Here is a 57671-nt window from a genome sequence, read left to right as displayed (position 1 = left end):
GCTCAGACGTTTTTTTATGCCTACCGGGTAAGCCGTTTATGCCTTCATACTATTCACCTGGATCTACAACAACCAGCCTTGCCTCGCATATACAACGCGATATTAACCTTTTTTTGCGTCCCAAAATTGCAAAGACCATCCCTTGCAAAAACGCTACCCATACCGTTTGAGCCTCCCCTAAATGCAAAATAAATACTTAGCACGTTTACAGGCATTCATCGGCAGCATCCTGTTAATTGATGCGCTGGTGCTTTTTAGTACCGGCAAATTCAATGTAGGCACTATTTTCCCAGCCATCTTGGGCCTGGGCCTATTAAGTTTCAGCTTAAAATATGCCAGTTGGCAGCGCTGGCTGGCGGCCCAAAGCTACCGGCAACGCTTATGGCCCTGGTTTAAACTCTTTTCGGCCTTCTGGCTGATATCTTTGCTGGCTTTTTTCTACAAACTTACCGTACCTGACCGCATTCGGCACCAGCCCTCTACTCTGATTGTGCTCGGCTCAGGCCTAGATGGCACACAGCCCAGCCCCATGCTGCGTGCCCGCCTTGATACTGCGCTCATTTATGCCGCTCAATATCCTAAGGCGCAACTTGTGGTTTCGGGGGGGCAGGGCTTTAGTGAGGAAATCAGTGAAGCCAATGCGATGCAGCGCTATTTACTAGCCCACGGCGTTGCTCCGCAGCGCATATTGCAGGAAGACCAAAGCACCAGCACAGAAGAAAACCTGCTATTTAGCCATCGTCTGCTAAAAACCAAAGCAACAGAGCCGGTACTGATTATTACCAACGATTTTCATACTTTACGCGCATCAAAAATTGCCAGAAAACAAGGCTTTCCGATTGTAGATTACGCCTCAGCACCTACACCACTTGCGATACGCTACAACGCCTGGCTGCGCGAATACTTTGCCTTTACCAGCTCCTGGCTATTGGGTGAGCTTTAAAAATCAATTACAAGCTGTCAATAATCTTACATCTATAAATCACTACCGACCGGCAAAAGCACAGAGACAGCCAGAGCACCTGCTACCGGGCATATCAGCGAGATGCTCGACGCATTAAAACTGCCTGCCAGTGGTCTATGCCCCTACCCACCCCTTAAAAATCCTGCTTATAAGAGAGTGAAATCAATTTTTTTTGCCAGGAAAACAGCGGCAACCTGTCGCTTTGCTCCTGATAGAGATATTCCAAACGCCATCTGCCCAGCCGCTGACTATTCCACTGATAAGCAAAAGAGGCATGAGTTTGCACACTTTGTCTTAGCTGATTGTATTCAAGCAGCGGGCTATACCCCTGCTGATCCTGGGCAATTCTGGCTCGCAATTGCAGCTCCAGGCTATGCGAACCCCGAGGGTAAATTATTTTGCTGCTCAGCTCAGCACTGTATTGATTACCGCCAGGGCGTTGGGGAGAAAATTCGAATCCCAGCTGGGCACGGTTATCCAGCCACAGATCCCGCCACTGGCTGATATACTGCCCTCGCCACTCGCTATGCAGGCTTTGATAGCGGGGAGCAATATCTACAAACTGTGCACGCAATCGTAATAAGGATTCGATACGGGCAATAGATGGTAAGCCGCGGTATTCCAGCAACATACTGCTCTGATAAGACTTGCTACCCAGCCAGAATTGCTGCAAACCTACTCCCCAGTTACTACGTACTTGCGGCTGCCAGAATCCACCAAACCAGCGCATGCTCTGGCCACTTTGCGGCCAGCTTTGTACTGCTCCGGCATGCAAAGCCCACTGCTGACCACCGGGCGGGGTTGCCATCGCTTGTACTTCTACCCCGGCCAGCCAGCCAGATCTTGGCAAGCTGCTTTGATCGACTTCCAGATTAAAAACACCATCAGGTAAAGTCACCTCCAGCCAGCGCTTGGAGCTGCCCTGATCCAGATTACTATCCCTTGCCACCCAGCTTTGCAGCTGTCCCTGCCATTGAGTTTTTTCGGTACAACCTTGTTCCATTTTTTGCCGGATCAGATCACTAATGGCATGTGGCAATACCGGCAGGGCACGCAGTTGCCGCTGTAGATCACCCGCTCTGGTAAAGTCTTCCAGTTGGCAATACGCCAGCATTAAATCAACTTTAGCCCCCTGATGATTGGGGTTAAGCTGCAGTACCTCTTCTAATAACCAGCTGGCCTCCTGCCATTGCTGCTGATTAATATCATTAATGGCCTGCTGATATAACTCATCCCCGGCCCGAGCGAAGGCGGCAGGCTGATATATCGCTTGCAAAATAGTCATCAAAACGAAAGGAAGGAGGCGCATATATTTATTGTATATGCTCAGAATCACAAATCTATAAATTTACTTGCTTGATTCTGATTGCGACAATAGAATTTATTGTAAGAAAAATATGAAATTGTAAGTATGTAAAAATAGCCCCCCGGAGCACAGCAGCAATATCACTAAGGCAAGCGATAAACCTGTTGTACCCCTCTGCGCCCTTTTAACGACACAGTGCCATATAGCTGCAAAGGTGAGTAGGACAATTGGCGCTCGGTGTCTTCCCCCACCAGTATTTTTTCATTGTGCAAACTCGCCAGGTTTTGCAAACGGGCACAAACATTCACCGCATCACCAATGGCGGTATAGGTACTGCGAAAGGGAGTCCCCATATCCCCCACCACCACAAACCCTGTCTGAATACCAATATGTATCTTGATCTGCTTATCCGGGGCAGCACCTTGGTTGTGCTGATCCACAGCCTGCTGCATGGCAATCGCCGCATTAAGCGCCCGGCTGGCATGATCACTTTGAGCCGCTGGCGCTCCCCAGAATGCAAACAGCGCATCGCCCATATATTTATCCAAAGTACCCTGCTGATCCAGCACCGCCTGGGTAAGCAGCATCAGAGCATGACGGGTGTAATGCGCCAGCTCTTCGGGAGGGAGCCGCTCGGCAATACCAGTGTATCCCTGCAAATCAGCAAACAGACAGGTGATTTCTACCCGATGCGGCAACATAATAGACTGGCTATTATGGCCAATCAGCTGATCAATAATGGCCGGCGGCACATACTGATGAAAAGCCAGATAAAGCTGTCGCCGCCCCTGCTGGGCATACCACCACTCCAGACCGCCCTCCAGAATCAATAACACCACACCGCCAAGAAGCGGAGCCAGGGCATTGGCCCCAACCTCCTGCCCGGTGTAGCCTAGCCACAGCAGCCAGGCCATCAGCACGGCAAATCCCCAACTCAGCCGCAAAGCATTACTGCGCCCGTGCAAAAAAATCACCCCAAGTAATAAAGCAACCCAAACCGTCATAATGTTGGAAAAACCAATCACCAGCACGGGCTGATTTTGCTCTAACTGATCAAGTGCCTTAGATAACCACTGTGCATGCAGCAACATACCCGGAGTACGCCCCCCCAGAACAGTGGCCACATAGTCGCCAAGGCCCAAAGCGCTGGAGCCCACAATCACCAAACGATTACGCAATACGGCTACCGGCGCTTTGCCTGTCATAATCTCGCTGGCAGAGATTGCAATATAGGCTTCGGCCTTGCGCAAAAAAGAAATGGCTGCCATACCGTCCCGGGCCACAATCTGCTGGCCCGATAAACCTTCCAGCCATTCAATTTTGCCACCGCCAGCTTGCAGCGGCCCCTGCTGCCCCAGCCAGCAACGCAATAAAACAGGGGCAAATGCAGGATAGAGTTTCCCCCCATACTGCACCAGCATACTCTGGCGCCGCACTACGCCATCCGGATCAGCTGTAATCGCAATATGGCCCACACAGGGAGCCTGGGCTGCTAGCCCGGAATAATTGGCCAGAAAACCAAAAGCAGGGGTTGCAGGAATATCAGCCCAGGGCATTGCTGCACTCAATTGCCCGACTTGCATGCTCTGGCTGCGGTCAAAACCAAAGGTCTGAGCTAAGGTCAGCTGCCTTGCTGCCGCTAATTGTGCAATTTGCTGATCACCTAATAAATCACCATTTTCAGGAAAAATCATATCAAGGCCAATATGCGCCACCTGATAATGTTGATTTAATTGCTTAAGTAATTGTGCCATTTGCTGCCTGGACCAAGGCCAGCGCCCATATTGAGCAAGTGATGCTTCATCAATATCAACCAATACAATACGCTGCTCTGAAATACTTATCAGCCTTTGTTTAATTAATTGATCATGGAGACGATCTAAAAGATCAAAAGGAAAAGGATATGCATGGCCGCGCGGCATAGCTACCCATATAACCAGGAAAGTGCTGAGCACAAAAAATAAAATACGCCCCAGCCATATCAGATGAATTTTTTGTAGAATTGATTTAAAATTTATCATGCAGAGCCGATAAAAAATCATTAAACAGAAGGGAGAGCATATAAAAAAATAACAATCTGCCAGCCATTATTTTATTAACTCATAAAACCAATAAAAAATAGATTAATTTTATTCAGATTATTGATGACAACCACAAAAAAATGTCAGCTTACATCTAAAAAACTGCTGATCTATTTTTTATTAATTCAAAGACTAAAAACCAATATTTTTATTAAACACCGGGCAATCAATATTTAATCAGAATATCATAACAACCTGATTAAACACCGTCATTATTTTTTACGTAACCAATAAGTCCCCCCGCTCAAGATCTCGTTATTATTTGTAGGCAAATAATAAATATAGCCCGCTTCACCTGCATCCTTACCGGATACAACCCCGCGCAGCTGGGCCTCACTCACTGCACCATTTAAAAAATGACCATCAGATTCCACGGCTCCTTTTACGTTAAGCGAAATATCTCTGCCGGGAGCCGCTAATAAAAGATGTGTATTAAACGTTTGTGCTGCAAAATTAATCTGCAATGAAGACTCTTTCGCCATAGTTGCAGAAACTGCACCATTGAGCGTATTCACAATAATGCCATCGTGCTTGGCCATTTGAAAATTAACCGCCCCCAGCTCCGGCCCGTAACGGGCATCTGTCCTGTCCCGGGACATAACGTAATAAACCCCGGCATTAACAAGCTCCTGCCCATCCTTATAAATATCGCCAAAATTTGCCGTGGCTGGCAAGCTGGCCAGCGTTTGCCAACGCCCCCAATAAATACTGGGGATAACCGGGGTAAGAGCAGGCGGGATAAGCACAAGCGGAGGAATATCTACATCGGGGGGCATAGGTACAGGAATAGGCAACAGCGTATTTTCAGCCGGTTTTACAGATGCCGATTTGGCTAAAGAGCCATCAATCACACTATTACTATTAGCCACTCCCCTGGCATTACTTAAATCTGCAGTATTCACCTGTGTTTGCTCTACGCCCAGCGCCGCCGCTTTAGGAGCCCCTTTCTGGGGTTCTTTGGATGCCTCTTTAGGTAGTTCATTCAATAATTCTTTTTGCAGTACCGGAGACGAATCTTTTTGCACCGCTACCGTCTGCCCGCGAATCACTTCAAGCATATGAGCTGTCGAAGCAAATAACTCACGAGAGTTAGAACCCTGGCATGGCCCGCCCATTTCTATGCTGCAGGCTTTAGAAAAAGGCTCAATAACCACCCCACCCTTCTGCACCGCCACCTGGGTTGCATGATCATCGGTAAACACCACAAAATCCGTACCCCGTAAGCCAATAGCTGCAACAGGCGTATTCAAGCGATACTTATCTTTATCTTTTTGTACTTCCTGCCCGGTCACAGAGCGCATCAGGCCGGATTTAAGCTGCAGCTTAAACTGCGAGCCTCTGCTGCCTGCATGATATTGCTCGATCAATAAAACACTATCAGGCCGGACAGCAATAAAGCCTTTATCGAAGGTACGGATATACACACTGGTTTGCTCAGCAGTATGCAATTCATCACCTTCACGCAGGGCATCCCCCTTGGCAATCATCTGCACCTGGCCATTGCGATGAAGCGTCGGTTGTCCAATAACTGCGACAACTGTCCCCATATTTGCCAAATCTTGTGCTAGAACACTATGCGGTGCTGATAAAAAAACAGCGATATAAAAAAAATATTGAGCGACTCGCTTCAGCATTATCTTCCCTCCTCAGGCCAAATCATCTTCGGGAAATGCTTATGACACGTCATCCTATTTACTCTTTGGAGTTTTTTTCAGGTATTTCGGAAAATATCTTAACGTCCATTGCATCCGATTCTCAGCTTAGGACAGCGGTTCGCAACCAGCAAGTGATAACCAAAGGCTCTCTAGGCGACGAATTATTCTTTCTCATCAAAGGCCGGCTACAAGTTACCGATGTAACCGAAGACGGCAGAGAGCTCTGTATCTACATCATTAATGAGGGCGAATACTTTGGTGAATTGGCAGTAATAGACGGAGGCTCACGCTCAACCAGCGTCGTCTCGATCGGCGATGCAGAGCTCATGACCATGAGCCGCCATACCGCATTGCAGCTTATTTATTCTCACCCGATTCTGGCCGAACGCTTAATGAAAAAGCTGGCCTATCTTGTACGGCTTTCATCACAAAACCGCGCCATGCTAAGCATCCAAAACCCCTATCAACGAATTTGCACCGTCCTTACCACGCTGATACGCACCTTACCCGGCAATTTAAAAATCATCGAACTCCCTCCACAGCAATCACTTGCCGGCATGACCAATTGCAGCCGGGAAACCGTATCCAGAGCAATAGGACAGCTACTTAATACTGGCATCGCAGAAAAAGACCGAAAAACACTGATTGTGCGTGAGCCTGAACGCTTACAACATATCGTGCAAGGCAAAATCGCCACAGAATAGATAAACAGCACTCAGCAAAAATTAAAAAAATACATATAAAAAAAACACCCCACAAAACCTTATAAAACAAATAGTAAGCAAAACTGGCGGATAAAAATTAAATAGTAAGGCTCAAAAAAATAACAGCACACCACATAAACAGAGGCAGAAATTTTCTTGTAATTATTAAATTCGATTACTAATATAAAAAAACAAAAATTGCCACATCAGAAGCTGGCCCAACTTAAAAAAATAAGATCAAACCATGCACCATCATTTGTAAGAAATCACTCTGCCTTGTTTGGCCATTCAAAAAAAGAGTACAAATCACAGCTTTAATAAAATAACAAACTTATAAGAGTTATGTTTATGAAAATAATACACCTTGGAAAATTTTACCCGCCAGAGTATGGCGGAATAGAAACAGTCACCTTTGACCTAGTTGAAGGCTTGAATGACCAGGGTGTTAAAACAGATGTACTCTGTAGCAATAAAGGAACAGAAACAAAAGTTGATTTAATTAACTCTGGCTATCAGGTAATCAGAGCAGGTACATTAGCGGTTATAAATTCAACCTCTGTCTCGCTGAAACTGATCAGCGAACTGAAAAAATGCATCCATCAATATGATGCAATACATATCCATTTACCTAATCCAATGGCCAATCTAGCGATCTGGCTAATTAGACCTGATTGTAAAGTTTATCTGCATTGGCATAGTGATATTGTTAAACAGAAACATATGTTAAAACTATATGCCCCCTGGCTGAAATGGCTAATCAACCGCGCTGATGGCATTGTGGCTACATCACAGCAATATGCTGACTCATCAAAATGGCTGATACCCAATATGAACAAAGTATCTATCATTCCTATTGGAGTGGCAGACCGGAGTAAACATTCATCCGGGGTATTCGTTAAAAATATCAGATTAGAAAATAAAAACAAAAAAATAGTTTTATCAATAGGAAGGTCGGCGGCATACAAAGGCATTCGCTACCTGATCGAAGCCTGTAAATATATTAATGATGATATTGTAGTTTTAATTGGCGGGCCAGGAGTTGAGGTATTTCTCCCCCAGATAAAAAAATTAAAATTAGAATCTAAAATAAAAATAATCGGAACAATACCAGACCAGCAATTAGCCTCCTATTATGCAGCTTGCGATGTTTTCTGCCTGCCTTCTGTTTATCGCTCGGAAGCCTATGGCATCGTACAAGTAGAAGCAATGAGTTTTTCAAAGCCGATTATATCCTGTGATATTTCCGGTTCAGGTGTTTCCTGGGTAAATGAGCATGAAAAATCAGGGCTGCTCGTTCCCCCGTCAGATCCCTTGGCCCTGGCTCAGGCGATTAATAAATTATGTGAAAATGATGCACTAAGACAACAAATGGCACTTTATGCACGCAACCGGTTTGAGCAGGAACTGACCGCCGAAAAAATGGTAAGTAAAACAATCAGAATGTACAAAGAAAAAATGCCTGTATTTGTGAAAAATAAAGTTGAATTATTTGGAGCAGATATTGTTGAGGTGTTGTTCAGAAGTGAGCCGGTACTGAAAACCGGGAAAATAAAGCAAAAAGAAAGCACAAACTAATCAAAAATCTGAATCCATTCTAAATCAAACAACATCATCTATTTATAAAGATAAAAAATGGAAAAGATGAATATCCTATTTTCAGCCCAGGGCATGATCCCCCCCCTAACAGGAATAGGGCGCTATGCAACCAGCTTATCCAGGGCTATGCAGCAATTTGATACAGACGTTGACCTGGATTACTACCAATTTGGGCGTGTTAGTAAAAAAACAAATAATGAATTTTTGCTTTCAAAAATCAGAAACATGGTTAATCGCTTTCCTGCACTTAAATCCTATCTCAGAAAAAAATATCACATCAGCCATGGCAGACATATCGTCAGGGCCAAAAATTATATTTATCATGAACCTAATTATATTCCAACCGTATTGCAATACCCCTATCTAGTCACAGTACACGATTTGTCTCATATTATTAATCCAGAATGGCACCCGGTTGAAAGAGTGCGTTTTTTAAGCGAACACTTACCACTTACCCTGGAAAAAGCAGATGCTATTTTTGTGGTTTCTAAATCTGTAAAAAAAGAACTCACCCGCTGGATGCCGGAAGTCAGTAATAAACTGCATATTACTTACAATGGAGTGGATCACACAAGGTATTCACCAGAATCTTGTAATAAAAATATTCTGGATAAATATAATCTTTTCAATAAAGAATATTTTTTATTTCTGGGAACAATCGAACCCAGAAAAAAAATAGAAGATTTACTCATCGCCTACCAAATGCTGGCACAAAATAAAAAAACATCTCTGCCCTTAATTATTGTAGGAGGAGTAGGCTGGAAATGCGAAGATATACTAGACAGAATTAAACACAGTAAAAATGTACGCTGGCTGCAATATGTAACAGAAAAAGATTTGCCAGCCCTGTTAGCTGGCGCGCGCTGTATGGTATATCCCTCAGCCTATGAAGGATTCGGCTTGCCGGTATTAGAAGCAATGACGGTAGGCACCCCGGTTATTACCACCTCTGGCGGGGCTATTCAGGAAATCGGCGGCGCCGCACCTTTTTATTTTCATAAAGGGGATATAGAAGGCATGGCAGAACATATGAGCAATATCGCTATTGCCCCGGAATGTGCCTGTGATCATATTACAGAAGGCTTAATCAGATCGAGTTATTTCACCTGGGATCGATGTGCATCCAGAACACTAAACACCTATAGAGATGTATGGGCCAATCACTATTAAATACAGCGCTGATTACAAGCATTATTCTGCTTATTGTTGCAGGGTCTTTTTATAACCTTCAAAAATACATCCCCATAAACAATGACAAAATCATTCACTTTTTTGCATATTTTATTCTCAGTATTTTACTAACACCATACGCCAGCAGCATTAATATTTTTATATTTCTATTTTTAATGGGGGGCAGTATCGAGATTATTCAGCCATTAGCTGGCAGAAAATGCTGCATTTATGATCAATTGGCCAATACCTCAGGGATTATCTCTTCAATCCTGCTCGTTCATCTTTGGGGAGTATTTTTTGGAAATCATTAAAAGAATTTTTGCCAGCCGCTGGCTTTTACATGCAATGGTCAGCCGGGAAATTAAATCCAGATACAGTGGATCTATACTGGGTATATTCTGGCTTTTTTTTGCACCTGTATTAATGATATTGACCTACAGCCTGGTTTTTGCAGATCTAATGAAATCCAGATTGCCAGGTGTGAGCAGCCATTACGCATATACCATATATCTGACCAGTGGCATGCTGGTATGGCAATATTTTTCAGAAGTCGTAAACAGAGGCAAATTATTTCTGGTTGAAAATGCAGGTTTGCTTAGAAAAAATAATATATCAAAAATTATTCCACTGATCTCTGTAGTCACTATTGCCCTGGTCAATAGCCTGATTCTGGCAGGGTTTTATTTTATATTTCTAATATTACTCAATCTGTTCAGCCTGCAAATACTGGCGGTTTATCTATTACAAATATTAGTTATTACCCTATTTGCATTCAGTATTGCAGGCCTGCTTGCACTTGCCCATGCCTATGTAAGAGATGTTGGGCAATTTGTTGATGCCTTTATGCAAATACTATTTTGGGCAACTCCTATTGTTTATGCCCCGCAAATTTTACCTGACTGGGCAGCCCGGTATATCTACCTCAACCCCGTCTACTGGATATCACAGCTGGGGCAACAGATTGTATTAGATTGGCCTGTCGCTTGGAACTGGCTGCTAAATGCATTCCTATTATCTATTGCCTTATTTTTAATATTCTATTCTTTGTATTCAAAAAATATACAAAGAATAATGGATGATTTATAAGCATGGCACTTATTAAAGTCAATAACCTGTCCAAATGCTTTCGCATTTATCCTTCACGGCGGCATAAGCTAGCCTCATTATTTGGAATAGATAGCCACTCTATCCAAAAATGGACACTAAAAAACATCACATTTTCTATCGATCCTGGTGAATCTGTTGCAATCATTGGCAGAAATGGCTCTGGAAAAAGTACATTACTCAAAATCATCTGCCAGACATTACACCCGACAGAAGGAGAAATTATAGTAAATGGCCGGATTGGTGCCCTTCTGGAACTAGGTATTGGCTTTCATGAAGAATTAAGCGGCAGAGAGAATGTATATATTTCCGGCCAGTTACTCGGAATGAGCCGTCATGAAATAGAAATAAGAATGGAAGAAATTATTAATTTCTCCGAGTTAAGTGAATATATAGATATACCATTAAAAAAATATTCCAGCGGAATGCAGATGCGTTTGGCATTCAGTGTTGCAACAGCACTAAGGCCAGCAATATTAATTGTAGATGAAGCACTATCGGTTGGAGACGCGTATTTCCAGCACAAATGTTTTGACCGTATTAAACAATTTCAAAAATCAGGCACCTCCTTATTATTTGTTTCGCATGATCCGCTGGCCATTAAAACATTGTGCGAGCGGGCTATATTAATTGATAAAGGAATTATGCTGGCAGATGATCACCCTGCCGCTATTCTTGATTACTATAATGCACTGATTGCCAGGGCAGAAAACAATAAAATCAGCATTGATGAGGGTGTGAGATCCGGAAGCGGAGAAGCTAAATTAACAGCTGTAGATATCTTTAATGAAAATGAGCCTGCACAAGTTGTTTTATCCGGCAGCAAAATAAAACTACGTGTCAGTTATAAAGTTATCAAAAAAATACCAGATTTAACTATCGGCTTTTTAATTAAAGACCGTGTAGGCAATGAAGTGTTCGGATCCAACACCTATGTATTACAAAAAACCCCGCCATTTGTGCAGGGAGGCCAATATCAGGTAATCTTTGAATTACCCGATTTCAGGCTTGCTGCGGGTAGCTACAATATTAGTGTTGCACTTCATTCATCCTATCATCATCTATCCAATAATTATGACTGGTGGGATCATGCCGCCACAATTACGGTTATTTCCGAGCAAATATTTGCCGGTGTGGTCCGGCTGGATACTCAATATTGCGAGTTAATATGAAAACATTAGATGATATTATTAATTGTGTTCAAACTTATGCACATAGCCAGGATAGATCTGCACCCGCTTATAAAATAGAAGCTGAAAACACACAATATACTCTGTTATGGCAACCCGATTCACTTCGGGAGCTAGTTGCTATCCGTAACCCATATTTATTTATTTTCTTTGCATATCAGGCTATTTTAGGGCGGGCTCCTGACCATGAAGGAGAACGTCACTACCATGATTTATTAACCTCTGGCAGAATCAGCCTGCGAAAATTTGCATTACACATGCTATCAAGCACAGAATCAGCAGAATCCAGATGCCAGATAAAAATTAATAAAATAGATCGGTGTCTGATTATTCTGGAAAATAAAATACTTTCTCTGTGGCGCGGCAGAAAAGGAGCGGGGCTGGTTGGTCGCCTGCATGATAGCCTAATAAAATTAAGCACCTTTAATACAAAATATATTCAGCGTAATGCAACGATATCCAAGCAAAACTATGATATAGAAATAAGCCAGGAGAAAACACGGTCTGCATTTAACCTTCAGCAACGTAAATTCATCAGTCAAATAGAAACCACTTATCATGATATAACATCAAACATTACAAAAGCGATTGATCAGAAAAACAACCAGTTTGATATTCAGCAAAAAATATTGAATGAAACTATAGCCAGCAATGCCTTGCTGATACAGGATCAGTTTAAAGAAAATACAGAATTACTTAATAAAACACTGGAAAAAAACAATATTATAATTAATCAGCTGCTCTGTAAAAATGAAGAAAAATTAGCATTTATGGCTAATACCAGTATACTCAATGGCCAGGCTTCACTCTACCTGATCGAGCGTATTCTTAAACACCATGAAAATACAAACAGCACAGAACATACCGCAGCTCGATTGAACACAGCCAGTGCTTCATTTGATTCAGAAATTGATAGCTATTATTTAGCCTTTGAAGCAAAATTCAGAGGCTCGGAACATGAAATAAAATCCAGGCTGGAAAAATACACCCCATATATTGAAACATTTCTAGAATCCAGCCAGGCTACTTTACTTGATATCGGAATGGGCAGAGGGGAATGGCTCAAACTTATTTCCGATAAAGGTTTAAAAGCCCAGGGTGTAGATCAAAGCGAAGAAATGATACATCATTGCCGGGCAATAGGCCTGAGTGTAGTGCATGCAGATGCCTTGAATTATTTAATTGGCTTGCCGGATCAATCATTAGGCGCAATCAGCTCATTTCATGTGATAGAGCATCTTTCCTTTGATGTCTTATTTAATATATTAAAAAATGCCTATAGAACCTTATTACCGGGTGGTGTATTAATACTAGAAACGCCCAATCCGGAAAACATCTTGGTTGGCAGCCATACCTTTTACCATGATTTTAGCCATAAAAATCCTGTTACCCCGGCTAGCCTGCAGTTTCTGGCCGAATACCATGGCTTTAAAGATTGTGAAATTTTAAGATTAAATCCTTATCCCGAATCTGCAAAAGTGCCAGGTAATGATTTATTAACCGAACGGGTAAATGGCCATCTTTGCGGCCCGCAAGATTATGCATTAATTGCAAAACGATAAGCATTTAAAAGCAAAACATACTGTTAAATAGGTATACCCCGGGAGCCCTAAATGCGAGTCATGCTAGCTGCCAATATCACCCCTTTTTTACATGGGGGAGCTGATTATCATATTCAGGGTACGGCCAATGCATTAATAGCAGCAGGCTGCCAGGTAGAAATTCTGCGCCTGCCATTTACCTTTTCACCCGCACAATCTATTCTTGATTTAATGCAATGGTGTAAAACCTTAGATTTAAACCAGCCCAATGGCTATAGAATAGACCGGTTAATCAGCCTGCAATTTCCCTGTTACGGAATCCATCATAATAAACACACAGCATGGATTATGCATCAGCACAGAGCCGTTTATGAGCTCTATGAGCAAAGCCCTGCCAAACAGCCTGAATTAAAAAATGCAATTGAGCAATTTGATTGGCAATCATTAAGCCAATGTCATCAGCGCTTTGCAAATTCCAGGCGTGTTGCAGCGCGGCTTTATCAATATAATCATTTAACTGCCACAGCCTTGTATCACCCGCCTCCTGCATATCAAGCCTTTCATCCAGCAGAAAATTTAGGCTATATTTTTTGTCCCAGCCGTATTGAAACATTAAAGCGCCAGGATTTATTAATTAAAGCACTAGCTCTGGCGCCCGAATCTTTGCCCATTGTCATTGCGGGCACTGGCGGGCAATCAGAGCAGCTTAAACAATTAATTAATCGGCTGGGCCTGAATGAGCGAGTGAGAATGCTGGGGGCAATTAGTGAGGCACAAAAAATAGCCTATTACGCCCATTGCACTGCCGTATTTTTTGCTCCATTTGATGAAGACTATGGCTATATCACCCATGAAGCCATGCTCTCTGGCAAACCGGTCATAAGCTGCACAGACTCTGGCGGACCTTTAGAATTTATTGAACACGAACATACAGGCTGGATTATTGAGCCTAACCCTGAAGCCATTGCCGAAATATTAAACTGGATTAGCCAGCATCCCGATCAAACAGCAACAATGGGTAAAGCAGCAAAAGCAGCATGGCCCCAATTTGGGATCAGCTGGGATAAAGTAGTTAGCCAATTACTGGAGGCCTAATTGAAAGTAGCTATTGTTGCTCCAAGCGGAGTGCCCTTTGTGTGGGGAGGCGCTGAAAACATATGGAAAGGCTTGTGGCAGGCTTTAAATCAGCAAGAAAACATCACAGCAGAGCTTATTAAACTGCCCAGCCCGGAACATGATTTCTGGGCCATTATTCAAAGCTATCAGAACTTTGCCAAGCTTGATTTAAATCACTTTGATTTAGTGATCAGCACCAAATATCCTGCATGGATGATATCCCATCCACGGCATATATTATTTATGCAGCACACACTGCGTGGCCTATATGATACTTATCCAGAAAATTTAATAAAAAATATTGATTATTTAGCAAAAAAGCTACCTGATCTATATCATTTATTAACCCTTAAAAATCCAGATAGAATTAACCTGACCGAATGCTTTGATGAATTAAAAAACATAAAAAAATTACAGATACTAAACAAGGAAGATACCGCTCTGCCCGGCCCGTTATTACGTGCTATCGTGCATTTTTTTGACTCTATCGCCTTAGCACCAGGGCAAATCATGCGTTATACCGCAATTGCCCATGAAGTAGCCAGCCGCCAGGAATACTTTCCAGATAAAATTAAGCCCGATGTACTCTACCACCCCAGCTCATTACCTCAAAAGGATGTCATCGCCAATACGCAAACTAGCCCGGCCATTTTCACCGCCAGCCGCCTTGATACGCCTAAACGAATTGATCTGCTCATTAAAGCCTATTGCAAATCAGGCGTAAAAACACCATTAAGAATTGCAGGAACCGGCCCACAAAGCACCGAGCTGGAGCAGCTTATTCGCAATCATCCCTCCATTAGCTTACTTGGTCATATATCCGAGCAGCAATTAGCCCAGGAATACGCCAATGCCCTATTTATCCCCTTTATACCCAAACATGAAGACTTTGGCCTGATCACCTATGAAGCGATGATCGCTGGCAAAGCCGTATTAAGCTGTACCGATAGTGGAGGAGTAACCGAATTAGTAAAAAACATGAAAAATGGCCTAATTGTAAACCCGGATTGTGATGATATTGCCGGAGCAATTCAAAAACTCTGCTCAGATCCAACTCTTTGCTATCAGCTGGGGCAATCTGCTTATAACACTGTAAAAGAAATAAGCTGGCCTGCATTGGCTAAAGAATTATTAAATCTGCAAAAGCAATACCAGCCCAAAATTATGGTACTCAATACCTTTCCCATCTATCCCGTTATAAGTGGTGGGCAGGCACGGCTTTATCATCTTTATTCCGGGCTATCCATGCTCGGCTATTCAATAGAGCTCCTGAATTTAGACTTTAACACCAGTACAGTTCAAAGCAGACACTTAAATAAAAACTTTATTGAAGTGTTAATCCCGGTAGGAGATAAATTTAGAAAAAAACTGCGTACCGAAGAAAAGCGGTTAAATATATCCTGTGTGGATTGGCTAGCCGCCAGGCACCCGGAATTATTAACAGAATGGCAGGCAGAAATCAAACGCCGCGCCCCATGGGTCAGCTTAATTGTCTGCAGCCATCCTTATGCATATCCGGTAATGAAACAGGCTGGTATAAAAAAGTGGCTATATGAAGCACATAATGTAGAAGCAGATCTTAAAGCACAGATTTATCAGCGACACCCCGAAGAAGCACAGCAAATCAAAGAATTGGAATTGCAATGCGCGCGGGGTGCACAGCATATTATTTGCTGCAGCCATGAAGACAGTACCCGTATGCAGACACTTTATAAACTTCCGGCTCATAAATTCAGCACTATTGCTAATGGTGCGGACACTCAAAATATTAAATATCTGGATCAGGCAGGCCGAAAAGAAGCACGGGTAAAAATGGGGCTGGATCCTACAAACAATATATCGCTCTTTATGGGCAGCAATCATGGCCCCAATATAGAAGCCGTAGAACAAATTCTGATAGCAGCAAAGCAGGATTTATCATTGCACTATATTATCCTGGGCAGCATTGCGCAGGTATTTAAGAAAAAGAATATTCCAAAGAATGTACGGTTTTTAGGCACGGTCAGCCAGGCAGAAAAACAACTCTGGCTACAAATCGCATCCATCGGATTAAACCCAATGCTAAATGGATCAGGATCAAATTTGAAACTAATCGAATATGCTGCAGCAGGGCTGCCAATTATTAGTACAAAATTTGGAGTGAGGGGAACCAGATTTGAAACCGGAGTGCATTATATAAATGCAGAGTTTCTGCCCGCGGCAGTAGCTGACACACTTAAAAAAACAGATCTGCAATTAGACATAATGACAAATAAAGCGATGGAATATGTAAAGAACGAGCTTTCATGGCAAGGTTTAGCAGATAAATATAGCCATGAAATTAAAAATAATATATTCAAAAATAAAGAGGAAAGCCTCCAGCCTCCCCCTGTTAATCAGACATCCAGCCTCCCTGGCTAGCTATCTTTGTTAATCACCATCCACTGAGGAATTTTAAAGTTAATAATCATTTTATATAGCAAAATATAGCTAACAACAAACAGCAAAACAAAGCCTAATAGAATATATGGACTTTCCCAAAATATAACTGCAGGAATAGCGGCAAGGGATGATAAAAGCCATAAATATGGGGCAGTCAAAGCATTTCGCTGCACTTTATAACGCGCAGTATCTTCACCTAGTTGCAAACGTACTACTCTTCTATAAATAAGTGTATGTAAATGAATACCATCAGGCAGCCCCGGTGAAACGCCTTTTACAAATTTACGGCGATAAATAGTAAATAAGGTTTCAAATACCGGGTAAATACAGAGCAAAAATGGAAACCAAATAGAAACACTAGAATGCCTTGCCATCAGCAGCACAGATAACTCTGCCACCATAAAGCCGACAAAATACGCCCCACCATCACCTAGAAATATTAAACCTCTGGGATAATTCCAGAGTAAAAATCCCATGCAGCCGCCAATCATACCCATATTAGCAATAACCAAAAGCCAATCACCTAAGACAAAAGAAACATACGCCAGGCCAGCAAAAATCATCATCGCTACAACAGCAGATAAACCATTAAATCCATCAATAATATTAAATGCATTTGCCACACCAGCTACGGCAAACATGGTAAAAAATAATGAAACAACCGTAAATTGCATCAACAAATCAATATAGGGCACATCCAGGCGAACAATTCCCGCACCTAATAAGAAATAGCCCAACAATGCCGCCAGCATAGTTAAACTAAGGCGCATTAATACCCCGACCTTTTTAGTTAAATCCTCAATTAACCCACCTAAAAAAGCCGGCAAACTAGCCACAATAAGTAAAGCAAATGATGTAAACCACAGCGTCTCTTTAATCGCCCCCGCCAATAAAACCGCCAGCATCCCCATCATAATAGAAAGCCCGCCAATCCGCGGTACAGAATAAGCATGAAACTTCTGCACCCCACCCAAATCATGATCGCCAGAAATATGCCCGTGCAAATGATCAAAATGAATCACAAGCATAGTGACGATAGCAGAGGTTAGGAATGCGAGTACCAGATAAAGCATGGGATTACCTAAAAATTTGAAATTCAATATCAAAAGAAAATTGAATAAATATTAACTCAACTAAAGTTGTCACCTTAGTATTTTGGTATAAATAAATGATCTAACACCAGATGGCGCCAAACGAACAGGAATTCTAATAGCTAAGTTTTTAAGCAGTTGCAAAAAACTAATAAAGCCAAGCTTATAAAAACCATACTGGGCATTGAATTCATGCTTTGCGTACTTTACCCCGCCTCGGCGCTTATGCATATCACTACCAGCACGCATATCAACTAATACCTCTTGAATATTATCTGACACAACCCCAGCAGAAAGCATTCTCACCCACAAAGCATAATCCTCATACAAGTAATCATCCTGATAACCACCACAGGCTATAACAGCAGATTTCTTAAACATCACGCACGGATGGTTGAAAGGTGAACGAGACCTAGCACTTTTTGCAATATCCATTGCCTCTGGCACTTTTCTAATAACACCAGCATCCCCCGGAGCAACAATAAACTCTTCAACCCATCCACTTAATAGAGCTAATTTGGGGTTTAAAGAAAATTGTTGTAGCTGCTTTTCAAATCGCTGAGGTCTATTTATATCATCTGTATCACAACGGGCAATAATTTCATGCTTACATGCATCTAAACCTAAATTTAAAGCCTTCCCTAAACCAATGTTTCTCTCAATTTTTACCGACTTTATTTTTAGCACTGAACGATATTTTTCAATAATTGAATATAGATCATCTGTTAATGGGCCATCTTCTACTAAAACAACTTCAGATGCCATTAATGTGCTATGAAGTAATGACTCTAGAGCCAGCTCTAAACTTGCAGGTGATTCTCGAATATAAACTGACATTAGAACTGAAAAACATCTAACAATTGAATCACTAGACACAAAAAACTCCTATTAAAAAACTTCTACTCATGACTTGGATTCAGACCAATTATATATTCTTTAAAAATATAAAAACCACATCATTTATAAAAAAACCATTGACAGCAATTATATTAATACAATTAAAAACCAATAAAATTCAATGTATTACTAGCAAGAAATGTTGGCATCGAAACAATGATAACAAATAATAAACGCATAGTCTTTTTCTCCTTAAAGTTTTTTTCTATAAAAATAGATAGATAAAAAAACAGTACCTGCAAAATAAGCAAACCTATCCTAGCCGCCTGATCAGGGGAAAGAAAATGTAAACCTATAGGAGCAACAATTAAAAAACCAAAAATCCTTAAATCCTGCTTTCTATTCAAATATTTATTTACAAGAAAAACAAGCAAAGAAAAAATCAAAGAGATTATAAAATAATAAGCGCCATTACCTCCACCTTCCGCAGTCATTGACTTCTCACCCACTCCTACACTCATAACAGCAGCTGAAACTAAAATTGTAACCAAGAGCAACTTTATTCTATATTTTCTTAAACACACGGGCAGAATAAACAAAATAGTAAAATTATGAGAAAGAACAGAGAGTACAAAAGATATAGCACTTTTCTTTGAAAAAATAGAACTATAGACACATGAAAACGAGTAAATTAAAAAACAAGTAGATAGGAATTGTCTATATACATTTTGAAACCCTAAAACAGAAGGAAAAAAAACAAAAAAAAGCAATACGACATACAAAGGCAATTTAAAATTCAACACCGACTTATATATCAAATAAAAAATCAATACATCTAAAAAAATAAAACCAAGTTGCTCCACCCCACTAAACATATAAACAATAGTAGTAAAGAACCACACAACAGGCTCTTTTATATAATATAAATCCGTAAAAACTAACCAACCTAATTTAACTGTAGAATAATAAGTATGAAAATCATATACAGGTTCAGAAAACCTACTCGAAATTGAATAAAAAAGCAATGTGCAGAAAATATAAAATTTAACAGGAGTAGAAGTCCATCTACTATTTATTAAAAACACAAAGGGCCCAAGAAAAACAAAGATAAACGCTATTGATTTTATTAACATTAATCATCTCAAAACTCAGTTAAATTCACAAAAAAACTAATAAATTTTCCCCATTTTATTCCGCAAACCATCAACAATACCTTTAAGCATAAATTTCAATCTACTAATTCTTGGTGAAACAAAAACAGGATAGCTAAATAATTTAAGGGCATAAGATATACCCGTTTTTACTTTCCAGTACAAAGGTACATGAGAAAACTTTAAAAGATAAAAATAATTTCTATACTGATAATAATGGCGAATAGGTGCACCAATACAAAATTTAATGCCCATCACATTTACGTCATACCAACCAAGGCGATGAGGCATCAATACGTCATTAGACCTAATAATTTTCATTCCTTTAGAAACTGCCTGCCAACACCATTCGTGATCCACTGCATCAATAAATAACTCCTCACGCATTCCACCCACTTTGCTCCATGCACTTTTACTAATTAAACAGCCAGATGCAATGATTTGTGAAATATCAGTAAAACTATCAACCGTTGAATTAAGTCTATCGATCACTCTACTATATGCTTGGCCAGTTACATCCGAAATTGGCGTTGGTCCAATGGCAGCAACATTACCATTAAATTTAATATTTGCTTGTTCATAACAAATCAATAATTTTTCTATAAAATTTTCTGTGATTTGGCTATCTTGGTCAAATAAAACAATAAAATCAGCACCACTACCAAATGCAACTTCAGCTCCGCTATTTTGTGCCGCAGCGATGCCTTTATTCCCATTCATAGAAAGATAATTTGATTTTTTTTCATCAAAGGCAAAAACATCCATTACATCAATACAATCAGAATTATCAACAAAGTGAATTTGACGCACTTGATCTTTAATCGCATTTTCAAATAAGGTTACTTGGGCCACACTTGGATTATACAAAATAACAATGGCATCAACATTTCTCATAAAAACTCACTTTACCAAATATATAAATCAAGCCATATTTACTTATTATGAAATTCTTTTTTAATTTCTCTAAGTATTTCTAATTTTTCATGCCCATGAGATTCATCAGGTTCAAGATATGTACCTTCTGCCCACTCATTCCATGCATTAATAAACATAAAAGGTGAATTAGCATCTGCTGATTGCTTATATTTATTCTTAAAATATTTTTTAAATTTTTCAGTTGAATACCCATCGACAACCAAAGAATTTAAATATCCTTTTCGTGGGGAATTATCCCAATCAATAAATGCACCAGGATAAGTATTCTCAACGACTGGTCTGCTAATTATTTTATTCCAAATAAAATCATATGACATTCTACTTTCAACAAAATTAGTGTTAAAGGCGAGGTTTAATATTTTTTTACCGCGCCTCTTAAACTTAATCCACTCTTTCTCAAACACACCCAATCCATTGGTTATCGTGTGCATTGGTTCAAAATCTATTTTTGCATCATAATTAGAAAAAGATAACTTATCATTAAAGCTTGTATTTGTTATTATTAAATGCAAACCAACAAAGCCCTCATCAACAATGCGCCTGCGCCAATATGCAATCATTTCATCAAAACAAGGGATGCTTGCTGCTCTATATATAACAAGAACAGGTTTATCATTATATTGAATATAACGAGAGTCCTTAAATGCGCGCATTAGATATTGAAAGTGCATTTCCCAATCATCGATATTACCATATTCTTGCGCCATAATTACTTCGCGCTCACTACCATCCCATGCCCGTGTCCATGGTTCATTCGCCCATGAGATACAAAATGGCAATTCAATGTCTGGGTTATCTAGTAAAATATTTATCGGTTTCTCTAATAATTGCTTACCATTAAACCAATAATGGTAAAAACATAAGCCATCAATATCATACTCATTAACAAGGCTGGCTTGCCATTTTAGAGTGGCAACATCCAATAAATTATAATAATTGCCGTCCAAAGGTACCTTCGGTTGCCTGTGCCCTTTAAATAAAGGAATAGCTTTTTTTATATTAGTCCACTCAGTGAAGCCCTTACCCCACCACTCATCATTCTCAGGAATTGTATGAAATTGAGGGAGATAGAAAGCAATAATTTTAGTCATATTATTTTTAGTCATCCTGCGTAAATGCAAATTTACTTTTTAATACATTTCAAAATAATTTGAGATGTCCATAAGAAAAGTTTGGATATATATTTTGGGAATCTCCCAATAGGCATCAAGATGCACCAGTAATATTTATACTCACCTAGTTCAGTATTAATTAAATGCCATGGACTTTCTTTTTCAAAACCACCACTATGGTTAAACCGCATGCACCAAAAAAAACTTGGAAAAAACTTTACTACGGTTGAAGTCATAATATTTTTATAGACAGTTGATGTCTTACCAAAAACCTGCTTAACAATACAAGGAAAATTAACAGCAAAAACCGTAAGTGGAGTATAGCCTCCAGAATTACCAGCCGTTGCAAGTACGCATGGTGAGCTTATATACAGAAAATCATTTCCATACTTCAGTGTATCAAGTACCCATTCCAGCTGAACTAAATATGTTCCAAGGAATCGAGGAGTTTCAGCCCCTGTAACACACGTACGCAAATATGTTTTATTTACTATGACACCAGAAATAAAGGTGAACCATACATTAACTTGCTGGGCTAATTCTTCTCGATTCATTTTTTGAATTAAATATGAATTATTTCTTACACCTTGATCTGCATTATTAATTTTTACAACCCATTCACTTTGTAGATAAACCATGTGAGGGTTATTATTATTTAATAAAGATACGATCTCTTTTATCGCCCCAGACTTTGGCAAGTCATCATCACCAATAATCCATACATATTTGGATGTTGCACTATTAAAACAAGCACTTATATTTAAATCTGGCCCTACATTTTTTTCATTTCTTATGATAACGGCGCTAGGAAATCTTTCTTTAAAATCAAGCAAAACACTATTAGTGGTATCTGTCGACGCATTATCAGAGACGATTACTTCAACTAAGTTTTCAAAACCGTTTAACTCTACAATTAAAGTATCAAGTAGTAATTGTAAATTAGATGATCGGTTATATGTTGGAATAGAAATTGTTAATAATTTATTCATATTTCAACTCTCATTCGAATACCAACCATGACAATAAAATCATCTTCTTCTCTTTTTAAAATGTGTATATATATAATTTGAATATAGGACACCGATAAAAACTGATATCATGAAATATGAAAAAAGCATATAAAAAACATCAAAATACTTAATTAAAAGACAGCTTGAAACCCCAATAGAAACTGCTAACACAATCGCGTGTTTTAGATATGGCTCACATTTATGCGCTCTTACATAAGTGGCCTGTGCAAAAACAATATGATTGGCTAATACTGCACATAAAATCAATAAAAATTCTTGTGGCTTAAGCAGTCTATACGCAAAGGGAAGATTAAAATAATTAATAGTTAATAATGCAATTGTAAACAATATAACAAATACAAACAATACACCCCACGATTGCCAGAATACCTTTTTAAAGAGCAGATCAAGTTCATTAAAATTTTTACTAGCAATCAACTGACCAAACCATGGTGTTTTTGTGGTGATCCATGCCATGGCTAAAGAACTAAGCACATTAGCAATTGAAAAGCTCATCCCAAGCTGCCCTGCAGCCTCAGGACCATGATATTTAAATGTGAGAGGAGTAAATAATTGGAAAATAAAAAATCCACTTAACCAGCTAATTGCAATACGCCATTGCATAGGGAAAATTTCATTTTTCCAACTAATGATATTTTCGCTTTTCTGACTAATATAAACACTATATAAAAACATCTTTTTACTCAAACTAATCCAAATAAAATTACTGCACAAAGTAACCAGAGCAATAATCGCTGCAGCAAATAAACCTGCGCCAAAATATAAAGCCAACCAAGCTGCAGTACTGGAAAAAACAGACTGAAAAAGACGCATTTTTGCGACATCAGCCACCAAACCCGTCCCTTCTAAAAGCGCAATAACCGGGCTGATAAATAAATTTCCACAAGTACACAGTACCAATACGATCCACGGCCAAGACCAGTTTACTGGTGAATCTGGATATGAAGAATTAAAAAACCAATATCCAGCTGGTGTAACAATCGCCAGCATTAATATGGCGATGACTCCATACCATTTTATCGCTAATTTAAAGAGCGAAAATAAGCGGGATTTGGCTTGTTCATCTCCTGTGATTACACCATCTTTCCAAGCTAGTTTTGCCATTTCATGGCTGGCAAACTGCGAAATTACACTACTAAATCCAAGCTCAAAAAAAACTTGCATGGCCAGAACACTTGCAAAGGTGTAGTAGAATCCTTGTTCCACCTTAGTTAAATGATGAGAAATAAAGTACAGTGTAATTAAACCTGCAAATACACTCCATCCTCTGGCAAAGAGGACATAGGAAACAGCCCTATCTATGCCAACCTTCTTTAATACATTCCCAACGATTATGCGCATTAATACTGGCCAATAAAATCATTCAATTTAATAAAAAATATAAACTACTATCAATCCTAGCTTAAAGAAACTAAACAATAAGCTTATCAAGCTTATCCATATTTAAACCATGCTCTTCCATTAAATAAGCATAATCACCACAGAGCTCAGAAAAGCGATCATCAATACCTATAGTTTTAAAATCACACAGCACTTTACCCGCAATAATTTCTGCAATACATGAGCCAAGACCGCCATATTTAGAGTGTTCTTCTAAAACAAATATCTTCTTTCTACCTGTACAAATATCTAACACACTCTTTACATCAATTGGTTTAATAGAGGGAACTGAGTACAAATCAATATTCTTATTTTCACCAGCAATCTGATTAGCAACACCTACCATAGAACCAGTAGCTAGGATTAATATATCTGCGAGCTGATTTATAACAACAGGCACTAATGCCCCCATGCTGCTATTAGTTGGGCCAGTATGGATATCCCCTAAATCTGCTTTTCCCATCCTTAAATAGGTGGCCTGCTCAGATGCAAGAGCCAAAGCCATTGAGTTACTTAACTCAAAGCGATCTGCAGGAGATAGGATATTGATATTTGGTATAGCCCTTAATGCAGCAATATCTTCAGTGGATTGGTGGCTTGATCCTAGGTGGCTATAAACAACGCCCGCTCCATCACCAATAAAAATAACCTTTAGTGATTCATAGCAAACATCAATTTTAATTTGCTCTAATACCCGGATAGGAACAAAAGCGGATAATCCATATACAAAAGGTATAAAGCCCGCTTTTGCCAGCCCAGCAGCAACACCAACCATATTTTGTTCAGCAATTCCGCAGTTTATATATTGCTGCGGGCATTCTTTACGAAAGACATCAAATAATGCATAGCCGTGATCGCCAGTCAGCAGCAGAACTTTAGGATTTGCTTTAGCAGCAGCAACCAGCGCATCTGAAAATGCAGCTCTCATTATTCTTCTCCCTGCAATTGGGCCACTGCAGCAGCATAGGTTTCATTATTCAAACGAGTGTAGTGCCAGATATTATCGTTTTCCATAAAGGAAACGCCCTTACCTTTTACTGTATTTGCCACGAGCACTTTGGGCTTGCCATTTTTATTTGCTTTAAAAGTACTCATTGCGATATCCAATTCTAATTCTGAGTGACCATCAATCGTTACTGCATCAAAATCAAAAGCTAGAAATTTAGCCTCAATATTTCCAAGGCTCATTACTTCATCTGTTGTGCCCATGGCTTGGAAACCATTTTTATCAACAATGACAATTAGATTATCTAATTTGAATTGAGCTGCGAATAGAGCGGCCTCCCAAATTGGGCCTTCATTAATTTCACCATCGCCTACAATCACATAGCACATTTGCTCTGTTTTATTTAACTTAGCAGCCAGAGCAAGGCCCACCGCAACTGAAAGACCGTGCCCTAAAGAGCCAGTCGTTGCTTCTATACCCGGGATATGAGCATCTGCCAATCCTTTCAGCCGTGTGCCATTTTTAAAATACTGCTGAATATCTTCACTCGCTAAATAGCCTTTTTCATGCAAACACGCATATTGGGCCATCACACCATGCCCCTTGCTAAGTACCATATAATCTCTAACTGGTGACTCAACATCATTTGCAGGGAAATTCAAATGATTTCTATATAGAACCGTTAAAATTTCAACAATAGAAAAAGCACAGCCCACATGAACTGTTGCACCACTAAATGCCATTTCTAATATTGTATTTCTAATATTATTTGCTTTCATTTCCGCTTGTACCCATGTGCATTAGTGGTAAAACATACTTTATAAATAACTCAATATTGTTCTACGGAACCCAGAATCAACATCATAATTTGGAGACCAGCCTAATGCCCTTAGCTTGCTAACATTCGGAACAATACGATTTACGCTACTTTTCATATAGCCAGCAGTTTCTTCTCTTTTGTTAAAAATTACTTTCACCTGCTTATCTGGAATAATTTGAGCAACTTTTTCTGCTAAGTTTGCAATTGACAAGACTTCTTCATCATTGCCAACATTATATGCTTGACCATTTTCGCCATTAAGCATTACATAAAAATATGCGATAGTTGCATCAACCAAATAACAAAATGCACGAATAGCAGAACCATCACTATTCATTGTAATATCTTTACCTTCTACAACATTCGCTACAAAATCCGCAAAAACTCGCCCATCATTTAATAACATACCAGGGCCATAGGTATGAAAGGGTCGCACCACACGTATCGGAACTTGATACTGATGCCACCACGACACACACATTGTTTCCCCCATTCTTTTACTTTCAGAGTAGCAAGAACGTACGTTCATAGGATCTAAACTGCCGCAGGATGATTCATGAGCTTCTAATGCCGCTTCAGATAATTGCCCATATATTTCACTGCTACTAAAAAATAAAAAACAATCAACGGGCTGGATAGTAGCTAATTTTAATAAATTGGCAGTGCCTAATATATTAGCCGATAACGTGCCAACTGGATCAGAGCCATAATATTTAGGACTAGCTTGACTCGCTGCATGAACTATAAAGTGAATGCTTTCATTAGACATATTAAATGAATTAGTCACATCCCCTTCTAATAAAACAAAATCACTTCTGTCTAAATAGCTATGAAACCTTTTATTTGCTCGCTCTATATTCCGGACAAGACCTAAAACTCTTACAGGTTTAGAGAGTTTCTTACTATCATTTAATCTTAATAATGAGCAAACTAAATATGCGGGAAGAAAACCTGCAGCACCAGTAATAAGCACTGTTTTCCCTGCGAACTTCTCCCAGTTTAACTTTTCAGAAATTACTTTATCAAAATCCTCAAGAAAAACACTTTCTCCCCGCTTATCCATTAGAAATTCACGCCCAAAAATGTTTCAATTTTTTCAACTACAAAATCAAGCATTTCTGTGCTCAGGCCGGGATAAACGCCAATCCAGAAAGTATTGTGCATAACTAAATCGGTGTTTGTTAATTCGCCGCTAATACGGAAATTACGGCCGATCATGTAGGGCTGGCGGGTTAAATTGCCGGCAAATAACAAGCGCGTGCCAATTTTGTTTTGGTCCAGGTAATTCAGTAAATCGACACGATTGATGCCGGCCTCTTCACGAATAGTAATTGGGAAACCAAACCATGATGGCGAGCTGTTTGCGGTGGCTTCTGGCAGAATAAGAAACTCTGCACATGTTGCTAATTTTTCTTTCAGGTATTCAAAATTAGCCTGGCGGGCAGCAATAAAGCCTTCTAATTTATCCATTTGCGCAAGGGCACACGCGGCTTGCATATCACTGATTTTTAAGTTGTAGCCCAAGTGTGAATAGGTGTATTTATGATCGTAGCCTTCTGGCAAATTGCCCAGTTTCTGGCAAAAGCGTTTATTACAGGTATTGTCTTTACCTGGCCCGCAATAGCAATCACGTCCCCAATCACGGAATGATTCAATAATTTGTTTTAATTCATAATTATTGGTAAATACCGCGCCGCCTTCACCCATAGTGATATGGTGGGCAGGGTAAAAGCTCAGTGTGCTGATATCACCAAAAGTGCCTACTAATTGACCATTGTAGGTGGTGCCAAGCGCATCACAACAATCTTCAATTAACCACAGTTTATGGCGGGTACAAATCTCACGAATCACTTCCAGATTGTATGGATTACCCAAAGTATGGGCCAGCATAATGGCTTTAGTTTTTGGGCTAATTGCCGCTTCAATTTTAGCCGGGTCAATATTGTAGGTTGGGATATCCACATCTACAAATACGGGCACAGCCCCAAATTGTAAAATTGGGTTCACTGAAGTCGGAAAGCCTGCGGCTACGCCGATTACTTCATCACCGGGCTGAATAGCACGCGCGCCTAATTTGTGCGAAGTAAGCGCCGAAAAAGCCAGCAAATTAGCAGATGATCCGGAGTTAGTGGTTAATACATATTTAACACCCAGATATTCGCTAAGGCGCTGTTCAAAAGCATCGTTAAAACGACCTGTAGTCAGCCAGCCATCCAGAGATGCTTCGACCATATTTTTTAGCTCAGCCGCATCCAGCACTTTACCTGATGGCGGTACAACCGAAGTACCGGCGGTAAATTCACGCGGGGCTAGGGTAATAGCAGCAAATTCTTCTACCAACTTAGCAATTTGCAAACGAATTTCTTGAGATTTTTCCACGATTTATTCCTGATACTTAATGGTGTTAGTTTTTATTAAACAGAAAATGAGCTGTTTTCATATTCTTTAATTTGTTGCAAGGTAATCAGATGCATATCACCCCCTTGCAATTGCGCCTTGTGCCATTCACATATTTTTAGCAATGCATGGCTTAAAGACCATCTGGGCTGCCAGTTCAATTGCATATGCGCTTTGGAGCAATCCAGTTTTAAATAATGTGCTTCGTGCAAGGTTGCTGCAGAGGTGTCAATACGATAAGCCGCACCATCACCCCATATTTTTGTTAGCTGCTCAATAATCCAGCCTACCGGTTTGGCATCATGATCATGCGGGCCAAAATTCCAGCCCCCTGCAACAGCCTGGCCTTGAGTATATAGGTGCTCGGCCAAAGTTAAATAACCGCTGAGTGGCTCTAATACATGTTGCCAAGGGCGAATTGAATTGGGGCTACGAATCACAACTTCAGTGTTATTTTCAATAGCGCGAATCATATCAGGAATTAAACGATCTCCAGCCCAATCCCCTCCGCCAATCACATTGCCAGCTCGGCCGGATGCCAATGCCACCTGTTGATGACTACCGAAATAGGAATCACGATAGGCACGTGTTACTAATTCCGAGCAACCTTTACTATTACTATATGGATCATGCCCGCCCATAGGCTCATTTTCACGATAACCCCAAGGCCATTCCTGATTTTCATAGCATTTATCGCTGGTCACATTCACCACGGCTTTAATACCCTCAGCCTGGCGTATTGCCTCCAGCAAATGCACCGTCCCCATCACATTGGTGGCGTAGGTTTCAATTGGATTAGCGTAGGAATATCTCACTAAAGGCTGGGCAGCCATATGAATCACAATTTCGGCAGCAGATTCCTTCAGAGCCGCTTGCACCACAGCAAAATCCCGAATATCACCGATAATTGATTTCATACCGGCAGCGACATTCGCCTCTTCAAAAAGGCTGGGCGAAGTTGCAGGCGCCAGCGCAAAACCAGTCACCACTGCCCCCATTTGCTGTAGCCATAAAGAGAGCCAGCTCCCTTTAAAACCGGTGTGCCCGGTTAAGAATACTTTTTTACCCTGCCAGAACGCTTTATTCATCATATGGCCTTTACCAAACCTTCCAGGGTGCATCACCAGATTCCCACAATTCTTCTAAGTAAACCTTATCTCTTAAAGTATCCATAGGCTGCCAGAAGCCTTCATGCGGGTATGCCGCCAATTGTTTTTTTTCTGCCAATATTTCTAATGGCTCACGCTCCCAGGTGCACTGATCGCCACTGATTAAATCAATTACTTTGGGAGACAAGACAAAAAATCCGCCATTAATCATGCCGCCATCACCTTTCGGCTTTTCTTTAAAGCTGGACACTTTATTGGAATTGATATCCAAAGCACCAAAACGGCCAGGCGGATAAGTCGCTGTTAATGTAGCATCAACACCCTGCTCTTTATGAAAAGCAATCAGCTTCGTAATATCTACATTGCTCACACCATCACCATAAGTAAAGCAAAATGCTTCTTCATCTTTTACATAATCTTTAACCCGTGCCAAACGGCCGCCGGTAAGCGTACTTTCTCCGGTATCCACCAGCGTCACCTTCCATGGCTCTGCATAGCGGTGATGCACTTCCATTGTGTTATTACTCATATCAAAAGTAACATCTGATGTATGTAAAAAATAATTCGCAAAATACTCTTTAATTACATAGCCTTTGTAGCCACAGCAAATCACAAAATCATTAATCCCATAGTGGGAATAAATTTTCATGATATGCCACAGGATGGGTTTACCACCAATTTCAACCATTGGCTTTGGGCGTGTTGATGTTTCTTCGCTAATTCGCGTACCTAAACCACCCGCTAAAATAACTGCTTTCATTCCATCACCACGCTATGATTATTAAAATATTCTGCTTTAGCCAATACCTTAGCTAATTTATCTTTGGCAGATAATTGCACTTGATCTGAACAAGGCCAATCAACATTTAATTCCGGATCATTCCATAATATTGATCGCTCAAATTCCGGAAACCAGTAATCTGTTGTTTTATATAAAAACTCAGCCACATCAGAGATCACTACAAAGCCATGGGCAAAGCCTTCCGGTATCCACATCTGGTGTTTATTTTCTGCGCTCAGCGTAGCTCCCACCCATTTTCCAAAGGTTGGGGAAGATTTGCGGATATCTACGGCTACATCAAAGACTTCACCCAAAGTGCAGCGCACTAATTTACCCTGGGGATGCGGGGGCAATTGGTAATGCAAACCACGCAATACCCCTTTTACAGAGCGGGAATGGTTATCCTGCACAAATTCAACTTTCCGGCCAATGCTGGCTTCGAATTTGGCGTGGTTAAAACTTTCATAAAAGAAACCACGATCGTCGCCAAAGACTTGCGGTTCAATGATTTTAACGTCGCTAATTGCTGTATCAATGATTTTCATATTGCACTTTTTAAGCAAAGCTAATTTAAACCAGCCCTGCTTATTGCCCCTGATAAAAATATTTTATATATCGAAGTGCTGCCAGATAATCACAGCGCTTGTTCACCATGCTCATGACAAAAAATCATCAGAATGTTTTGTCTTTCAGCATGTTCAATAAGTACTGGCCGTAGGCGTTTTTCTTTAAAGGCTGGGCCAGTTTTTCTATCTGTGCGGCATCAATCCAGCCTGCGCGGTAGGCAATTTCTTCCGGGCAGCATACTTTTAAGCCCTGGCGCGATTCAATGGTCTGGATAAACTGGCTGGCTTCCAGTAAGGATTCGTGGGTACCGGTATCCAGCCAGGCGTAGCCTCGGCCCATGGTTTGTACGTCCAGCTGGCCCATAGCTAAATAGGCCGCGTTTACGTCGGTGATTTCCAGCTCGCCTCGGGCGGATGGCTTAATGCCCTTGGCGATTTCTATTACGCGGTTGTCGTAAAAATACAGCCCCGTAACTGCATAGTTTGATTTTGGCTGCGCTGGTTTTTCTTCCAGGCTAACGGCTTTACCTTCCGCATCGAATTCCACCACGCCATAGCGCTCTGGATCCGTCACGCGGTAGGCAAAGACGCTGGCACCACTGGCTTTGGCGGATGCGTCTTGCAATAGGCCAGCAAAATCGTGGCCGTAATAGATATTATCTCCCAGCACCAGGGCGCAATTGTCTTTACCAATAAATTCTTCACCAATGAGAAAAGCCTGGGCCAGGCCATCCGGGCTGGCCTGCACGGCGTATTGCAGCCTGATGCCCCACTGGCTGCCATCGCCAAGCAGCTGCTCAAAGCGCGGGGTATCTTGTGGGGTGGAGATGATCAAAATCTCCGTAATCCCGGCCAGCAGCAAGGTGCAGAGCGGGTAGTAAATCATTGGCTTATCGTAAATAGGTAACAGCTGCTTACTGACTGCCAGCGTGGCGGGGTAAAGGCGTGTGCCGCTGCCGCCAGCCAGAATAATGCCTTTGCGGATTGCTGATGGTGTATTAGAAGTCGTCATTTTTTTCTCGTTTACGTGATCTGGCAGGTTTTGCCCGCACTACGATATGTGCATTAACGCGTCTGAAGACTAACAGGCTGCAGATCCAGCTACACAGCCTACTCCCCCTCCTCGCAAACGCTTATATTACTTTTCACTTAAAATGGTCATCACCTGAGCCACGCCTGTTTGCCAATCCGGCAGGCAAAGCCCGAATGCCGCTTGCAGCTTTTGCGTATTGAGCTGCGAATTTGCAGGTCTGGCTGCAGGTAAAGGATAGGCACTGGCCGGGATAGGCAGGATTTGTGCGGCTTTAATCGCTATGCCAGCCGACTTTGCTAACTCAACAACCGTTTGCGCATAGCCATGCCACGTTGTACTGCCACCGGCTACCAGATGATATGTACCATATAAGTTAGGGAGTGGGGAGTCGAGAGTTGGGGATGGCTCAGCAACTAAAATTTGCCGAATTGCGTGGGCCGTCACATCGGCTAAAAGACTGGCTGCAGTCGGTGCGCCGTGTTGGTCGGCAATAATTTTCAGCTCTTCCCGATCGCCAGCCAAACGCAGAATGGTTTTCATAAAATTAGCGCCATGCGCGCCAAACACCCAGCTGGTTCTGAATATCAGGTGCCTTGGGTTGGCTGTAGCAATGGCCAGCTCCCCGGCTAATTTGGTTTTGCCGTATACAGATTGCGGGTTCGGTGTGTCGGTTTCGCTATACCAGCCGTCTTTTGTGCCATCAAACACATAATCGGTAGAATAATGCACCAGCAATGCGCCAATTTTGGCGGCCTCTTCCGCAAATATCTGCGGGGCGATGCTGTTGATGGCGTGCGCCAGCTCTGGCTCGCTCTCTGCTTTATCCACAGCGGTATGCGCAGCCGGGTTCACAATCACATGCGGCTGCACTTTAGCCACCAGCGCACGTATCGCCTCCGGATCGCTTAAATCACAGTCATCCCGATCAACCGCAATCACCGTCCCCAGTACGGAAAGGCTACGCTGCAGCTCAAAGCCAAGCTGGCCATTTTTGCCGGTAAGCAAAATGCGGCAAGTGGGCAACGAAGAGTTAGAAGCCATATCCATTACGCTTTTTGTCATTTGAGTTGATGTTTAAAGTTATTAATCATGCTTTGGCTCTGCAAAATGTTTTTTTGCAAAGGCAGGTACAACCCGCAGCAGAAAATACGCGAGCTTGACCTGCCCTGTGATCATTCAGTGTTTGTAAGTATTTAACAAAGCACGGCACACCAGAAGAGGCTGGTAGAGCTAACGCCCAGCTCACCACCTAAGCATACTGCTGCTCAATCCAGTTTTGATAAGCACCGGATGTCACATTTTGCACCCAGTCCTGGCGCTCTAAATACCAGTCAACCGTTTTGGCAATGCCTGTTTCAAAGGTTTCCGCCGGCTTCCAGCCTAACTCACGCTCCAGCTTGCTCGCATCAATGGCGTAACGCTTATCGTGACCCGGGCGGTCTGTTACATATGTGATTTGCTCGGCATACGCTTTGCCATCCCTTCGTGGCTGGCGTTTGTCCAGAATCTGGCAAATAGTGTGAACCACATCCAGATTCGGCTTTTCATTCCAGCCGCCTACATTGTAAGTTTCGCCCACCACACCCGCTTCCAGTACACGGCGGATGGCGCTGCAATGATCTTTTACATACAGCCAGTCGCGAATCTGCTGGCCATCGCCATAAATTGGCAGGGCTTTGCCAGCCAGTGCGTTCAAAATCACCAGCGGAATCAGTTTTTCCGGAAAATGGTAAGGGCCGTAATTATTTGAGCAATTGGTGGTTAGTACCGGTAGGCCATAAGTATGATGCCAGGCGCGAACCAGATGATCCGATGCGGCCTTGGAGGCCGAATACGGGCTGTTTGGCTCATACGTTTTGGTTTCGGTAAAGGCAGGATCATCACTGGCTAAAGAGCCATAGACTTCATCTGTTGAAACATGCAAAAAGCGAAATGCAGCCTTGGCCTCTGTCGCCAGATCAGCCCAATAGCCACGCACGCTTTCCAGCAAATTAAACGTACCCACTACATTGGTCTGGATAAACTCACCCGGCCCGCTGATAGAGCGATCCACATGCGATTCGGCAGCAAAATTAATCACTGCACGTGGCTGATATTTGGCCAGCAATTCGCCAATCACGGCTTTATCACCAATATCGGCACGCACAAAAATATGCCTGGCATCGTCTTTTAAAGACGCTAATGTATCCAGATTACCGGCATAAGTTAGCTTATCCACATTAATCACAGGCTCATCTGTGCCAGCTAACCAATCCAGCACAAAATTACCGCCAATAAAGCCAGCACCACCGGTTACTAAAATCATGCTCTACCCTTCCATGTATTCTTCAATAAATCCAGACGCTGTTTCTGTTCCGGATCTGTAGCCATTTTATTCATTGCTTCTAAGATAAAGCTCGCCAGAATTGCCAAAAAGAAGCCCGCAAATAAAGCGAGTAAAATCAAAATACTACGCTTAGGTTTGGCTTTTTTCTCTGGGGGAATAGCACTATCTAGCACCTGAATATTGGCACCATCTTTGGCTTCGTCTAATTTGGCAATTTCATATTGCTTGGACATCAGCTCGAATAATGTTTCCTGATATTTCACATCACGCATTTTGCGCAGGTAATCCAGGCCAACTCCCGGGGCTTTACTCTTGGCAATTAAAACATCTTCATTCTCTTCCCCACCCTTGCTCATATCTGCCAGCTGGGTCTGCAGGCTATCGAGCTCTGCTTTGGCTCTTTGCAACTCAGGATTGTTTTCGGTGGCAAAATTACGCATGGCGTTCAGCTGCACCTGCTTGGCCGATACTTTGGCACGCAAACTGGCCAATGCTTCTATCGCCACCTTGCCCTGCTCGTTGAGCTGCAATACACCGGTCTGTTCCTGTAATTGCCTTAAAGCAACTTCAGCATCTGCCAGCTCTTTTTTAGCCGTTGTAATCTGCCCTTCAAAAAACTGACGACGCTGCGCAGCTTCCGTTACGGCTAACACCTTGCTTAAATTACGCAGCTCTTCTACATAGGCATTGGCAATCGCAGCAGCCAGCTTTGGATCTTTATCTTCAACCGCAATCGAAATAAGGCCATCTTTACCGGTTGCAATCTTGCTACTGCCCTCAAGAGCAAGCAAGGTATCACCCGCCGTTTTAGTTTCGTATACCGTTTGCAGCTTAAAACGCTCAACCAGTTTTTCTTCCAGACGGCGGCTTTGCAGCATGGCGATATAGATATCATTCGGGCTTTTCACTCCCAGAGCCGCACCCGCCCCGCCTGCCAGCCCTCCAAGTTGCGCCAGCATCGCCGATGCAGAGGATTGCTGCTGCTGTGGCGGCAAGATGGTCGTTTTAGCTTCAAAAATAGGAGTAGCAACAAAGCCATAAACTAAAGCCAGAATACCAAACACGGCAGGCAAACCAAAAATCAGTTTTTTGTGTTTAGCCAGGACGATTAATAAATCGATCAGGCTGATTTCATCATCCTGATCGTTTTCCTGAATCATTGTTTTATTTTCCATGGGCTTCTAATCGTTATTGTCGTTTTCGCAAGGCGGCTGAAACCTGCCATTTTTCCGGATAAACTAGCGGCCTACACCCGCCTGAAGTCATCGCGGTTTACAAATCACCCAAGACTTTAATCCCTGCCAAACCGGTACCGAAGTTAGCCAGAATTTGCGTCCAATCCAGGGCATTTCTCACAAATCCGGTACGGTCAAACTTCTCCGGCACCACAATCACATCACCAGGCAAAGACGCTACACTTTTAAAGGAGCCAGAGAGTAAACCAAACTGCTTGGCACTGACTACCGAGCCATCGGCGCGTACCACAAAAATGCTGTCGCTATCCGCACTTTCTGTCGGGCCGCCAGCCAGATTGAGGTAATCGCCCACCTTGCGGTTTTTGCTGAAAATAAACGCATTATTACGGCTAAATACCGAGCCCATCACCGCCACCGTTGCAGAGCGTGCAGGGATAAAAACACGGTCGCCATCCTCCAGTGCCAGCTCGGGAATATCTGTAATCTTGCTGCTCTGCGGGCTTAAGCCGAGCACCACGCGGCCATCGGCTTTGGTCGTGCGGATTTTTTGCGCCAATAGTTTTTGCTGATCGGCCTGAATAGTTGCGGCCTTTACGCCGCCTTCATTCAAAGCGTTTTGTGCCTGCTGCCCTGCTGATGTTTGTGCATTACGCTCAACATAATCAGCCAGGCGCTCCAGCTCGTCCTGCTGCTTTTTGCGCACTTCATCACGGGAAAACTCGACACCATAAAGATAGGCACTGGAAGTTAAACCTCCGATGCGATCAATCAGGTTTGCCAGCGTTTCCCCTTCACTCACCTGATAAATCCCCGGTGTGGCTACTTCGCCTTCGATATGCACAAAGCGTGTTTTTTGCTGGATAGAAACGCGGATATCTGTTTTAGAGAAAACATGAACCACATCACCCTTAGCCAAAAGCTTATCTTGTGACGCATCATGCTTTAGTACTACCGCCCCCAGATTAAACGGCAGCAGCGTTGTTGTGCTGTCTAGCTCATTAATGCGCTCGATCGCAGCGTAATTCCAGTTGATTTCCTGCTGATTACCACGCAAAGCGCCTAACAGCGTGCGATCTACTTTGCGCTTGGGCAGTGTTTGTTGCGGGTTAAAAGTATTCTGAGGGTTCAGCATTTGTATGCTTTGCTGCTGTTTTTGCAGCTCTTCCTGATCCGCCTCTTCCTGCAAATCTTTATTTGTTGCCGTTTTGTCCTGATATTTATTTTCCCAGAAGCGCGGCGCTATCAGCATATCTTTACTGGTGATTAAATCACTCACCTTCATCCCCTCAAACCAGGGCATCCGCACCGATTGCGCCACATTGCCACGCAAAGACACCATATTTTCAATTTTCTGGCTTAAAGCATAAAGCTGCACTACATCACCGCCACGCACGGCAAAGCCAGCCGCCTTGGCCAGCTCTACGGATTCCACCTTGCGGGATTTTTGCGCCACAACCCGCTCAATCGATACCTTGCCATCTTGTGCAAAATTTCCTGCGCCACCGGCCCAGTTAATTAAATCTTGTAAATTTTCGCCTGGCTTTACTTCATAAATGGCAGGTACTTTTACGCTGCCAGAAATAGCCGCCTGCCCGCCAACCGGCGGCACATACACCACATCACCGCCTTGTAACATCAGATCATGGCTTTTATCGCCTTTCAGCAGCAAATCGTATAAGTCGAATTCATTAACCACTTTGCCAGCGCGCTTCACCTGGATTTTACGCAAGGAGCCGTTAGCAGAAGGGCCGCCCGCAGCAAACAAAGCATTGACCACGGTAGAAAGCGATCCCAGGCTATAGCTGCCAGGATTTTGCGCAAAACCCACGACAAAAACCTGCACGCTTTTAAGCTGGCCCATCGTGACAGCCAGATCGAAATTACGGTAAACCTTGCCCACTTCACGACTTAAATGCTGTTTAAGCGCGCCAAAAGGAATACCGACGACGCTCACATTGCCCACACGTGGAATAAACACCGCCCCTGAGCGATCCACTTTTAGCTGCAAATCTGCATCCAGCTGGCCCCAGAGCCGTACCGAGAAATTATCCCCAACCCCAATCAAGTAATCGGCAGAAACCGGTGCTGCTTCAAAAGGTGAGTAAGGCGACTGCTGCATCTGGAATATCTGCTGGCCAAACACCGGCAAAGGCAGATTTGCACTGCTGCAAAGGTATTTCTGAAAATCATTCAGCGGCAAAGCCGCTTTATACTTATTATTGCGATCCAGCGTGAGCTTCCCGCTCACCTCGTCACAAGAAACAGGTGCCATGGGCATTTGTAATTGCGAAGAGAAACTTTTGCTTTGCTGATTTTGTTGATTCTGCTGACTTTGCTGGTTCTGCTGCACCGCCGACTGAGAGAGCCCCTGGGTATTTCCCTGTAGCGTGCTCTGATTCATGAGCGCTGAAGGATCATCCGGTATAGTCTGACAATCACCAGAGCCGGATAAACAGGTAGCCGACCACACGGGGCCAGCTAAAAGCAGCGAAAGTGAAATAGCAGCAGAGTGTCTGAATAATTTCATGATGAGTAATATCTTCTGAAAGGCATGGAGTGCGGGCAAACAAGCGGGGAGACTATAACAACTCAAAGAACGCGATGGAAGCCATTGCGAATTAAAAACAATTCATCTGGCATATTAAATTATTTCTTACTACGTTTATTCACATAAATAGAGCGCCTGTGATCAATATTTAGCCATCGTTAAATCGACTTCCTCGGCCCAGCGTGCAATACCGCCATTTAAATTAATCACATTGGCAAACCCCTGCCGCTCTAAAAACGAGCCAACCTGATAGCTACGCATACCATGATGACAAATCACCACAATTGTTGCATCTTCATCTAATTCGGCAAAACGGTGGGCAATTGTATTCATAGGAATCAGCTGGCTATTTGCAATATGGCAAATCTCATACTCGCCCGTTTCACGCACATCCAGCAACATCGGGCTGGCACGCTCTGCTTCATTTAGCCATTGAGATAATTCAAGAGGATTAATCTGTTGCATATAAAAAGCCCCAATAACACAATGACAAAATCATTAAATCTGTAACACACAAAGATTCGGCGGTAAGCTTGAAATCAGGGCAAGTATTTAAATCAATACTTTTTGCTGATTATTTTGGAGCTGCTGATTTACTGGATTAAATCGTCATCCCTGTACACGGCAGGCACAGGGTACCCACCGGACAGAAATGACAAAACCAAATTAATCAGCACCTTTTACCTAGCCGGGCTTTCCCCGAGAGCGGGCCGAAAATACACTATGCCTGCAGACTTCAAAGATATTTTTAAAATGTAAAAGCCGTTTTTTCAGCCACATTTTTTAGGCGTGGTAAATTGTATTCAAATAATTTGCGAAACCCAAAGCTGCCTTTATCCACACAGCTCACCAGCGTTGCCGACATAATGGGCAGCTCGCCCACCACCGCAATCAAACGGCCACCCACAGCAAGCTGATCTTTCAGTAGCGCAGGCACTTCAACCAGAGAGCCGGTCACAATAATCGCATTAAAAGGGCCTTGCACCTGGGCTGCGGCAAGCGCATCGCCCTGCGTTACTGTTGCGTTTTTAATCCCGGCAGCAGCCAGATTTGCGCGGGCAGTATCTGCCTGCGCAGCATCGATTTCCACCCCATAAACGTGCGCCACCAGACCAGCAGCCAGTGCCATCAGGTAACCTGTGCCCGCCCCCACCACTAGCAATTTATCGCTTGGCTGCGGATCAATATCCTGCAGCAGCTTGGCTTCCATCTTAGGGGCCAGCATCTGCGTGCCATTACCCAGCGGCAGCTCGATATCCACAAAAGCCAGCTCTTTTTTATCTGCAGGCACAAAGTCTTCGCGCTTTACCGCCAATACACGGTTAAGCACCTTTTGATCCAGCACATCCCAGGGGCGGATTTGCTGCTCAACCAATAAATAACGCGCGTTTTCCCAATCCATTTTAATTACCCCAAAGCGAGCCAGGATCAAACCCAGCATTTGAAAATTTCGGCAATTATCCCACAGACCAAGCCCAGTGTGGTTATAGCGTAAAAAGCCGCAAGGGTTTAATGAGGAGCAGGGACTCGGGAGTGGAGAGTGGCCCCGCTCCCCCCCCACAACAAACCTTGATACAAATCGGGCCTATTTGATCTTAAATTTGCTGTTTCCGCCATTTTTCGATACCGTCTAGGCTGATTTTTTATCGCTAGGGGTTCTGCGTCAATATCAGGCGCGGATGAGATATACCCTCTGAACCTGATTCGGTTAATACCGGCGTAGGGAAGCGAGCTAGATACTTCGTTTAGCTCACCCGCGCCTTTGTGGAGTAGAGCATGAACGCAAAAGCCCAGTTTTTAGCATCCACCGCCGTCGTTGACGACGCAGCCATCCAGCCACTCCCCAATTCGCGCAAAATTTATGTTCAGGGCTCACGCGCCGACATCCGTGTACCAATGCGTGAAATCAGCCAGGCCGACACGCAGCTACAAATGAGTATTAGCGGTGCTACCGAAAAAAACCCGCCTATTTTTGTTTATGACTGCTCCGGTCCTTATTCCGATCCGGATGCAAAAATTGATGTACGCAAAGGCTTGCAAGCCATTCGCAGCACATGGATCAGCGAGCGGGACGACACCGAGCTGCTCAGCCAGCTCACCAGCGATTATGGCCGTATGCGGGAAAGCGACAGCAAGCTGGATGAATTACGCTTTGAGCTAAAACGTCAGCCACGCAAAGCCAAAGCAGGCTGCAACGTCAGCCAGATGCACTACGCCCGTAAAGGCATCATCACGCCAGAAATGGAATACGTGGCGATTCGTGAAAACATGAACCGTGCGGCTTACCTGCAAAGCTTGCGTGACAGCAGCCCAACCGGCGAGAAAATGCTGACCATGATGAATCGCCAGCATAAAGGCCAAAACTATGGCGCGGTGATGCCGGACGAAATTACCCCAGAATTTGTCCGCAGCGAAATCGCCTGTGGCCGCGCCATTATTCCGAACAACATCAACCACCCGGAATCCGAGCCAATGATTATTGGGCGTAATTTCCTGGTCAAGATCAACGGCAATATTGGTAACTCCGCCGTCAGCTCCAGCATCAGCGAAGAAGTAGAAAAAATGACATGGGGAATTCGCTGGGGTGCAGACACCATCATGGATCTGTCCACCGGCAAGAATATCCACGAGACCCGCGAGTGGATTTTACGCAACAGCCCGGTACCAATTGGCACCGTACCTATCTATCAGGCACTGGAAAAAGTAAACGGTAAGGCTGAAGATCTGACCTGGGAAATTTTCAAAGACACACTGATCGAGCAAGCCGAGCAAGGCGTGGATTACTTCACCATCCATGCCGGCGTATTGCTGCGCTATGTGCCGATGACGGCAGGCCGTATGACCGGCATTGTGAGCCGTGGCGGCTCGATTATGGCTAAGTGGTGTCTGGCGCATCATCAGGAAAACTTCCTTTACACCCACTTTGCCGACATCTGTGAAATCATGAAAGCCTACGATGTGGCCTTCAGCCTGGGTGATGGCCTGCGCCCAGGCTCGATCTGGGATGCCAATGATGAAGCACAGCTGGGCGAGCTGAAAACACTGGGGGAACTCACGCAAATCGCCTGGCAGCACGATGTGCAGGTAATGATCGAAGGCCCGGGCCATGTACCGATGCAATTGATCAAAGAAAATATGGATAAGGAACTGGAATGGTGCCATGAAGCGCCGTTCTATACGCTTGGGCCACTAACCACCGATATCGCCCCCGGCTACGATCACATCACCTCGGCCATTGGCGCGGCGCAAATTGGCTGGTACGGCACCGCCATGCTTTGCTATGTCACCCCGAAAGAGCACTTAGGCCTGCCCAATAAAGACGATGTAAAAGAGGGCATCATCACTTATAAGCTGGCGGCCCACGCAGCAGACTTGGCCAAGGGCCACCCCGGCGCGCAGATTCGCGACAATGCACTATCCAAAGCGCGCTTTGAATTTCGCTGGGAAGACCAGTTTAATCTGGGCCTGGACCCGGATCGCGCCCGCTCTTTCCACGACGAAACCATGCCTAAAGACAGCGGCAAAGTGGCGCATTTCTGCTCGATGTGCGGCCCGCACTTCTGCTCGATGAAAATTACTCAGGATGTACGCGAATTTGCAGCCAAACAAGGCATTGCAGAAGCTGACGCCAATCAGATCGGCATGCAAACCAAATCAGTTGAATTTATCAAAAAAGGAGCCGAGGTTTATCACAAGGCTTAATAAATAGGACCTGGGTAGCCGGGTGCATCGCAGGGTGTACCCGACGCTTTTCAGGGGGAATATTTATTCTCCCTGAAAAGCACAATACACCGTGATTATTGATGATACGGGCAGCGGGGTTGGCCGGGCGGCGGCGCACTACGCTTCGCTTCGAGTACCCCCTGCATCCACTCCCTCCCTCCGAAAAAACATGCTAGCCTATTTCCCCTGCTTACTTATCACTCACAAAACCCATGCAACTTCCCTACTTTCTGCTCGCCCTCATCATTGGCCTGATCGTGCCACTGCAATCTGCCGTTAACAACCAGCTCAAAGGCGTGATTGGTGGCAGTACGCTACTGGCGGCTTTAATCTCTTTTTCGATTGGCACTCTGACACTGGCTTTAATTACTTTGCTTAGCGGACAAAAATGGACAGGGCTGGCTAGCTTGGGGAATGCATCGTGGTGGATGTTAACTGGCGGGCTAATGGGAGCGCTATTTGTATTTGGAACGACTTTACTGGCACCCAAAATTGGCGTAGCGGCAATGGTGTCTTTAATTATTAGCGGCCAGATTATTGCTTCTCTCTTATTTGATCGCTTTGGTATTTTAGGCTTGCCAATACGAGAGATTGGTAGCTTGCGAATTTTAGGTGCAGCACTTATTGCAATAGGCGTATTGCTGGTAAATTTTGCGCCTATGCTTGCAAAGCGCATATAACAGATTACTCAACAAAGACATTTGCATTTTTTGCTCTTGCCTTATAAAACCCAATATAAAATGGGCTATCTTTTAAAACACACAAAAACACTTATCTTTGATTAAACCAGCAGATATAAAAATAGCGATGGCTAAGCCATCGCTATTTTTTTACACTAAAAAGCTCTCTTTGCAAAAGAAAGACTTCATTAGACTTATGAAGCGAAAAAGTCTTTTACTTTATCCATAAACGATTTAGCACGTGGGTTGTGCTTGTCCGAATCACCCTGGCTGATTTCTTCAAATTCTTTCAACAGCTCTTTCTGACGCGATGTCAGCTTAACGGGCGTTTCCAGAATCACATGGCACATTAAATCACCGGTAATTGCGCTACGTACGCCTTTAATGCCTTTGCTGCGCAGACGGAATTGCTGTCCGCTTTGCGTTTCGGCAGGAATAGTAATCCGTGCTTTGCCATCAAGTGTCGGAATTTCAATCTCACCACCCAAAGCTGCAATAGTAAAGCTGATCGGCATTTCACAATGCAGATCATTACCATCACGCTGAAATACCGAATGTGCTTTTACGTGAATCACCACATACAGATCGCCCGATGGGCCACCGTTGACCCCGGCTTCACCTTCACCACTTAAGCGGATACGATCGCCTTCATCCACGCCGGAAGGAATCTTCACCGCCAGCGTTTTATGCGTGCTCACCCGCCCCGTGCCGGAACATGGGCGGCATGGATCCGGAATATATTTACCGCTGCCGTGGCAAGTCGGGCAAGTTTGTTGCAGGCTGAAAAAACCTTGCGAAACACGAACCTGACCATGACCACCACAGGTGTGGCAGGTTTTAGCCTGCGTGCCTGCTTTGGCACCGCTACCGTGGCAGCTACCGCATTCTTCATGCGATGGAATCTTGATCTGGCGCTCTACACCACGAGCTGCTTCTTCCAGGCTGATTTCCAAGTTGTAACGCAGATCGGCTCCACGGTAAACATTGGAACGCCCGCCGCGACCGCCCCCGCCCGCCGCGCCAAAGATATCACCAAAGATATCAGAGAAGGCATCACCAAAGCCTGCACCACCACCGCCCATGCCTGATTGCTGATCAAGACCTGCATGACCGTACTGATCATAAGCTGCACGCTTTTGTGCATCGGATAAGACTTCGTAGGCTTCTTTGCCTTCTTTAAATTTTTCTTCTGCATCTTTGCTATCCGGATTACGGTCCGGATGATATTTCATAGCCAGTTTGCGATACGCTTTTTTAATTTCGTCATCACCCGCATCGCGGTTCACACCCAGCGTGTCGTAAAAATCTTTTTTAGCCATCTTTTTAATCCTGCACAGGAGGCCGCGCCCCACGAATTCATCAACGGATTGCACATTGGGGCGAAGTATCCAATCTACAAGCCCCCCAGCTCCCCTTTATACGTTAGCCCTTGTGCAGCGGACTGTGCCACTCTATGAATAAGCCAGGCCCCTTACACTTGGTATGCCATGAACATCCTGAATCAGTTTTCAATTGGCGGCAGATTACTTACCGGATTTTTGTCTTGTGCCATCATCACCTTAATTTTAGGCACACTTGGCTTTCACAGCGCCGCATCCATGCAAGCGCTTACTGCAGATATGCACAACAATCAGCTGGTGCCGATTATGGATTTAGCCAATGCAAATATGCAGGCCATTTACCATAACCGGGCCGTCTATGCGATTTCGCTGGAAACCGATGACAATAAAATGGCGAAGATCGACGAAGAGATGAAAACCAATGAAAGCAAGCTAAAAGAGCTGCTGGATAAATACAGGGCAACCACATTAACCCCGCCGGAAGCCGAGCTGCTAAAAAAAGTAGACGAGCTGTGGCCGCACTACCTGGAGGCGGCCAAACCAGCACTTGCTGCCGGGAAAGCCAATGACTTCAAGCGCTCTGCAGAGCTGATGTCCACCACGGTAACGGCCTCATTTCAACCCTATCACGATGCATTAAGCGCTCTGGTTAATTTGAATAAAAAAATATCTGATGAATCTATGGCCATCAGCACTCAAGAGCTTGCCACAACCAAAACCAGATCCACCATTCTCACCCTCATTGCCGTTGTACTTGCAGTGTTTTTAGGGATAGTCCTGACCAAAAGCATCACCACACCGATCAGCCATGTGCGTCTGTCTTTAGAAAAAATCCGTGAAGGCAATTTAAGCGAGCATATTGTTGTAGAAGGTAAAGACGAGCTGGCCGCTATGCAGACTGATCTTTTAAAAATGCAGGATGATTTAAAAGCCACGATCAGAAGCATTATCAGCAACAGCAATGAGCTGGTCAGTATGTCTGATCTGCTCGCCAGTGCATCACAACAAGTGGCAATCAGCTCTCAAACCCAGTCAGAATCTGCATCCTCATCGGCGGCCAGTGTGGAAGAGCTGACGGTAAGCATAGACAGCGTTTCAGCCAGTGCCGGCGAAGCCAGCCAGCAGGCCTGTGACGCCGGTAATCTGGCGAATTCTGGCAGCGAAGAAGTTAAAAAATCCAATTCTCTGATTGATACGGTGCTGGAAAACGTCAACAGCACTGGCACGCAGATTGCCAGCCTGGAGCAAAGCTCTATCCATATTGGTAATATCGCGACCGTCATTAAAGACGTAGCCGATCAAACGAATCTGCTGGCCCTGAACGCCGCCATTGAAGCCGCCCGGGCAGGGGAGCAGGGCCGTGGCTTTGCCGTGGTCGCCGATGAAGTGCGCAAACTGGCAGAACGCACCACCAGCTCGGCGCAGGAAATCACCGGCATGATCCAGACCATTCAGCAAGGCACACGCGCAGCAGTAAGCGGTATGCAATCGAGCCAGCAAAGCGTCAGCCAGGTTTCTACCGCATCCGATCACACCAATCAGGTGATGGAGCAAATTAAAGCAGGCTCATCCAAGGTGCAAATATCAATTAACGACATTGCCTCCTCCTTATCCCAGCAGCGCTCAGTCAGCACCGATCTGGCACAGAATGTAGAACGCATCGCACAAATGGCCGAGGAAAACCGCGCGGCAGTAGAAGAAGTCGCCAATTCATCCAAAAACTTAGTGAAATTAGCAAGCAACCTAAAACAATCCATCAGCCGTTTTAAACTGGCTTGAATCCCGACGGCAAAAAAAGATCTATGGACACAGAAATCCGGAAGAACACAGAGCATATGTAGTGTAGAAATCCTGACAGCACCTGATTTTATTTGTTTTTCTCTGTGTTCTCCATGTCCTCATTTAGCTCTGTGTCTGCAGAACTTTTATATTCACATCCACAAAAAAACAAGCCCGCATCAAGCGGGCCTGTTTCATTTAAATAAGCGTGGCTTATTTGTCTTTTACTTCGGTGAATTCAGCATCCACTACATTGCCGTCATCTTTTTTGGCATCGGCTTCTGCACCTGCAGCATCACCTGCTGCTGCACCTTCAGGTTGCTGAGCGTACATCTGCTCGGCTAATTTGTGCGATGCTTCGGTCAGCGTTGCCGTTGCTGCTTCGATTTTTTCTTTATCGTCTGAGTGGTCTTTAAGCACCAGCTCAACTTCGGCCATAGCGGCTTCGATCTTGGCTTTTTCATCAGCGCCAATCTTGTCGCCAAATTCAGCCAGTGATTTTTTCACCGAGTGAACCATGCCGTCAGCCTGATTGCGAGCTGCGACTAATTCGGACAATTTCTTGTCTTCTTCAGCATTCATTTCTGCATCGCGAACCATTGCTTCGATTTCGGCTTCTGACAAACCACTGGATGCCTGAATCGTGATACGTGCTTCTTTACCACTGGCCTTGTCTTTAGCGCCTACATGCAAGATACCGTTTGCATCAATATCAAAAGTCACTTCAACCTGTGGCACGCCGCGTGGCGCTGCCGGGATATCACCCAGGTTAAACTGGCCCAGGCTCTTATTTGCAGAAGCTTTTTCACGTTCACCTTGCAGTACATGGATGGTTACGGCGGTCTGGTTGTCTTCTGCTGTCGAGAACACTTGCGATGCCTTGGTAGGAATCGTGGTGTTTTTCTTGATCAGCTTAGTCAGAACACCACCCATGGTTTCAATCCCCAGGGACAACGGAGTCACGTCCAGCAGCAATACGTCAGTACGATCCCCCGACAGTACCGAGCCTTGCAGTGCAGCGCCCACAGCAACTGCTTCGTCCGGATTCACGTCACGACGAGCTTCTTTGCCAAAGAAATCTTTAACTTTATCCTGCACCATTGGCATACGGGTCTGACCGCCAACCAGGATGATGTCATCGATATCAGTAATTTTCAGGCCAGCGTCCTGTAAGGCAATACGGCAAGGCTCGATGGTACGTTTTACTAAGTCTTCAACCAGGCTTTCGTACTTAGCGCGGGTGATTTTTTGCGTTAAGTGCTTAGGACCTGTTGCATCCATTGTGACGTACGGCAGGTTGATTTCAGTTTGTGTGGTGGAAGACAATTCGATCTTCGCTTTTTCTGCCGCTTCTTTCAGGCGTTGCAGAGCCATTACATCTTGCTTCAGGTTGATGCCGGTGTCTTTTTTGAATTCATCGATAATGTAATCGATGATGCGTTGGTCAAAGTCTTCACCGCCCAGGAATGTATCGCCGTTAGTCGCCAATACTTCAAACTGCTTGTCGCCATCTACATCGGCAATTTCGATGATCGAAACGTCGAATGTACCGCCACCCAAGTCGTATACAACAATCTTGCTGTCGCCTTTTTCTTTCTTATCCATACCAAAGGCCAGCGCAGCAGCAGTTGGCTCATTGATAATGCGTTTTACATCAAGGCCTGCAATACGGCCAGCGTCTTTAGTAGCCTGACGTTGCGCGTCGTTAAAATAGGCCGGAACAGTCACAACGGCTTCGGTTACTTCTTCGCCGAGGTAATCTTCAGCGGTTTTTTTCATTTTGCGCAGCACTTCTGCTGAGATTTGCGGTGGCGCCATTTTTTTGTCGCGAACCGAAATCCATGCGTCACCGTTGTCGGCTTTAACGATGGCAAAAGGCATCAGGTCGATGTCTTTTTGCACTTCTTTATCTTCAAACTTGCGGCCAATCAGGCGCTTTACCGCGTACAAAGTGTTTTTCGGGTTTGTTACAGCCTGGCGCTTAGCCGGTGCACCAACCAGAATCTCACCATCTTCCTGGTAAGCAATAATGGAAGGTGTTGTCCGTGTACCTTCTGCATTTTCAATTACTTTAGGCTGACCATTTTCAAACACCGCTACGCAAGAGTTCGTTGTACCTAGGTCAATACCAATCATTTTTGCCATTTTTAATTTTTCCTTATCTGCTCGCAGCCCTTGGGCGGCGGTAAATTAACAACCATGTTCACAAAGTGGGGATGCATCGAGCATTTTCAAGAGTATTTTTTCAAAAGACTCAAACCCGCAAATCTTAAAAAACCTGTAGACACAGAGCACAGAAAGAACACCAATCCTGACAAAAAAACTCTTTAAACTTAAAGTGTTGAGTGTTTTTTCAGTGTTCGGCGCTCACCAATATCCACAGGCCTTTCACATTTTTACTTCGCTGCAGCAACCATCACCATCGCAGGGCGAATCACGCGGCCAGCTAATTCATAGCCTTTTTGCATCACTTGCACCACGGTATTAGCTTCTGCATCGCTTGGCACCATTGAAATAGCCTGGTGTTTATGCGGGTCCAGCTTGTCCCCCACCGGGTTGATTTCAAGCAGATGCGATTTTTCAAACGCGGCGGTCAGCTGTCTTAACGTGAGTTCAACACCATTTTTCAGTGCTTCTACTTCACCTGTCTGATCAGCCAAAGCCATTTCCAACGAATCTTTTACAGCCAACAGCTCAATCGCAAATTTCTCAACCGCAAATTTACGGGCTTTGTCGACTTCTTCAAGAGCACGGCGACGATTATTTTCAGCCTCGGCCTTGGCATAGAGCACGTCTTGGCGAGCTTTTTCAATATCTGCAGTTGCAGCGGCCAATTGCGCTTCCAGCGTAGTGCTTTCGGCAACTTCCTCAACGGCTGCTTCCAAATTTTCTACAGCCTGCTCTTGTACGTTTTCGTTACTCATCAGAAACTCCATCAAAACTTATTTCAAACATGCAAGGGCAGATGGGGTTGGTACCCTGCATTTCAAGGGCGTTGCAGCAAGACGATGCCAAAACTTTCCCGGCCCCGGATTAACTCCATCCTATATTTGCCGCTTTTAATAACCCAAAAACCAGGCAAGCTAATCTGCTAATTAAAACTTGTCCCTTAGATGTATCAAAAACACCCGTTTTTTTACGCCCCATCATTAACATCGGCGGCATTACGCCTGTATATAGCTCATCAATTCAAGCTTATCAAAACCCTCATTCCAAGCCATAAACTGACAAATTTATACCATTAAAACAATCGTTTAAAGCAATAAAGAATAACAATTATTTTTCTTCATTTTCAATCACTTAATTACAATTTATTGGCTAAAAAACACTTACTAAAAAAAGTACATGAAAGTCCCAATATGTAGTCCTTCATTACTGACTACAATCTGATGGTGCACTGCAAAATAATTCTGCAACACAACGACCACATGCTTTACTTAAATAAAGATGCAGCCCATCACCCTTCAGGGAGTATTGTTATGAGCACAAAGGATCTAAAAATCACCGCTATCCAGCAAGACTGGGACACTAATCCACGCTGGAAAGGCATTACCCGCCCTTATACCGCCGCAGACGTTGAACGCTTGCGTGGCAATGTGCAAGTCGAGCACACACTAGCCCGCCGTGGTGCAGAAAAGCTGTGGTCCTTAGTGAACGAAACTCCCTACGTACATGCACTGGGTGCCCTGACCGGCAATCAGGCAATGCAGCAAATTAAAGCGGGCCTGAAAGCTATCTACCTGTCAGGCTGGCAAGTCGCAGCGGATGCCAATATCGCCGGTGAAATGTATCCGGACCAATCACTTTATCCGGCAAATTCGGTTCCACTGGTGGTGCGCCGCATCAATAATGCACTGACCCGCGCTGACCAGATCAATCACGCCGAAGGCGACGACAGCATTGATTTCTTTGCACCGATCGTAGCCGATGCAGAAGCAGGCTTTGGCGGCGTACTAAACGCACACGAGCTGATGAAATCCATGATCGAAGCGGGAGCCGCCGGTGTTCACTTTGAAGACCAGCTGGCCTCGGTTAAAAAATGCGGCCATATGGGCGGCAAAGTATTGGTGCCAACACGTGAAGCGGTAGAAAAACTGGTTGCAGCGCGTTTTGCCGCCGACATCATGGGCGTGCCAACATTAATCGTTGCGCGTACCGATGCCGAAGCCGCTGATTTGCTGACCTCCGATGTGGATGCCAACGACAAACCCTATTGCACAGGCGAGCGCACCCCTGAAGGCTTTTACAAAACCACGCCGGGTCTGGAGCAAGCCATTAGCCGTGGCCTCGCCTACGCGCCTTATGCTGATTTGGTATGGTGTGAAACCGGTAAGCCGGATCTGGAATACGCACGTAAATTTGCAGCCGCCATTCACACCCAGTTCCCGGGTAAATTGCTGGCCTATAACTGCTCGCCATCATTTAACTGGAAAAAGAACCTGGACGACGCCACCATCGCAACCTTCCAGGCAGAGCTTGGCAAGATGGGCTACAAATTCCAGTTTATTACCCTGGCAGGTTTTCACGCACTGAACTACGGCATGTTTAACCTGGCCCACGGCTACGCCCGCCGCGGCATGAGTGCCTTTGTAGAGCTGCAAGAAGCCGAATTCGCCGCAGCCGACCGTGGCTTTACTGCGGTGAAACATCAGCGTGAAGTGGGCACAGGCTACTTTGATGCGGTCACCCAAGTGATCCAGCAAGGCCAGTCTTCTACCACAGCGCTCAAAGGCTCGACCGAAGAAGAACAGTTCCACTAAAGCCTCAAAACCCAAGTCTTTAAATACGGAGGCAAGGAGAACGCGGAGAACCACCGAGGCAAACATCCCTTGGCTTTCTCCGTGCCCTCTGTGTTTCAAGGCTTGGGTTTCCCCCTAATGCTAAGGGATAAACCATGACAACCACGCTTGCAGGTATTCGGGTTCTCGGCCATATCAGCCCCGCTTTTGCCCCTATTCTTACCCCCGATGCACTGGCTTTTTTAGCCGAGCTGCATCGCAGCTTCGAGCCGCGCCGCCGTGAGCTGATGGCGGCCCGCATTGAGCGCCAGGCACGGCTGGATGCCGGTGAAGTACCTGATTTTTTGCCTGACACCCAGCACATCAGAGACGGCAACTGGAGCATCTCTGCCCTGCCCGCCGATCTGCAGGACAGGCGCACCGAAATCACCGGCCCGGTGGAGCGCAAGATGATGATTAATGCGCTTAATTCCGGCGCTAAATCGTTTATGGCCGACTTTGAAGACTCCAATACGCCAACCTGGGAAAACCAGATCGAAGGCCAGATCAATGTAAAGGACGCCTATCGTAAAGAGCTATCTTTTACCTCTGCCGATGGCAAGCAATACACATTAAATGACAAAATTTCCACGCTGGTTCTGCGCCCGCGCGGCTGGCATTTAATGGAAAAGCACGTTGAAGTTGACGGCGAAATTATGGCAGGCTCCTTGTTTGATTTTGGCCTTACCGTATTTCACAACCTGAAATACCGCCTTAGCCAAGGCACATCGTGTTATTTCTATCTGCCAAAAATGGAATCGCATTTAGAAGCTCGCCTCTGGAATGATGTGTTTACCTGGGCCGAAGCAGAGCTGGCCGCGCCGCATGGCTGCATCAAGGGTACCGTATTGATCGAAACCATTTTGGCCGCCTTTGAAATGGACGAAATCCTCTACGAGCTGCGTGAGCACTCCGCAGGCCTGAATGCTGGCCGCTGGGATTACATCTTTAGCTGCATCAAGAAGTTCCGCAGCAACACAGACTTCTGCCTAGCCAATCGCAGCTTAATCACCATGACCGTGCCGTTTATGCGCGCTTATTCCCTACTGCTGATTAAAACCTGCCACCACCGCAATGCTCCTGCAATGGGCGGCATGAGCGCCGTAATCCCGATCAAAAACGATGATGCGGCAAATGAAAAAGCCATGCAACAAGTACGCACGGATAAAGAGCGGGATGCCAATGATGGCTACGATGGCGGCTGGGTGGCTCACCCGGGTCTCGTCACCATTGCACAGGCGGCCTGGGACCCGATTCTTGGCGACAAACCCAATCAAATCGGTAAGCAACGCCCAGATGTCAGCGTGGCGGGAAAAGACCTGCTGAATTTCCAGCCTGAAGCGCCCATCACCGAAGCCGGTTTGCGCGGCAATATCAGCGTGGGTGTGCAGTATTTAGCTGCGTGGATTTCCGGTCTTGGCTGCGTACCGATTCACAATCTGATGGAAGACGCAGCTACCGCCGAAATCAGTCGCTCGCAAATCTGGCAATGGATCAGATCTCCCAAAGGCGTGCTGGACGATGGCCGCAAAGTCAGCAAAGCGCTATTTCGCCAGTGGCTGCCCGAAGAAGTCGCCAAAATTCATGCCAGCGGCCGCTTTAGCAGCACGCTGGACGAAGCTGCACTCATGTTTGACGAGCTGACCACCAGTGAAGAATTTGTCGAATTTCTGACTTTACCAGGCTACGATCGCTTGAAATAAGGGCTTATGTAAGCCTGTGGCGGGCAGCTTGCTTAGCTTGCCCGCACTTCTTAAATATTCTGTTTCAGTTTTTAATCAAATGCATTCGGATTTTATTGCTTATTCTCAAAGATCAAAAAACAGTTCTGGCATTAAATAGATAATTGCCGTTTTTATCGCACCATTTTATCCCCCTCTACATTGCCACTAATTAAAAACTCCCCAATTACAAAAATTGCAAGCAATCTAACACCTTATTCATCTATTCTTTTTTTGCAGCTTATAATTTAGCATTTCACTCATAAAAGATGCTCCAGATGAAAACAAAACTACTTGCCCTCTGCCTGCTTGCCATCGGAGCCAGCCACGCTAAAGATATTAATAATAACTATGCACAAACCAAGCAATATTATTCTCAATTAATTAGCGCCCCTGTTCCGAATACTGCAGAGCTGGGACTATTGATGAATATGCTGCCTAAAGGAGCTGATTTACACCACCATTATTCCGGTGCAATTTATGCTGAAACTTATCTGGAATGGGTAGGCCGGCAAAAGTTTTGTATTTATAGCGAAGACAATGCCGCACTGAATGCTCAGAAATTTCATATCAATACCAGCCCAAGCGATGCAAGCAGCAAAATTTGCCTAAGCGCAGATGCAACCCGGCAAAACAATGCTTTCTACCGTGAATTACTCAAAAAATGGTCTGATAAGGATTTCAGCAATCATAGCCACGATCAGCCCGCACCCGATCAAAATTTCTTTAATACCTTTTTCTATTTCATACCTGTTGCCAGCTATGCCATGAATGAAGGTTTTCAATCTTTAAAAGAGCGTGCACAGGCAGAAAACGTACAATATCTGGAAACCATGGTTGATCTGGCCCCCAGCATTAGTAATAAAGAATTAGACGAAAAAATAAATCAGCTGGTACAAAACCCTAAAGATGCAGAAGCCATCTTTACCCGCTATGCCGATTTTATGGCGCAAGATACTACCAGCCAGCAGCAAATCAGTACCTATGTAAAAATCATGGAAGACGCAGCAAAAGGCATTGATAGCAGCGATTTTAAATTACGTGTGCAAGCCTATGTATTACGTAATTTATCACCTTCACTGGTCTTTAGCGCTATGTACTCCGCCTTTGCCGCCGATAAGGCCAGCAATCTGATTGTGGCCGTAAATATTGTAGGGCCGGAAAATGAACACGTTGCGATGCGTGATTATGATCTGCATATGCAGATGTTTAAATTCTTTAAAAAACGCTACCCCGACAGCAAGCTCGCCCTGCATGCAGGAGAATTAGCACTCGGCATGGTGCCGCCAGAAGGATTAAAGAATCATATTAACGACGCAGTGCAAATTGCAGGCGCAAACCGTATTGGCCACGGTATTGATATTACCCACGAAAAAAATGCCGATCTACTTTTAAAAAAGCTGAAAGAAAAAGACATTCCGGTCGAAGTTAACCTCACCAGTAATGAATTTATTCTTGGGGTAAAAAACGAAGCACACCCAATTCAGGTTTACCGCCGCCATGGCGTGCCTTTTATAATTTCCAGCGATGATCCGGGCGTATCACGCAATAATCTCAGTAGCGAATACCTGCTTTACGCCAGCCGCTACAAACCATCTTATGACGAGCTAAAAAACACCGCTATGAATAGCATTCGTTATTCATTCCTGGGCAAAGCAGAAAAAGCCACGGAAATGCAGGCCCTTAAACAGCGCTTTGATGAATTTGAAGCAAAAGTTGCAAAAATGATTAAACAATAAAGTTGTTCTATAAAATACGGATGAACTAAAGCTCATCCGTATTTTAATGCAGGTTAATGCATATCAGGCCATTCTGCTCATTCAACAATTTTTCCATCTTTTAATTAAACTTCTGCTTTAAATAATTAGCCGCCTTTTTCCAGCTTTCCATCTTCAGGCTCAGATTAAACCGAAGATTGAAATTCTTCCAGAGTTGCTTAGCATCACTTTTTCTTCGGCAAATTCACAAATCATTCTTTCTGCAAAGGCATCAGGCTATTGCAGGGTCTCACTTTATTTATCAACTATCCGGGGTTTTTCAGAGCTGATCTACCCTGATAGCTTTACGGCTTAAATCCAGCCCAATCAAGCTTTTACCTTCAGACGTATGCAGTTTATTTCAGGCACATTTTTATCCACAAACCCGGCAGACTTTGCCAAGAAAGGCGGCCGACCCCGGCACAATAACGCCATATTGTTGTTTTATGCAGGTTTTTGCATTCAAAGAGACTTCATTGCAAGCTGGCGAGCTGCTAAGCTAGCGGCAGGAGATTTCATATTATGATGAATGGCTTACTTGTTATTTTTATTCTTATTTTAATCAGCGCTCTTTTCTCGGTTTCGGAAATTGCACTTGCCGCAGCACGCAAACACAAGCTGCAACAAATGAGCGAAGACGGCGATAAACGCGCCGATCTGGTGCTGGCCCTGCAGGAGCGGCCCGGAGATTTTTTCACTGTGGTGCAAGTCGGTGTGAATGCCGTGGCAATTTTGGCCGGTATTTTAGGTGAACCCGCCTTTTCGCCTGTTTTTAAGGCACTATTTATTCAATTTGGTGTACAGGCAGAAACAGCTGAAACGCTAGGCTTTCTGATGTCGTTTACTGTAGTAACCGGGCTGTTTATTCAGTTTGCCGATTTAATTCCAAAAAGAATTGGCATGGCAGTACCGGAAGCCACTGCAGTCAATGTAGTTTCACCCATTTTATTTTGTATTTTCCTGCTGCGCCCGCTGGTGTTTATTTTTGATGGCATTGCCAATATGATTTTCAACGCCTTCAATTTACCCGCAGTACGCCGGGATGAAATTACCACCGATGATATTGTAGCCATGGCAGATGCAGGCGCAATGGCGGGCACGGTACGCCGTAAAGAACACAATCTGATTGAAAATGTATTTGAACTGGAAACACGCACCGTTACATCTGTAATGACGACGCGCGAAAGCGTTATTTTCTTTTCACTTAATGAGGCCGAAGAAACCATACGAGCCAGAATGCTGGCCGAGCCACATTCAAAGTTTCTGCTTTGTGAAAACAGTATTGACAGTGTATTTGCCTATATTGATGCCAAAGATATTTTGCAATTAGTACTTCAGGGCGGGGAAATTAATTTACTCGAAGGCTTGAAGCAATGCGGTAATCGAAAATTACTCACGATTCCGGACACACTTTCTTTATCCGAGGTACTTGAACAATTTAAAGAAGCGCGCGAAGACTTTGCCGTTATTTTGAATGAATACGCCCTGGTGGTTGGAATTATTACGCTAAATGATGTCACCATTCAACTAATGGGCAGCATGGTAGACCCCGGAGCCGATCAGATTGTGCAGCGAGATGAAAGCTCATGGCTGGTTGATGGGGTTACGCCAATTGAAGACGTAAAAAAAGCACTGGATATTGATGAATTAAAAGATGAAGAGAATTACGAAACGATTGCCGGTTTTATGATGTACATGCTAAAACGCATTCCAAAAAAAGCAGAATTATTAATTTTTGGTGATTATAAATTTGAAGTGGTCGACATTGATAATTACCGGATCGACCAGCTCTTAGTAACCAGAATTAATCCGCAGAAAAAAGCGGACAGCGAGTAATACAGTGTGGGCAAGGCATTGTCTTGCCCACGCCTTGAATACAACAATGCATTTATTTCAACGCACCGCGCGGGTATAAGAAAACATACTCCTCAGTAACTTAACGCTTGGATGTTTTGCGGATCTCTTTTTCATCCTGCCATTCATCCACACCCTCTTCAATATTCTTCAAAATCAGTGTGAATTTATAATAAACATCTTTGGTACTATCGCTTTTTTTAACAATCGAAGTAATTTCGCCAGTTAATAAATATTTAGCGCCCTTCATTTGGCCAACTTTAACTTTATTTTTATAAAGTCCGCTTTCAGTCTGACGGCGAATTTCTTCAACCTGGGCATCTAACGTGCTGCTGTCAGTTACAAATTTAGCACCGCTTTTCATCAGCTGCGTTTTCATGCTATTTGTAATATTTCGGGTATCAATATATTCCGTGGTTTTATTTTTAACTTCGGCTACCACAATTAAAGGGCGTTCTGCCATTGACGGATGCTGCATTAAAGAGCGTGCCATTGATTCTGAAATCATTTGCAAATCGGTAGAGCCAAATTCATTCGTTACCGTTTCTATTGCCTTACTATCGCCATAAACCACATCACCACTGCCCACAGTAGGCGATGAGCTGGATGCGCAGCCTGTAGCAAGTAATACCGCAGCCAATGCCGCACTCAGCTTTAATGCTTGTTTCGTCGTTTTCATTGATTTATTCCTTTAAATAATTACTTGGCTGCAGGCGCTGAGCCAGTGTTTTCCGGGCTGTTGACTTCCATTTTGAAATCCACCGCATTGGGCACAGGGGCAATAGTGTCAATAATTTGTTTTTGTAGCCCAATAAATTTAAGTGGCTTCCAGACTTCTTCTCCCCCCACTACAAAACCTGCATCATCCAGCCAGCGAAAACGATAATAAAGCTGCTGATCACTCTTATCCTGATTGTGCATTTCCAGCTGTACCGCCAACAGGCCATTGCGTTGTGCAGTGCGCCCACCGGTTAGCTTGATGTATTTCATTTCACCCAGCTGCTCGATCCGATCAGCGAGGGAAATCGGGGCTGCTTGAGCGATGGCCGAAAATCCTAAAATGGCCGCCAGTAACACGCTACGGGCAAAATACTTTTTCATGCTGATTCCTTTTTTATTCAAAGTAGAAAATACGATGATTTATTTCTTGGCCTTTTCAGGCTGAATCACCGCGTCCGCACTCTCTGTTACTGCGGTATTTAAAATTACAGGCGCTAAGCCTGTCTGACCAAAATACACCTGATTGCCCATCACCCGAATCGGCACAATCTGGTAGGGGCTGCTGGCTTTAAAGTCAAAAGCTTCCTGCCCCTGTAATGTCGGCACCAGTACTTTATGCATCCCTTGCGGCAAAGATGCCCGCACAATAGCAATTTGTGCGGGCAGGGTGCTCCAGGTACGCTCATCGGCCTGCTCGGTAATGACACTAACCAGCCCAAGCACTAAGCTGGCAATTGCACTGGCGTTATTATCTCTGTCGTTTAACTGTTTCTGGGCGACACCCCTACTTAACGCACGAACAGTAGAGCGTAAAATAATGCCCGGCATATCGTCACGCAGTGCGCGGCGGCTCATTGCATCCACACTGGCGATGGCGCTAACCGGCACAAAACGCCCATCTAATTTAAGCTGCGATGGTGCAAAATCATTGCCGGAGCGAATAACAGGAAAAGACATCGCCGTTAAGCCCGCCCGGTAAACCGGCAGGGGCAGGCTGACCGATTTACGTAGCGGTGCAAGGCCCGAGCTCACCACAAACAGCACCTCGCTCATGCCATGCTTGGCAGTTTTGCTATCGAGCTGCGCTAAGCTGTCTTCTAAAACTTTGGTATTAGGCTGCAACTCGATCGCCTTACGATACCCCGGCGCGGCCAGGCTTTTTTCACCCAGCGCCTCGTAAACAAAAGCTGCTAAGTAATGGCTAAACG

General features: G+C 44.0%; 47 protein-coding genes and 1 riboswitch (1 of these 48 cut by a window edge). Of the genes, 17 read left to right on the top strand and 30 right to left on the bottom strand.

Going from position 1 to position 57671, the window contains the following annotated elements; all coding sequences use genetic code 11:
* Positions 1-181 precede the first annotated feature (181 nt).
* Positions 182-943 (top strand): YdcF family protein, encoded by a 762-nt coding sequence (locus EJO50_RS16235; RefSeq protein WP_125975915.1) that lies wholly within the window; start codon positions 182-184, stop codon positions 941-943.
* A 154-nt stretch (positions 944-1097) separates the two neighbouring features.
* Here the strand turns inward: EJO50_RS16235 and EJO50_RS16230 are convergent, their stop codons facing one another.
* The 3 genes from EJO50_RS16230 to EJO50_RS16220 form a co-directional block, all read right to left on the bottom strand.
* Positions 1098-2273 (bottom strand): outer membrane protein assembly factor BamD, encoded by a 1176-nt coding sequence (locus tag EJO50_RS16230; protein ID WP_125975914.1) that lies wholly within the window; start codon positions 2271-2273, stop codon positions 1098-1100.
* Positions 2274-2413: 140 nt separating this feature from the next.
* Positions 2414-4291 carry a CHASE2 domain-containing protein gene (locus EJO50_RS16225; protein ID WP_164521540.1) on the bottom strand — a complete coding sequence of 626 codons (1878 nt, stop codon included), beginning with the start codon at positions 4289-4291 and terminating at the stop codon, positions 2414-2416.
* 272 nt (positions 4292-4563) lie between these two features.
* Complete coding sequence (locus EJO50_RS16220) at positions 4564-5985, bottom strand: FecR family protein (protein ID WP_125975910.1); 1422 nt, start codon at positions 5983-5985, stop codon at positions 4564-4566.
* A gap of 41 nt (positions 5986-6026) precedes the next feature.
* Here EJO50_RS16220 and EJO50_RS16215 point away from each other — a divergent pair, with 41 nt between their 5' ends.
* The 9 genes from EJO50_RS16215 (at position 6027) to EJO50_RS16175 (ending at position 16830) form a co-directional block, all read left to right on the top strand.
* Entirely contained in the window at positions 6027-6710 is a 684-nt protein-coding gene (locus EJO50_RS16215) for a Crp/Fnr family transcriptional regulator (RefSeq protein WP_164521539.1), read from the top strand.
* A 348-nt stretch (positions 6711-7058) separates the two neighbouring features.
* A complete protein-coding gene (locus EJO50_RS16210; RefSeq protein WP_164521538.1) occupies positions 7059-8285 on the top strand; it encodes a glycosyltransferase in 1227 nt (408 codons plus the stop codon).
* Positions 8286-8432: 147 nt separating this feature from the next.
* Positions 8433-9476: a glycosyltransferase family 4 protein gene (locus EJO50_RS16205; protein WP_164521537.1), complete on the top strand. Its 1044-nt coding sequence runs from the start codon at positions 8433-8435 to the stop codon at positions 9474-9476.
* Positions 9458-9790, top strand: a complete 333-nt coding sequence (locus EJO50_RS16200) for a VanZ family protein (RefSeq protein ID WP_125975902.1) — start codon at positions 9458-9460, stop codon at positions 9788-9790. The genes EJO50_RS16205 and EJO50_RS16200 overlap by 19 nt, the downstream gene beginning before the upstream one ends.
* A complete protein-coding gene (locus EJO50_RS16195) occupies positions 9708-10565 on the top strand; it encodes an ABC transporter permease (protein ID WP_125975900.1) in 858 nt (285 codons plus the stop codon). The genes EJO50_RS16200 and EJO50_RS16195 overlap by 83 nt, the downstream gene beginning before the upstream one ends.
* A 2-nt stretch (positions 10566-10567) precedes the next feature.
* Positions 10568-11755, top strand: coding sequence for an ABC transporter ATP-binding protein (locus EJO50_RS16190; protein ID WP_125975898.1), 1188 nt, complete (start codon positions 10568-10570; stop codon positions 11753-11755).
* Complete coding sequence (locus EJO50_RS16185; RefSeq protein WP_125975896.1) at positions 11665-13335, top strand: methyltransferase domain-containing protein; 1671 nt, start codon at positions 11665-11667, stop codon at positions 13333-13335. Before EJO50_RS16190 ends, EJO50_RS16185 begins: the two co-directional genes overlap by 91 nt.
* A gap of 51 nt (positions 13336-13386) precedes the next feature.
* The gene (locus EJO50_RS16180; RefSeq protein ID WP_125975894.1) at positions 13387-14409 is read left to right on the top strand and encodes a glycosyltransferase family 4 protein; all 1023 of its coding nucleotides are present in this window, start codon (positions 13387-13389) and stop codon (positions 14407-14409) included.
* Complete coding sequence (locus tag EJO50_RS16175; RefSeq protein ID WP_125975892.1) at positions 14410-16830, top strand: glycosyltransferase family 4 protein; 2421 nt, start codon at positions 14410-14412, stop codon at positions 16828-16830.
* On the opposite strand, the gene EJO50_RS16170 is transcribed toward EJO50_RS16175, so the two are convergent.
* The 21 genes from EJO50_RS16170 to EJO50_RS16070 form a co-directional block, all read right to left on the bottom strand.
* The gene (locus tag EJO50_RS16170) at positions 16827-17924 is read right to left on the bottom strand and encodes an MraY family glycosyltransferase (RefSeq protein WP_125975890.1); all 1098 of its coding nucleotides are present in this window, start codon (positions 17922-17924) and stop codon (positions 16827-16829) included. The genes EJO50_RS16175 and EJO50_RS16170 overlap by 4 nt on opposite strands.
* Positions 17925-17993: 69 nt before the next feature.
* Positions 17994-18818 (bottom strand): glycosyltransferase, encoded by an 825-nt coding sequence (locus EJO50_RS16165; RefSeq protein WP_125975888.1) that lies wholly within the window; start codon positions 18816-18818, stop codon positions 17994-17996.
* Positions 18819-18940: 122 nt separating this feature from the next.
* Positions 18941-19912, bottom strand: a complete 972-nt coding sequence (locus tag EJO50_RS16160) for an EpsG family protein (RefSeq protein WP_125975887.1) — start codon at positions 19910-19912, stop codon at positions 18941-18943.
* Between the two features lie 36 nt (positions 19913-19948).
* The gene (locus EJO50_RS16155; protein WP_125975885.1) at positions 19949-20824 is read right to left on the bottom strand and encodes a glycosyltransferase family 2 protein; all 876 of its coding nucleotides are present in this window, start codon (positions 20822-20824) and stop codon (positions 19949-19951) included.
* Between the two features lie 38 nt (positions 20825-20862).
* Positions 20863-21957: a glycosyltransferase WbsX family protein gene (locus EJO50_RS16150; protein WP_125975883.1), complete on the bottom strand. Its 1095-nt coding sequence runs from the start codon at positions 21955-21957 to the stop codon at positions 20863-20865.
* Positions 21958-21989: 32 nt separating this feature from the next.
* Positions 21990-22967, bottom strand: a complete 978-nt coding sequence (locus tag EJO50_RS16145; protein ID WP_125975881.1) for a glycosyltransferase family 2 protein — start codon at positions 22965-22967, stop codon at positions 21990-21992.
* Between the two features lie 39 nt (positions 22968-23006).
* Positions 23007-24350: an MATE family efflux transporter gene (locus tag EJO50_RS16140; RefSeq protein WP_125975879.1), complete on the bottom strand. Its 1344-nt coding sequence runs from the start codon at positions 24348-24350 to the stop codon at positions 23007-23009.
* Between the two features lie 70 nt (positions 24351-24420).
* Complete coding sequence (locus tag EJO50_RS16135; RefSeq protein WP_125975877.1) at positions 24421-25317, bottom strand: transketolase family protein; 897 nt, start codon at positions 25315-25317, stop codon at positions 24421-24423.
* Complete coding sequence (locus EJO50_RS16130; RefSeq protein WP_125975875.1) at positions 25317-26114, bottom strand: transketolase; 798 nt, start codon at positions 26112-26114, stop codon at positions 25317-25319. The genes EJO50_RS16135 and EJO50_RS16130 overlap by 1 nt, the downstream gene beginning before the upstream one ends.
* Positions 26115-26153: 39 nt before the next feature.
* Positions 26154-27218 carry an NAD-dependent epimerase/dehydratase family protein gene (locus EJO50_RS16125; protein ID WP_125975873.1) on the bottom strand — a complete coding sequence of 355 codons (1065 nt, stop codon included), beginning with the start codon at positions 27216-27218 and terminating at the stop codon, positions 26154-26156.
* Positions 27218-28534 carry a lipopolysaccharide biosynthesis protein RfbH gene (gene rfbH, locus EJO50_RS16120; protein WP_125975871.1) on the bottom strand — a complete coding sequence of 439 codons (1317 nt, stop codon included), beginning with the start codon at positions 28532-28534 and terminating at the stop codon, positions 27218-27220. Before rfbH ends, EJO50_RS16125 begins: the two co-directional genes overlap by 1 nt.
* A gap of 35 nt (positions 28535-28569) precedes the next feature.
* Entirely contained in the window at positions 28570-29673 is a 1104-nt protein-coding gene (rfbG, locus tag EJO50_RS16115) for a CDP-glucose 4,6-dehydratase (RefSeq protein ID WP_233702124.1), read from the bottom strand.
* The gene (rfbF, locus tag EJO50_RS16110; RefSeq protein WP_125975869.1) at positions 29651-30421 is read right to left on the bottom strand and encodes a glucose-1-phosphate cytidylyltransferase; all 771 of its coding nucleotides are present in this window, start codon (positions 30419-30421) and stop codon (positions 29651-29653) included. Before rfbF ends, rfbG begins: the two co-directional genes overlap by 23 nt.
* On the bottom strand, positions 30418-30987 hold the full coding sequence (gene rfbC / locus EJO50_RS16105) for a dTDP-4-dehydrorhamnose 3,5-epimerase (protein ID WP_125975867.1): 570 nt from the start codon (positions 30985-30987) through the stop codon (positions 30418-30420). Before rfbC ends, rfbF begins: the two co-directional genes overlap by 4 nt.
* Positions 30988-31114: 127 nt before the next feature.
* The gene (rfbA, locus tag EJO50_RS16100; protein ID WP_125975865.1) at positions 31115-32020 is read right to left on the bottom strand and encodes a glucose-1-phosphate thymidylyltransferase RfbA; all 906 of its coding nucleotides are present in this window, start codon (positions 32018-32020) and stop codon (positions 31115-31117) included.
* A gap of 126 nt (positions 32021-32146) precedes the next feature.
* The gene (gene rfbD / locus EJO50_RS16095; protein ID WP_233702123.1) at positions 32147-33103 is read right to left on the bottom strand and encodes a dTDP-4-dehydrorhamnose reductase; all 957 of its coding nucleotides are present in this window, start codon (positions 33101-33103) and stop codon (positions 32147-32149) included.
* Positions 33104-33290: 187 nt separating this feature from the next.
* The gene (gene rfbB, locus EJO50_RS16090; RefSeq protein ID WP_125975863.1) at positions 33291-34346 is read right to left on the bottom strand and encodes a dTDP-glucose 4,6-dehydratase; all 1056 of its coding nucleotides are present in this window, start codon (positions 34344-34346) and stop codon (positions 33291-33293) included.
* Positions 34343-35542, bottom strand: coding sequence for a GumC family protein (locus EJO50_RS16085; RefSeq protein WP_125975861.1), 1200 nt, complete (start codon positions 35540-35542; stop codon positions 34343-34345). Before EJO50_RS16085 ends, rfbB begins: the two co-directional genes overlap by 4 nt.
* 97 nt (positions 35543-35639) lie before the next feature.
* A complete protein-coding gene (locus EJO50_RS16080; protein ID WP_125975859.1) occupies positions 35640-38090 on the bottom strand; it encodes an SLBB domain-containing protein in 2451 nt (816 codons plus the stop codon).
* A gap of 162 nt (positions 38091-38252) precedes the next feature.
* A complete protein-coding gene (locus EJO50_RS16075; protein ID WP_125975857.1) occupies positions 38253-38576 on the bottom strand; it encodes a rhodanese-like domain-containing protein in 324 nt (107 codons plus the stop codon).
* A 283-nt stretch (positions 38577-38859) separates the two neighbouring features.
* Positions 38860-39552 carry a protein-L-isoaspartate O-methyltransferase family protein gene (locus EJO50_RS16070; RefSeq protein WP_233702122.1) on the bottom strand — a complete coding sequence of 231 codons (693 nt, stop codon included), beginning with the start codon at positions 39550-39552 and terminating at the stop codon, positions 38860-38862.
* A gap of 200 nt (positions 39553-39752) precedes the next feature.
* Positions 39753-39854, top strand: a riboswitch (TPP riboswitch).
* Positions 39855-39887: 33 nt separating this feature from the next.
* On the opposite strand from EJO50_RS16070, the gene thiC reads away from it, so the two are divergent.
* Positions 39888-41813 carry a phosphomethylpyrimidine synthase ThiC gene (thiC, locus tag EJO50_RS16065; protein WP_125975855.1) on the top strand — a complete coding sequence of 642 codons (1926 nt, stop codon included), beginning with the start codon at positions 39888-39890 and terminating at the stop codon, positions 41811-41813.
* A gap of 233 nt (positions 41814-42046) precedes the next feature.
* Positions 42047-42514, top strand: coding sequence for a DMT family transporter (locus EJO50_RS16060; protein ID WP_125975853.1), 468 nt, complete (start codon positions 42047-42049; stop codon positions 42512-42514).
* A gap of 194 nt (positions 42515-42708) precedes the next feature.
* Here the strand turns inward: EJO50_RS16060 and dnaJ are convergent, their stop codons facing one another.
* Positions 42709-43833, bottom strand: coding sequence for a molecular chaperone DnaJ (gene dnaJ, locus EJO50_RS16055; RefSeq protein ID WP_125975851.1), 1125 nt, complete (start codon positions 43831-43833; stop codon positions 42709-42711).
* Positions 43834-44001: 168 nt separating this feature from the next.
* Here dnaJ and EJO50_RS16050 point away from each other — a divergent pair, with 168 nt between their 5' ends.
* Positions 44002-45633, top strand: a complete 1632-nt coding sequence (locus EJO50_RS16050; protein ID WP_125975849.1) for a methyl-accepting chemotaxis protein — start codon at positions 44002-44004, stop codon at positions 45631-45633.
* Positions 45634-45846: 213 nt separating this feature from the next.
* On the opposite strand, the gene dnaK is transcribed toward EJO50_RS16050, so the two are convergent.
* Entirely contained in the window at positions 45847-47778 is a 1932-nt protein-coding gene (gene dnaK, locus EJO50_RS16045) for a molecular chaperone DnaK (RefSeq protein WP_125975847.1), read from the bottom strand.
* A 251-nt stretch (positions 47779-48029) separates the two neighbouring features.
* On the bottom strand, positions 48030-48557 hold the full coding sequence (gene grpE, locus EJO50_RS16040; RefSeq protein WP_125975845.1) for a nucleotide exchange factor GrpE: 528 nt from the start codon (positions 48555-48557) through the stop codon (positions 48030-48032).
* Between the two features lie 555 nt (positions 48558-49112).
* Between grpE and aceA the strand changes: the two genes are divergently transcribed.
* From aceA to paeA, 4 genes are all read left to right on the top strand, one after another.
* Entirely contained in the window at positions 49113-50393 is a 1281-nt protein-coding gene (aceA, locus tag EJO50_RS16035) for an isocitrate lyase (RefSeq protein ID WP_125975843.1), read from the top strand.
* A gap of 134 nt (positions 50394-50527) precedes the next feature.
* Positions 50528-52114, top strand: a complete 1587-nt coding sequence (gene aceB, locus EJO50_RS16030) for a malate synthase A (protein ID WP_125975841.1) — start codon at positions 50528-50530, stop codon at positions 52112-52114.
* 296 nt (positions 52115-52410) lie between these two features.
* Entirely contained in the window at positions 52411-53871 is a 1461-nt protein-coding gene (locus tag EJO50_RS16025) for an amidohydrolase family protein (RefSeq protein ID WP_164521535.1), read from the top strand.
* Between the two features lie 540 nt (positions 53872-54411).
* Positions 54412-55725, top strand: coding sequence for a polyamine export protein PaeA (gene paeA, locus EJO50_RS16020; RefSeq protein WP_125975837.1), 1314 nt, complete (start codon positions 54412-54414; stop codon positions 55723-55725).
* 100 nt (positions 55726-55825) lie between these two features.
* Here the strand turns inward: paeA and lpoB are convergent, their stop codons facing one another.
* The 3 genes in view from lpoB to EJO50_RS16005 are tightly spaced (at most 39 nt apart) and all read right to left on the bottom strand, a layout consistent with a single transcriptional unit that may run on beyond the window.
* A complete protein-coding gene (gene lpoB / locus EJO50_RS16015; protein ID WP_125975835.1) occupies positions 55826-56422 on the bottom strand; it encodes a penicillin-binding protein activator LpoB in 597 nt (198 codons plus the stop codon).
* A 20-nt stretch (positions 56423-56442) separates the two neighbouring features.
* On the bottom strand, positions 56443-56844 hold the full coding sequence (locus tag EJO50_RS16010; RefSeq protein ID WP_125975834.1) for a YcfL family putative periplasmic lipoprotein: 402 nt from the start codon (positions 56842-56844) through the stop codon (positions 56443-56445).
* Positions 56845-56883: 39 nt separating this feature from the next.
* Positions 56884-57671, bottom strand: the 3' portion of a protein-coding gene (locus EJO50_RS16005) for a COG3014 family protein (protein WP_125975832.1). It continues 619 nt past the right edge of the window; only the last 788 of its 1407 coding nucleotides appear in the window; its start codon lies off the right edge, out of view; it ends in the stop codon at positions 56884-56886.

This window comes from Iodobacter ciconiae, assembly GCF_003952345.1.
Lineage (GTDB): Bacteria > Pseudomonadota > Gammaproteobacteria > Burkholderiales > Chitinibacteraceae > Iodobacter > Iodobacter ciconiae.
This window is presented reverse-complemented; position numbering and strand designations above follow the sequence as displayed.

What these genes read in the sequence shown, in the direction of transcription:
- EJO50_RS16235 (WP_125975915.1), top strand. Translation starts at nt 182, where the DNA reads ATGCAAAATAAATACTTAGCACGTTTACAGGCATTCATCGGCAGCATC.
- EJO50_RS16230 (WP_125975914.1), bottom strand. Translation starts at nt 2,273, where the DNA reads ATGCGCCTCCTTCCTTTCGTTTTGATGACTATTTTGCAAGCGATATAT.
- EJO50_RS16225 (WP_164521540.1), bottom strand. Translation starts at nt 4,291, where the DNA reads ATGATAAATTTTAAATCAATTCTACAAAAAATTCATCTGATATGGCTG.
- EJO50_RS16220 (WP_125975910.1), bottom strand. Translation starts at nt 5,985, where the DNA reads ATGCTGAAGCGAGTCGCTCAATATTTTTTTTATATCGCTGTTTTTTTA.
- EJO50_RS16215 (WP_164521539.1), top strand. Translation starts at nt 6,027, where the DNA reads ATGACACGTCATCCTATTTACTCTTTGGAGTTTTTTTCAGGTATTTCG.
- EJO50_RS16210 (WP_164521538.1), top strand. Translation starts at nt 7,059, where the DNA reads ATGAAAATAATACACCTTGGAAAATTTTACCCGCCAGAGTATGGCGGA.
- EJO50_RS16205 (WP_164521537.1), top strand. Translation starts at nt 8,433, where the DNA reads ATGCAGCAATTTGATACAGACGTTGACCTGGATTACTACCAATTTGGG.
- EJO50_RS16200 (WP_125975902.1), top strand. Translation starts at nt 9,458, where the DNA reads ATGGGCCAATCACTATTAAATACAGCGCTGATTACAAGCATTATTCTG.
- EJO50_RS16195 (WP_125975900.1), top strand. Translation starts at nt 9,708, where the DNA reads ATGATCAATTGGCCAATACCTCAGGGATTATCTCTTCAATCCTGCTCG.
- EJO50_RS16190 (WP_125975898.1), top strand. Translation starts at nt 10,568, where the DNA reads ATGGCACTTATTAAAGTCAATAACCTGTCCAAATGCTTTCGCATTTAT.
- EJO50_RS16180 (WP_125975894.1), top strand. Translation starts at nt 13,387, where the DNA reads ATGCGAGTCATGCTAGCTGCCAATATCACCCCTTTTTTACATGGGGGA.
- EJO50_RS16170 (WP_125975890.1), bottom strand. Translation starts at nt 17,924, where the DNA reads ATGCTTTATCTGGTACTCGCATTCCTAACCTCTGCTATCGTCACTATG.
- EJO50_RS16160 (WP_125975887.1), bottom strand. Translation starts at nt 19,912, where the DNA reads ATGTTAATAAAATCAATAGCGTTTATCTTTGTTTTTCTTGGGCCCTTT.
- EJO50_RS16155 (WP_125975885.1), bottom strand. Translation starts at nt 20,824, where the DNA reads ATGAGAAATGTTGATGCCATTGTTATTTTGTATAATCCAAGTGTGGCC.
- EJO50_RS16150 (WP_125975883.1), bottom strand. Translation starts at nt 21,957, where the DNA reads ATGACTAAAATTATTGCTTTCTATCTCCCTCAATTTCATACAATTCCT.
- EJO50_RS16145 (WP_125975881.1), bottom strand. Translation starts at nt 22,967, where the DNA reads ATGAATAAATTATTAACAATTTCTATTCCAACATATAACCGATCATCT.
- EJO50_RS16140 (WP_125975879.1), bottom strand. Translation starts at nt 24,350, where the DNA reads ATGCGCATAATCGTTGGGAATGTATTAAAGAAGGTTGGCATAGATAGG.
- EJO50_RS16135 (WP_125975877.1), bottom strand. Translation starts at nt 25,317, where the DNA reads ATGAGAGCTGCATTTTCAGATGCGCTGGTTGCTGCTGCTAAAGCAAAT.
- EJO50_RS16130 (WP_125975875.1), bottom strand. Translation starts at nt 26,114, where the DNA reads ATGAAAGCAAATAATATTAGAAATACAATATTAGAAATGGCATTTAGT.
- EJO50_RS16125 (WP_125975873.1), bottom strand. Translation starts at nt 27,218, where the DNA reads ATGGATAAGCGGGGAGAAAGTGTTTTTCTTGAGGATTTTGATAAAGTA.
- rfbG (WP_233702124.1), bottom strand. Translation starts at nt 29,673, where the DNA reads ATGCACCCTGGAAGGTTTGGTAAAGGCCATATGATGAATAAAGCGTTC.
- rfbF (WP_125975869.1), bottom strand. Translation starts at nt 30,421, where the DNA reads ATGAAAGCAGTTATTTTAGCGGGTGGTTTAGGTACGCGAATTAGCGAA.
- rfbC (WP_125975867.1), bottom strand. Translation starts at nt 30,987, where the DNA reads ATGAAAATCATTGATACAGCAATTAGCGACGTTAAAATCATTGAACCG.
- rfbA (WP_125975865.1), bottom strand. Translation starts at nt 32,020, where the DNA reads ATGACGACTTCTAATACACCATCAGCAATCCGCAAAGGCATTATTCTG.
- rfbD (WP_233702123.1), bottom strand. Translation starts at nt 33,103, where the DNA reads ATGACAAAAAGCGTAATGGATATGGCTTCTAACTCTTCGTTGCCCACT.
- rfbB (WP_125975863.1), bottom strand. Translation starts at nt 34,346, where the DNA reads ATGATTTTAGTAACCGGTGGTGCTGGCTTTATTGGCGGTAATTTTGTG.
- EJO50_RS16085 (WP_125975861.1), bottom strand. Translation starts at nt 35,542, where the DNA reads ATGGAAAATAAAACAATGATTCAGGAAAACGATCAGGATGATGAAATC.
- EJO50_RS16080 (WP_125975859.1), bottom strand. Translation starts at nt 38,090, where the DNA reads ATGAAATTATTCAGACACTCTGCTGCTATTTCACTTTCGCTGCTTTTA.
- EJO50_RS16075 (WP_125975857.1), bottom strand. Translation starts at nt 38,576, where the DNA reads ATGCAACAGATTAATCCTCTTGAATTATCTCAATGGCTAAATGAAGCA.
- EJO50_RS16070 (WP_233702122.1), bottom strand. Translation starts at nt 39,552, where the DNA reads ATGCTGGGTTTGATCCTGGCTCGCTTTGGGGTAATTAAAATGGATTGG.
- thiC (WP_125975855.1), top strand. Translation starts at nt 39,888, where the DNA reads ATGAACGCAAAAGCCCAGTTTTTAGCATCCACCGCCGTCGTTGACGAC.
- EJO50_RS16060 (WP_125975853.1), top strand. Translation starts at nt 42,047, where the DNA reads ATGCAACTTCCCTACTTTCTGCTCGCCCTCATCATTGGCCTGATCGTG.
- dnaJ (WP_125975851.1), bottom strand. Translation starts at nt 43,833, where the DNA reads ATGGCTAAAAAAGATTTTTACGACACGCTGGGTGTGAACCGCGATGCG.
- EJO50_RS16050 (WP_125975849.1), top strand. Translation starts at nt 44,002, where the DNA reads ATGAACATCCTGAATCAGTTTTCAATTGGCGGCAGATTACTTACCGGA.
- dnaK (WP_125975847.1), bottom strand. Translation starts at nt 47,778, where the DNA reads ATGGCAAAAATGATTGGTATTGACCTAGGTACAACGAACTCTTGCGTA.
- grpE (WP_125975845.1), bottom strand. Translation starts at nt 48,557, where the DNA reads ATGAGTAACGAAAACGTACAAGAGCAGGCTGTAGAAAATTTGGAAGCA.
- aceA (WP_125975843.1), top strand. Translation starts at nt 49,113, where the DNA reads ATGAGCACAAAGGATCTAAAAATCACCGCTATCCAGCAAGACTGGGAC.
- aceB (WP_125975841.1), top strand. Translation starts at nt 50,528, where the DNA reads ATGACAACCACGCTTGCAGGTATTCGGGTTCTCGGCCATATCAGCCCC.
- EJO50_RS16025 (WP_164521535.1), top strand. Translation starts at nt 52,411, where the DNA reads ATGAAAACAAAACTACTTGCCCTCTGCCTGCTTGCCATCGGAGCCAGC.
- paeA (WP_125975837.1), top strand. Translation starts at nt 54,412, where the DNA reads ATGATGAATGGCTTACTTGTTATTTTTATTCTTATTTTAATCAGCGCT.
- lpoB (WP_125975835.1), bottom strand. Translation starts at nt 56,422, where the DNA reads ATGAAAACGACGAAACAAGCATTAAAGCTGAGTGCGGCATTGGCTGCG.
- EJO50_RS16010 (WP_125975834.1), bottom strand. Translation starts at nt 56,844, where the DNA reads ATGAAAAAGTATTTTGCCCGTAGCGTGTTACTGGCGGCCATTTTAGGA.